Source organism: Terrimonas ginsenosidimutans (assembly GCF_022012415.1).
Taxonomy (GTDB): domain Bacteria; phylum Bacteroidota; class Bacteroidia; order Chitinophagales; family Chitinophagaceae; genus Terrimonas_A; species Terrimonas_A ginsenosidimutans.
This window is the reverse complement of the sequence record NZ_JAKLTR010000005.1, coordinates 230,686-288,356: the sequence shown is the minus strand read 5'-3', so window position 1 is coordinate 288,356 and position 57,671 is coordinate 230,686. Positions and strand designations below refer to the sequence as shown.

The 57,671-nt window shown below is 46.2% G+C and carries 52 protein-coding genes and 1 tRNA gene (2 of these 53 only partly in view); 17 read left to right on the top strand and 36 right to left on the bottom strand.

The genetic code is table 11. The features are described from left to right. On the top strand, window positions 1-488 hold the 3' portion of the coding sequence (locus LZZ85_RS10205) for an FMN-binding negative transcriptional regulator (RefSeq protein WP_237871280.1). 121 nt of this gene lie to the left of the window's left edge; only the last 488 of its 609 coding nucleotides appear in the window; its start codon lies off the left edge, out of view; it ends in the stop codon at window positions 486-488. An 8-nt stretch (window positions 489-496) separates the two neighbouring features. After that, on the top strand, window positions 497-1,030 hold the full coding sequence (locus LZZ85_RS10200; RefSeq protein ID WP_237871278.1) for a GNAT family N-acetyltransferase: 534 nt from the start codon (window positions 497-499) through the stop codon (window positions 1,028-1,030). Between the two features lie 10 nt (window positions 1,031-1,040). Here the strand turns inward: LZZ85_RS10200 and LZZ85_RS10195 are convergent, their stop codons facing one another. The 5 genes from LZZ85_RS10195 to LZZ85_RS10175 form a co-directional block, all read right to left on the bottom strand. Further along, entirely contained in the window at window positions 1,041-1,994 is a 954-nt protein-coding gene (locus LZZ85_RS10195; RefSeq protein ID WP_237871277.1) for a hypothetical protein, read from the bottom strand. A 55-nt stretch (window positions 1,995-2,049) separates the two neighbouring features. Continuing rightward, entirely contained in the window at window positions 2,050-2,658 is a 609-nt protein-coding gene (locus LZZ85_RS10190) for a helix-turn-helix domain-containing protein (protein WP_237871275.1), read from the bottom strand. Between the two features lie 138 nt (window positions 2,659-2,796). After that, entirely contained in the window at window positions 2,797-3,381 is a 585-nt protein-coding gene (locus LZZ85_RS10185; protein WP_237871273.1) for a YdeI/OmpD-associated family protein, read from the bottom strand. Beyond that, window positions 3,375-3,794: a DUF1761 domain-containing protein gene (locus LZZ85_RS10180; RefSeq protein WP_237871271.1), complete on the bottom strand. Its 420-nt coding sequence runs from the start codon at window positions 3,792-3,794 to the stop codon at window positions 3,375-3,377. The genes LZZ85_RS10185 and LZZ85_RS10180 overlap by 7 nt, the downstream gene beginning before the upstream one ends. 75 nt (window positions 3,795-3,869) lie before the next feature. After that, window positions 3,870-4,562 carry a helix-turn-helix transcriptional regulator gene (locus tag LZZ85_RS10175; protein WP_237871269.1) on the bottom strand — a complete coding sequence of 231 codons (693 nt, stop codon included), beginning with the start codon at window positions 4,560-4,562 and terminating at the stop codon, window positions 3,870-3,872. A gap of 188 nt (window positions 4,563-4,750) precedes the next feature. Between LZZ85_RS10175 and LZZ85_RS10170 the strand changes: the two genes are divergently transcribed. Further along, on the top strand, window positions 4,751-5,293 hold the full coding sequence (locus LZZ85_RS10170) for a DUF2975 domain-containing protein (protein WP_237871267.1): 543 nt from the start codon (window positions 4,751-4,753) through the stop codon (window positions 5,291-5,293). 3 nt (window positions 5,294-5,296) lie between these two features. After that, window positions 5,297-5,521 carry a helix-turn-helix domain-containing protein gene (locus LZZ85_RS10165; RefSeq protein WP_237871265.1) on the top strand — a complete coding sequence of 75 codons (225 nt, stop codon included), beginning with the start codon at window positions 5,297-5,299 and terminating at the stop codon, window positions 5,519-5,521. A 686-nt stretch (window positions 5,522-6,207) separates the two neighbouring features. Here the strand turns inward: LZZ85_RS10165 and LZZ85_RS10160 are convergent. The 3 genes from LZZ85_RS10160 to LZZ85_RS10150 form a co-directional block, all read right to left on the bottom strand. Next, a tRNA-Ser gene (locus LZZ85_RS10160) sits at window positions 6,208-6,294 on the bottom strand. A 54-nt stretch (window positions 6,295-6,348) separates the two neighbouring features. After that, window positions 6,349-7,116 (bottom strand): TatD family hydrolase, encoded by a 768-nt coding sequence (locus LZZ85_RS10155; RefSeq protein WP_237871263.1) that lies wholly within the window; start codon window positions 7,114-7,116, stop codon window positions 6,349-6,351. 211 nt (window positions 7,117-7,327) lie between these two features. After that, window positions 7,328-8,041 (bottom strand): polysaccharide deacetylase family protein, encoded by a 714-nt coding sequence (locus LZZ85_RS10150; RefSeq protein WP_237871261.1) that lies wholly within the window; start codon window positions 8,039-8,041, stop codon window positions 7,328-7,330. A gap of 102 nt (window positions 8,042-8,143) precedes the next feature. On the opposite strand from LZZ85_RS10150, the gene gltX reads away from it, so the two are divergent. Both gltX and LZZ85_RS10140 read left to right on the top strand, forming a co-directional pair. Then, on the top strand, window positions 8,144-9,667 hold the full coding sequence (gene gltX / locus LZZ85_RS10145; protein ID WP_237871259.1) for a glutamate--tRNA ligase: 1,524 nt from the start codon (window positions 8,144-8,146) through the stop codon (window positions 9,665-9,667). An 18-nt stretch (window positions 9,668-9,685) separates the two neighbouring features. Further along, window positions 9,686-10,093: a cobalamin B12-binding domain-containing protein gene (locus LZZ85_RS10140; RefSeq protein WP_237871257.1), complete on the top strand. Its 408-nt coding sequence runs from the start codon at window positions 9,686-9,688 to the stop codon at window positions 10,091-10,093. A gap of 130 nt (window positions 10,094-10,223) precedes the next feature. Here the strand turns inward: LZZ85_RS10140 and LZZ85_RS10135 are convergent, their stop codons facing one another. Next, window positions 10,224-11,438 carry a glycoside hydrolase family 88 protein gene (locus LZZ85_RS10135; protein ID WP_237871255.1) on the bottom strand — a complete coding sequence of 405 codons (1,215 nt, stop codon included), beginning with the start codon at window positions 11,436-11,438 and terminating at the stop codon, window positions 10,224-10,226. Between the two features lie 319 nt (window positions 11,439-11,757). Here LZZ85_RS10135 and LZZ85_RS10130 point away from each other — a divergent pair, with 319 nt between their 5' ends. After that, the gene (locus LZZ85_RS10130; RefSeq protein WP_237871253.1) at window positions 11,758-12,537 is read left to right on the top strand and encodes an enoyl-CoA hydratase/isomerase family protein; all 780 of its coding nucleotides are present in this window, start codon (window positions 11,758-11,760) and stop codon (window positions 12,535-12,537) included. Here the strand turns inward: LZZ85_RS10130 and LZZ85_RS10125 are convergent. Both LZZ85_RS10125 and LZZ85_RS10120 read right to left on the bottom strand, forming a co-directional pair. After that, a complete protein-coding gene (locus tag LZZ85_RS10125) occupies window positions 12,524-13,942 on the bottom strand; it encodes an alpha-L-fucosidase (RefSeq protein WP_237871251.1) in 1,419 nt (472 codons plus the stop codon). The genes LZZ85_RS10130 and LZZ85_RS10125 overlap by 14 nt on opposite strands. Window positions 13,943-14,000: 58 nt before the next feature. Continuing rightward, window positions 14,001-15,323: an alpha-L-fucosidase gene (locus LZZ85_RS10120; protein ID WP_237871249.1), complete on the bottom strand. Its 1,323-nt coding sequence runs from the start codon at window positions 15,321-15,323 to the stop codon at window positions 14,001-14,003. Between the two features lie 275 nt (window positions 15,324-15,598). On the opposite strand from LZZ85_RS10120, the gene fumC reads away from it, so the two are divergent. The 3 genes from fumC (at window position 15,599) to LZZ85_RS10105 (ending at window position 20,118) form a co-directional block, all read left to right on the top strand. Further along, window positions 15,599-16,999 carry a class II fumarate hydratase gene (fumC, locus tag LZZ85_RS10115; protein WP_237871247.1) on the top strand — a complete coding sequence of 467 codons (1,401 nt, stop codon included), beginning with the start codon at window positions 15,599-15,601 and terminating at the stop codon, window positions 16,997-16,999. Window positions 17,000-17,250: 251 nt separating this feature from the next. After that, complete coding sequence (locus LZZ85_RS10110) at window positions 17,251-17,472, top strand: hypothetical protein (protein WP_237871245.1); 222 nt, start codon at window positions 17,251-17,253, stop codon at window positions 17,470-17,472. Between the two features lie 303 nt (window positions 17,473-17,775). Then, the gene (locus LZZ85_RS10105) at window positions 17,776-20,118 is read left to right on the top strand and encodes a T9SS type A sorting domain-containing protein (protein ID WP_237871243.1); all 2,343 of its coding nucleotides are present in this window, start codon (window positions 17,776-17,778) and stop codon (window positions 20,116-20,118) included. An 88-nt stretch (window positions 20,119-20,206) separates the two neighbouring features. Here the strand turns inward: LZZ85_RS10105 and LZZ85_RS10100 are convergent, their stop codons facing one another. The 7 genes from LZZ85_RS10100 to LZZ85_RS10070 form a co-directional block, all read right to left on the bottom strand. Beyond that, complete coding sequence (locus tag LZZ85_RS10100) at window positions 20,207-20,872, bottom strand: lipoprotein signal peptidase (RefSeq protein WP_237871241.1); 666 nt, start codon at window positions 20,870-20,872, stop codon at window positions 20,207-20,209. A gap of 632 nt (window positions 20,873-21,504) precedes the next feature. Next, entirely contained in the window at window positions 21,505-23,976 is a 2,472-nt protein-coding gene (locus tag LZZ85_RS10095) for a bifunctional UDP-N-acetylmuramoyl-tripeptide:D-alanyl-D-alanine ligase/alanine racemase (RefSeq protein ID WP_237871239.1), read from the bottom strand. Window positions 23,977-23,997: 21 nt separating this feature from the next. Then, window positions 23,998-24,966, bottom strand: a complete 969-nt coding sequence (locus LZZ85_RS10090; RefSeq protein WP_237871237.1) for a TerC/Alx family metal homeostasis membrane protein — start codon at window positions 24,964-24,966, stop codon at window positions 23,998-24,000. A 172-nt stretch (window positions 24,967-25,138) separates the two neighbouring features. Next, complete coding sequence (gene gldG / locus LZZ85_RS10085) at window positions 25,139-26,893, bottom strand: gliding motility-associated ABC transporter substrate-binding protein GldG (RefSeq protein ID WP_237871235.1); 1,755 nt, start codon at window positions 26,891-26,893, stop codon at window positions 25,139-25,141. A 47-nt stretch (window positions 26,894-26,940) separates the two neighbouring features. Then, on the bottom strand, window positions 26,941-27,660 hold the full coding sequence (gene gldF / locus LZZ85_RS10080) for a gliding motility-associated ABC transporter permease subunit GldF (RefSeq protein WP_237871233.1): 720 nt from the start codon (window positions 27,658-27,660) through the stop codon (window positions 26,941-26,943). A gap of 136 nt (window positions 27,661-27,796) precedes the next feature. After that, window positions 27,797-28,150: a HesB/IscA family protein gene (locus LZZ85_RS10075; protein WP_237871231.1), complete on the bottom strand. Its 354-nt coding sequence runs from the start codon at window positions 28,148-28,150 to the stop codon at window positions 27,797-27,799. Window positions 28,151-28,245: 95 nt separating this feature from the next. Further along, a complete protein-coding gene (locus LZZ85_RS10070) occupies window positions 28,246-29,451 on the bottom strand; it encodes an IscS subfamily cysteine desulfurase (protein ID WP_237871229.1) in 1,206 nt (401 codons plus the stop codon). Window positions 29,452-29,536: 85 nt separating this feature from the next. On the opposite strand from LZZ85_RS10070, the gene mce reads away from it, so the two are divergent. Beyond that, window positions 29,537-29,974: a methylmalonyl-CoA epimerase gene (mce, locus tag LZZ85_RS10065; RefSeq protein ID WP_237871227.1), complete on the top strand. Its 438-nt coding sequence runs from the start codon at window positions 29,537-29,539 to the stop codon at window positions 29,972-29,974. A 357-nt stretch (window positions 29,975-30,331) separates the two neighbouring features. On the opposite strand, the gene rnc is transcribed toward mce, so the two are convergent. The 3 genes from rnc to LZZ85_RS10050 all read right to left on the bottom strand — a co-directional run bounded on the left by rnc (window position 30,332) and on the right by LZZ85_RS10050 (window position 33,225). Continuing rightward, the gene (rnc, locus tag LZZ85_RS10060; protein WP_237871225.1) at window positions 30,332-31,081 is read right to left on the bottom strand and encodes a ribonuclease III; all 750 of its coding nucleotides are present in this window, start codon (window positions 31,079-31,081) and stop codon (window positions 30,332-30,334) included. A gap of 237 nt (window positions 31,082-31,318) precedes the next feature. Further along, window positions 31,319-32,572: a beta-ketoacyl-ACP synthase II gene (gene fabF / locus LZZ85_RS10055; RefSeq protein ID WP_237871223.1), complete on the bottom strand. Its 1,254-nt coding sequence runs from the start codon at window positions 32,570-32,572 to the stop codon at window positions 31,319-31,321. A 416-nt stretch (window positions 32,573-32,988) separates the two neighbouring features. Further along, window positions 32,989-33,225, bottom strand: a complete 237-nt coding sequence (locus LZZ85_RS10050; protein ID WP_038094292.1) for an acyl carrier protein — start codon at window positions 33,223-33,225, stop codon at window positions 32,989-32,991. 285 nt (window positions 33,226-33,510) lie between these two features. On the opposite strand from LZZ85_RS10050, the gene LZZ85_RS10045 reads away from it, so the two are divergent. Continuing rightward, entirely contained in the window at window positions 33,511-33,939 is a 429-nt protein-coding gene (locus LZZ85_RS10045; RefSeq protein ID WP_237871221.1) for a GNAT family N-acetyltransferase, read from the top strand. 81 nt (window positions 33,940-34,020) lie between these two features. Here LZZ85_RS10045 and LZZ85_RS10040 read toward each other — a convergent pair whose 3' ends face one another. Both LZZ85_RS10040 and LZZ85_RS10035 read right to left on the bottom strand, forming a co-directional pair. Continuing rightward, complete coding sequence (locus LZZ85_RS10040) at window positions 34,021-34,494, bottom strand: YcxB family protein (RefSeq protein WP_237871219.1); 474 nt, start codon at window positions 34,492-34,494, stop codon at window positions 34,021-34,023. A 129-nt stretch (window positions 34,495-34,623) separates the two neighbouring features. After that, window positions 34,624-35,250 (bottom strand): hypothetical protein, encoded by a 627-nt coding sequence (locus tag LZZ85_RS10035; RefSeq protein ID WP_237871217.1) that lies wholly within the window; start codon window positions 35,248-35,250, stop codon window positions 34,624-34,626. A gap of 180 nt (window positions 35,251-35,430) precedes the next feature. Here LZZ85_RS10035 and LZZ85_RS10030 point away from each other — a divergent pair, with 180 nt between their 5' ends. Then, entirely contained in the window at window positions 35,431-36,168 is a 738-nt protein-coding gene (locus LZZ85_RS10030; protein ID WP_237871215.1) for a hypothetical protein, read from the top strand. Window positions 36,169-36,255: 87 nt separating this feature from the next. Here the strand turns inward: LZZ85_RS10030 and LZZ85_RS10025 are convergent, their stop codons facing one another. Next, a complete protein-coding gene (locus LZZ85_RS10025) occupies window positions 36,256-36,621 on the bottom strand; it encodes a TraR/DksA family transcriptional regulator (RefSeq protein WP_237871213.1) in 366 nt (121 codons plus the stop codon). Window positions 36,622-36,649: 28 nt separating this feature from the next. On the opposite strand from LZZ85_RS10025, the gene LZZ85_RS10020 reads away from it, so the two are divergent. Continuing rightward, a complete protein-coding gene (locus LZZ85_RS10020) occupies window positions 36,650-37,183 on the top strand; it encodes a hypothetical protein (RefSeq protein ID WP_237871211.1) in 534 nt (177 codons plus the stop codon). Here the strand turns inward: LZZ85_RS10020 and ileS are convergent. Further along, entirely contained in the window at window positions 37,169-40,570 is a 3,402-nt protein-coding gene (ileS, locus tag LZZ85_RS10015; protein ID WP_237871209.1) for an isoleucine--tRNA ligase, read from the bottom strand. The genes LZZ85_RS10020 and ileS overlap by 15 nt on opposite strands. A gap of 691 nt (window positions 40,571-41,261) precedes the next feature. Between ileS and LZZ85_RS10010 the strand changes: the two genes are divergently transcribed. From LZZ85_RS10010 to LZZ85_RS10000, 3 genes are read left to right on the top strand one after another with little or no spacing between them, the layout of a single operon-like run. Further along, window positions 41,262-43,499 carry an ATP-binding protein gene (locus LZZ85_RS10010; protein WP_237871207.1) on the top strand — a complete coding sequence of 746 codons (2,238 nt, stop codon included), beginning with the start codon at window positions 41,262-41,264 and terminating at the stop codon, window positions 43,497-43,499. Between the two features lie 9 nt (window positions 43,500-43,508). Further along, a complete protein-coding gene (locus LZZ85_RS10005; RefSeq protein ID WP_237871205.1) occupies window positions 43,509-43,910 on the top strand; it encodes a response regulator in 402 nt (133 codons plus the stop codon). A 23-nt stretch (window positions 43,911-43,933) separates the two neighbouring features. Next, complete coding sequence (locus LZZ85_RS10000; protein ID WP_237871203.1) at window positions 43,934-44,293, top strand: response regulator; 360 nt, start codon at window positions 43,934-43,936, stop codon at window positions 44,291-44,293. Window positions 44,294-44,435: 142 nt separating this feature from the next. Here LZZ85_RS10000 and LZZ85_RS09995 read toward each other — a convergent pair whose 3' ends face one another. The 11 genes from LZZ85_RS09995 to hemA all read right to left on the bottom strand — a co-directional run. Beyond that, entirely contained in the window at window positions 44,436-44,993 is a 558-nt protein-coding gene (locus tag LZZ85_RS09995; RefSeq protein ID WP_237871201.1) for a biliverdin-producing heme oxygenase, read from the bottom strand. Between the two features lie 204 nt (window positions 44,994-45,197). Beyond that, window positions 45,198-46,136: a DUF6607 family protein gene (locus LZZ85_RS09990; RefSeq protein WP_237871199.1), complete on the bottom strand. Its 939-nt coding sequence runs from the start codon at window positions 46,134-46,136 to the stop codon at window positions 45,198-45,200. A 177-nt stretch (window positions 46,137-46,313) separates the two neighbouring features. Further along, entirely contained in the window at window positions 46,314-47,696 is a 1,383-nt protein-coding gene (locus tag LZZ85_RS09985) for an HmuY family protein (RefSeq protein WP_237871197.1), read from the bottom strand. 28 nt (window positions 47,697-47,724) lie between these two features. Beyond that, entirely contained in the window at window positions 47,725-49,764 is a 2,040-nt protein-coding gene (locus LZZ85_RS09980; protein ID WP_237871195.1) for a TonB-dependent receptor plug domain-containing protein, read from the bottom strand. Between the two features lie 341 nt (window positions 49,765-50,105). Further along, the gene (gene hemL / locus LZZ85_RS09975; protein ID WP_237871193.1) at window positions 50,106-51,386 is read right to left on the bottom strand and encodes a glutamate-1-semialdehyde 2,1-aminomutase; all 1,281 of its coding nucleotides are present in this window, start codon (window positions 51,384-51,386) and stop codon (window positions 50,106-50,108) included. Window positions 51,387-51,516: 130 nt separating this feature from the next. Beyond that, on the bottom strand, window positions 51,517-52,494 hold the full coding sequence (hemB, locus tag LZZ85_RS09970) for a porphobilinogen synthase (protein WP_237871191.1): 978 nt from the start codon (window positions 52,492-52,494) through the stop codon (window positions 51,517-51,519). A 111-nt stretch (window positions 52,495-52,605) separates the two neighbouring features. Then, a complete protein-coding gene (hemF, locus tag LZZ85_RS09965; protein WP_237871189.1) occupies window positions 52,606-53,565 on the bottom strand; it encodes an oxygen-dependent coproporphyrinogen oxidase in 960 nt (319 codons plus the stop codon). 244 nt (window positions 53,566-53,809) lie between these two features. After that, entirely contained in the window at window positions 53,810-54,871 is a 1,062-nt protein-coding gene (hemE, locus tag LZZ85_RS09960) for a uroporphyrinogen decarboxylase (RefSeq protein ID WP_237871188.1), read from the bottom strand. Beyond that, window positions 54,858-55,568 (bottom strand): uroporphyrinogen-III synthase, encoded by a 711-nt coding sequence (locus LZZ85_RS09955; RefSeq protein WP_237871186.1) that lies wholly within the window; start codon window positions 55,566-55,568, stop codon window positions 54,858-54,860. The genes hemE and LZZ85_RS09955 overlap by 14 nt, the downstream gene beginning before the upstream one ends. Continuing rightward, window positions 55,552-56,502 carry a hydroxymethylbilane synthase gene (gene hemC, locus LZZ85_RS09950; protein WP_237871184.1) on the bottom strand — a complete coding sequence of 317 codons (951 nt, stop codon included), beginning with the start codon at window positions 56,500-56,502 and terminating at the stop codon, window positions 55,552-55,554. Before hemC ends, LZZ85_RS09955 begins: the two co-directional genes overlap by 17 nt. A 4-nt stretch (window positions 56,503-56,506) precedes the next feature. After that, window positions 56,507-57,671: the 3' portion of a glutamyl-tRNA reductase gene (gene hemA / locus LZZ85_RS09945; protein WP_237871181.1), read on the bottom strand. It continues 77 nt past the right edge of the window; the window shows 1,165 of its 1,242 coding nt (coding positions 78-1,242); its start codon lies beyond the right edge, outside the window; its stop codon occupies window positions 56,507-56,509.

The window sequence follows — 57,671 nt, the reverse complement described above, 5'->3', positions numbered from 1 at the left end:
CTTTTGCAATAGATGATACGGGCGGAATATTAACGTTACGGTCTCACTTCAGCGCAGCAAATGAGCAGGCTAAACATATTGAAGAGAGTATTTCGCTGATCATCTTTAACGGACCACATGCATATATTTCTCCGGCTCACTACGACAAACATGAATCTGTTCCCACCTGGAACTATGTTACCGTTCATGCGTTTGGGAAAGCAAAGATCTTACATGATGATGCATCGAAAAAGAATATGCTTGAACAAATGATCTCATCATACGAAAGCAGTTATCAAAAACAATGGAATAGCTTGCCTGCAAAATTTATTACCGGAATGATGAAGGGTATTGTAGCTTTCGAAATAGAAGTGAGCAGGCTTGAAGGGCAGAAAAAGCTGAGTCAGAATAAGACGGCAGAAGAAAGATCCCGGATCATTGCTTCACTCAGCGGAACCGGCCATGCAACGGAACAAGAACTCGCTACATACATGCATAACCTTAAATAAAATCAGACATGGAGATCAATATTCAACCAGTACTGGAAAATGAAAATGCAATCCTTATTCCGTTGAAGGAAGAAGAATTTGAACAACTGTACGCAGTAGCTTCCGACCCTAAAGTATGGGAACAGCACCCGAACAAAGACCGATGGAAAACTGAAGTATTCCGTGTGTTCTTTGACGGAGCGGTCCAAAGCAAGGGTGCATTCAAGATCGTAGATAAGAAAACAGGCCAGGTGGCAGGATCTACGAGGTTCTACGATTATGACGAAGCTGATGACAGCATCCTGATCGGATATACTTTTTATGCCACCGCTTACTGGGGTACCGGCTTTAATCTGTCCGTAAAAAAACTGATGCTGGATTATATCTTCCAGTTTGTTTCTAAAGTCTACTTTCACATAGGTGCGAACAATACCAGATCACAAATTGCCATTGGTCGTGTTGGAGCCAAAAAAGTCGGGGAACAGCAAGTGACCTATTTTGGCGAAGCACCCAAAGAGAACTTTGTGTATAAGATTGATAAGCGTGATTGGATCAGTAAATAATTAATCGCCGTCACTTCGTGGAAGATGAGATCAGTGCAAATTTCTTATTCTTAAGATCCAGATACAATTTCGAATGGAGGAATAGCTTATTTCCCGTCATTCCTCCGATCCCCATCTTCATCATTTGATTTATTTGTGAATCACTCACACCTTCTATATAGGTAGCTTTATTCAAAGGCAGCTTCACCCCGGCAATGGTGATACTGTCGGCGGTCGGGAGACTGACCGCCGTAAGGGTCTTACCCCATGAACTGACCGGGTATCTTGATGCAGCAGCATCCGTTGTTGCCAGTGCGTGGGCTGTCTTTTCATTTGTCAGCAATTCGAAGGCACTGGATCCTGTGTCAAAATACAGAATGGTTTGTTTTCCCTGGATAACGGCGGGCAATAGTACGCTTCGCCTCGTATACAGGAGGTCGCTCAAGTGCCAAACTGTATCATCACCCGGTGTGCAATTGATCAACAATTTTTGCCCGGGGTAGTCGATCACTACCTCGCGGTTATCTATCAGATCGGAGCCGAGAGTGCCAATAATATTAACTGAATTTTTACGCCAGTCAATTTCCCCCTTCATACTTATGGCAGCGATCTCCTGAGCTTTGATCTTTGTCTTACCTGCCGTAAATTCAAATGAATGGATCTTTGAATTCGAATCAAGGGTGGGAACAGCTTTTGGAAAGAGCTTTGCTATGGACGCCAGTTGTTGGGTATACACAAGCGAAGAAGGTGCGCCGAGGTCAAATTGCATGAAGAACTCTTTTGGACAGTTCTTTAGTTTAACCGGTATCAGTATTGCGGCATGGCGATCCCAGGCTCCGTTCAGGCTATCCGCCTTCCACCGGAAAGGAATCGTCTGCAGGTCGCCGGAAAATTCAAGATAGTTCGGCGCGATATTTTGAGCAGTTGCGTTCAGGAAGAAAATAACGGTAGCCAGAGACAAACAAAGCTTTTTGAAAAATAACATCTGCTGATTTTTATGCAGCAAATCTATAGACATCGCCGCTGCCCTGACACGACATTTACCCGACATTTAGGAGACCATTGCTGGTATTCAACGACTTGAAATTGTTTTTTATTCTTACTGCGTTCAAAGAAATGATCACCGCATTTACCAGATACATAATAAAGAACGGCCACAGGTAGCTTACCACAAGATGCCGGTTACCAAACATTTTCACCACGATGAGATTATAGGCCAGGGTCAGGATCAGCGATAAGTGAAAAATAACCACCCAGGAAACCTGTTCCCTTATCAGCTTTCTTGCGAACAGACCAGTCTCCCTGTTCAGAATTGGTTCGCTTTTTAGCACATGCCGTGGTATCAGGAAATGAACATAGGGTATGATCATGTAAGAAAAGCAGGAAAGGTTAAGCATTCTCAGGAAATGCTGATCATCCAATACTGGAGCTGTTTGAGCAAAGTGGGGGACGGGTTCTTCACGCATCAATTGCTCGAATGACTGGTCCAGAGCGGTAGCGATCGCCTTAACGGTAAAATTCCGCGGAACACTGTCGCCGCTTTCAATGCGTTGAATTGTACGGGCAGATACGCCTGCAAGTTCAGCCAGTTCTTCCTGTGTAAGCCCTTTTTCCTGACGCGCCTGAACGATACGTAGATGCAGTTTCATGGTGGAAAATTACGGCAATCGAAGAGGATAATGTGTACCGGTCATAATTCAGCTTTTGTGATCGCAAATTTGTTATCCCGCCGGGCCATGCTGCTGGCAACTAACCTGCGGTGTTTCCACGACCGATGCCCAATATTCCTAACGAAACGGCTTCGGTCTTTGCCCGGCCGCCGCATTAGACGCAATTTCTTCCAGGCGCTTCTCTCTTGTTTCCTCCCGTTTCGCAAGGACCAGCCATTGCAGCATCATTTTCTTTACCGACTTGCTCAGGCTGTTGAAAAATGCTTTGGAGCCCGCATGACGCCGGAATGCTTTGGAAAGATCGGCAGGGATCTTCAGCTCTTCCACATCATCAAGGATCGACCAGGATTCATTTTCCTTCGCTGTTTCGATACTTTTCCAGCCAGCCGGCATCATCTTTTTTTCATCGATCAGTTTCTGGACCTTTGCTTTATTGATCTTTGACCAGACACTGGTTGGTTTTCGCTTACAGAAAAACTGTTTGAACTGATCATCACCCAGCGAAACACGCGTGCTGTCGATCCAACCGAAACACAAGGCTTCATCAACGGCTTCGGAATGCGTTACGGTTGGATGGTTTGCCTTCTTTTTATAATAGATCACCCATACAGATTGCTTTGAGCGATGGTTCTTTTGTAACCATTGCCGCCATTCTTTTGCATTTGCCGGATAAAATACTTCCGTGTCTTTCGCTGTTACCATTTTATAAAAGTTAAGATGATGGATGCAATCACCATGCCCGCCAGATGATAGGTTCCGGTAATGATCCCATAGCGGATCGGGTTGGGCATATTCGGATTGATCGCGATATTCACGGTGTTGGCGAACAGATACCCGATGCCGGCAACGAATGCAAAAAACAGCGCTCCGTCAATTGTGTGTACCTGTAATGCGTTGATCAGGATCGCCGTTGCAATAATGATCAATAAGGAACAGATCATTGGCCCCACTATAAAGATCGGCGCTTTATTTTGTAAAACTTCATCCTTACGGCCGAGGGAGATTTTGTACTGGCGACTGAAAAATACTGTAAACCAAAGGGCGCCCAGCGCAGCGTATACGACAAATGCGATCAGGATGCTGATCCAGTGAAGATTTGATAAATGACCGGTCATAATTGAGTTGTTTAAAACGGTCCAACAAAACTAGAACGGAGGTCTGACAGCCCTATGTCAGGGGTGTTCGGCGGGTCAATAATTTTTATCAAAAAACTGCTGCAATGTCATTTTATGAGGAGTGAACTTTTCGGTCCGCACATCCAGCGTCGCGATCCTGTCCAACCGGAAATACCTGAATTCTTCCCGCAGACGGCACCATGCGACCAGCAGCCAGTTTTCCTGCGTACTAAGCAAAGCAAATGGCTCGATCAAACGGGTGGATACTTTACCGGTCTCATTGGTGTAGTCAATTTTGGTAAGGCAGAAATTGGTGAGTGCGAACTGGAGATCGGAGAGATTACTGCTACTGCGTTCACGGTGGAGGTTTTGTGCGAAGCGTGTTCTTTCAGCCAGCAGATTCGCTTTGTCTTTCACGCTATGCCTTAGAACAGCCTTGATTTTATCTATTGCTTCCGAATAGTCTTTGATGAATGAAGCATCTTTATTCTTCAATACCAGTTGTTCGGCAATGATCAATGCATTCGCCTGCTGTTCGGTAAATGTCACAGGCGGCAACCGGTAGTGTTCCATTAATAAATAGCCACGACCGTCTTCTGTCAGAATGGGTACACCGGCCTGCTCCAGGGCGCGGATGTCTCTGTATATCGTTCGTACACTAACAGAGAATTTTGCCGCAAGCTCCGGTGCGGTGATCATCCGTTTCGTTTGCAGCTGGGTAAGAATGGCGGTTAACCGGGAAAGACGTTTGGTATCATTTTGCTCCATCGCGCGTGAATCGTTGATCAGGTGCTAAGTACGCCATTTTGTGCGATCTGCAAACCCGTAAATCCAGGGCGAAGGCCGCCGGGATTGGCAATGGCAGAAAAAGATTCTGAAAAAAAGAGAGCAATATTTATCGTTTTTCGATAAATATTTATCATATTTGAATATCAAATAACTGAAAAAGCTATAAGATGGTTTCTACACAACTCATTTTAAGGATACTGCTTATCCTTGCCTGCATCATATTTATTGGCTTATGCATAGAAGCCGGTGGCTATCTCACCAATGCCGTGTTTGCGCTGGTTAAACCGGAGGCTGTGAAATATTTATGGAAGGAGGTTGATCTGTCAGCGCTTCTCCGCTATGATCGTTCTCACTTTTTTACGGTTGTGGTCGTCATTACCATCATCTCAGTATTAAAGGCTGTATTGTTTTACCTTATCATCAGGGTTCTTTTTAATAAAAACCTGAGTCTCGCGCAGCCATTTAATCAGCCGCTTGTCCGCTTTATCAATACTGCGTCTTTCATCACTTTGCTGATCGGGATATTCTGTACTTCCGGGATGAACTATTCACATTGGCTAAAAAACAATGGCGCGAGTTTACCGGATGTTAACCAGCTGCATTTTGACGGTGGGGACGTGTGGTTGTTTATGGCCGTAACACTTTTCATCATTGCGCAGGTCTTTAAAAAGGGAATTGAAATTCAAACTGAAAACGAACTGACTGTTTAACCAATGGCAATTATTGTAAACCTTGATGTGATGATGGCGAAAAGGAAGATGTCACTGAATGAACTTTCTGAAAAAGTTGGTTTGACCCTGGCGAATCTGTCCATTCTCAAAACCGGCAAAGCCAAAGCGATCCGTTTTAGTACGCTTGAGGCGATTTGTAAGGTATTGGATTGTCAGCCGGGAGACATCCTGGAATTTAGGGAGGACGACTTTGTCTCTTCGCCTTAACGACCTGCTACCCGGTAAGTCGCTTTTCATAAAAGCTCTTCCGGCACCGATCTCAGGTGATGATCAATTGCAGGATGAGTTCTTGCGCATAAATTACCGGTCGTTTATTCACCGCTATACTTCCGTTATTTTCCCGTTAGATCCTGTCTTTTTCCCATGGATTCCCTTTTGCATAAAGCGATATTTACAACAGAGAAATTTCTTAGTCACCGTCATTTTCAGGACTGGTGGAGGAGGGCAGTCCTGAAAAGGGCGGTGCGTTTTTTTATTGCATCTATGATCAAAAAAAGGAAGAATGAGATAGGAAATGTGGAATGATACAAATAAAAAGTGGGCGACGACAGTCAAACGCAGCAATGCGGGTGCTGTCGTATGCCCATTTCTGACCTGCGCGCGCAGCGATGAATGAATCTGCGTGCGCGGCGCTGAATGGATCGCAGCGCGCCGGCGGTAAACGGATCGTCCCGCGACACGGGTATATTACCCCGCCCCCCGGAAGTCATAAGAGCCCCAGGACCTGCTAACCTTTTACAGGATATCAATCTACGGAACCTCTGAAACCCAGTGAACCCATGAAATTTTTAAACTTTTAAACTTTTAAACTTTCCTCCCCTTCCTCCTCATCCGCAAAACGGGGCGTCCTATAAATGAAAAGCCCGCCTTCGCAAAAGCTAAGGCGGGCGGGGCGGAGACGGCGAGATTCGAACTCGCGATACGGTTTCCCGTATACACACTTTCCAGGCGTGCTCCTTCAACCACTCGGACACGTCTCCGAACAATCTGGCATTACTGCCGGATTAGGGGCTGCAAAAATACGGCTTCAAGGCTTAGAGACCGAATAAATTTTGCGCATTCAGCGAAGTCTGCTCAATAATTTTCTGCACACTCGTTTGCTTCAGATCTGCCAGCTTCTGCGCAACATGCGTGAGGTAGCTGCTTTCATTGCGTTTTCCCCGGAATGGGATGGGTGCCAAATACGGCGCATCTGTTTCCAACACCAGGTGATCCAGGTCGATTTGCTCGATCACTTTGTCGAGTCCCCCGTTTTTAAAGGTCAGCACACCGCCGATCCCGAGGTAAAACCCCAGATCGATCATCTGTTGTGCCTGTTCAACGGTCCCTGAAAAACAATGGAACACACCTTTGAGATCTCCTTTCTGATGCTCTCTGACCACCTGGATACTTTCGTCGTTTGCATTCCTGGAATGGATGGCGATCGGTACTCTATATTGTAATGCTAACTCGATCTGCCTGTGGAAAGCGTTGAATTGCTGTTCTTTAAATGTAAGATCCCAGTAGAAGTCGAGCCCTATTTCTCCCACCGCGATAAAGGTCCGGGAAGCAAAATGATCCTCTATGATCTTCAGTTCCTTTTCAAAATCGGCATTCACTGAACAGGGATGCAGCCCCATCATTGAAAGGCAGAAATCCGGGTTTTGCTCCTCAAGCTCCAGCATTGCCTCATGCGTTGATGAATCTATGGCAGGCAGCAGGATCTTGTCCAGCCCTGCTTTCCGCGCCCGGTCCAGTATTTCAGGCCGGTCATTATTAAACTGCTTCGAATAAAGATGTGCGTGCGTATCTATAAGTCCCATATTGTGCATTTGACAATTATCATTGAGAATTTGACCCCGTTCCGGCAACAAACAGTTGGAAATTTGTTTGCATAAATAAAAAATTACTTTACCTTTAAACCAGTTTTCATAGGGTACGGATTAAAAACGGGCCAGGGTTTCTACCCAGGCCCTAAATTTTTATATGAATATCAAGTTTTTATAATCAACTCCCTATAGATAAGTATTTTTACTATAGCGTGAATTCCGGAGATCCCACCGTTAATTTTTCAAATTTATATCCCTTCTTTTCGAAAAAATCCAACACTCTCGGCAAAGCAAATTGCAATCGCTTAAATGCTTTTTCGCTGTCATGAAAAACAATGACCGATCCTTTGCCTGCATTTAAAACGACGTTCTTTAAACAGTCTTCGCCTGATAAAGTTTCATCGAAATCTGCACTTAACACATCCCACATGATCACCCTGGCCTGTTCATTTTTCATTGCATCGCGTAAGTTTCGCGCCTGAAAAGAGGTGATGCGTCCATATGGCGGACGGAACATTGAAGAGTCTATATATTTACCTGCTTCAAAAATGTCAGCGAGATAATTCTTGTTGTCCGTTTTCCAACCATTCAGATGATGCTGCGTGTGATTCCCTACTGCATGTCCTTCTTCCAGGATCCGCTTATACGTTTCAGGATAAGCCAATACATTTTTCCCTATACAAAAAAAAGTCGCCTTAGCCTTCCGCTTCTTCAATTCATCCAGGACGAAACCCGTGATCTCCGGATGCGGGCCATCATCAAATGTCAGGAACAAAATATTCTCCTTGACCTTTACGCTCCATATATATGAAGCGAAGATCTTTTTTAACCACCAGGGAGTTTTGATGAAATATTTCACGGAGCGAAGATAAGCGATCGTTGACCGTTGACCGTTGTCCGTTGCCCGGAGACAATACATCTCCGTAAGGTAATATTGGTGCTGGCAGGAAACTTTTATAGAAAACGGACAACGGTCAACAGACAACGGTCAACGATCCCTGATCCCGTATCTTTGCCGCCTATGGCACAAAAAGTACGCGTCAGATTTGCTCCCAGTCCGACGGGAGGACTTCACCTGGGTGGAGTAAGAACAGTTTTATACAATTATCTTTTTGCAAAAAAGAATGGTGGCGATTTCGTTCTGAGGATTGAGGATACAGATCAAAGCCGTTATGTTGCGGGAGCGGAAGAATACATTTTCGACTGCCTGAAATGGGCCGGATTGACGCCGGATGAAAGTCCTTTGCACGGTGGCGCTTATGGTCCTTACAGACAAAGTGAGCGTAAACCGATGTACCGTCAGTATGCCGAACAACTGGTTACCCAGGGCCATGCGTATTACGCATTTGATACGCCGGAAGAATTGGAGAAAATGCGTCAGGATTTCAAAACCGAGCAGAATCCTTCTCCGCAATATGATCATACACTTCGCCTGAAAATGCGGAACTCGCTTTCGCTGACGGCAGAGGAAACAAAACAATTGCTTGCCGAAGGTGCCCGTCATGTGATCCGCATCAAAATGCCGGAAAATGAAAGCCTCTCCTTTACCGATATGATCCGTGGTGAAGTGAGCTTTGACACTTCTCTTGTTGATGATAAAGTTTTATTGAAAGCAGATAACATGCCCACCTACCATCTTGCTGTAGTGGTGGATGACTATCTGATGAAAATAACACATGCCTTCCGTGGTGAAGAGTGGTTGCCCAGTGCGCCAGTGCATGTGCTTTGCTGGAAATACCTGTTTGGGTTGGATCAGATGCCCCAATGGGCACACCTGCCACTTATTCTCGGCCCGAATGGTAAATTAAGCAAACGTGACGGTGCTAAATATGGCTTCCCGGTATTCGCCATGAACTGGACCGATCCGAAAACAAACGAGCTGACGGAAGGATTCCGTGAAAAAGGGTTTTTACCTGAGGCATTCATCAATCTCCTTGCCCTGCTGGGATGGAATGACGGCACAGAAAAAGAACTGTTTTCCAGAGAAGAACTTATACAAGCATTCAGCCTTGAACGCGTTCACAGCGCAGGTGCAAGATTTGACTATGAAAAAGCGAAATGGTTCAACCACGAATGGATCAAACAAACAGACAGCCAGTCACTACTGCCGGTAGTAAAGACCATCCTGGAAGAAAAAGGTCTTTCCACAGGCAGCGACCATTTGCTCGAAAAAGTCATTGGATTGGTAAAAGACCGCTGCACATTACTACCTGATTTTTATGATCAGTCTTCATTCTTTTTCCAACGTCCCGCAACGATCGATACAGATTCTGTAAAGCCGAAATGGAATGAGGCCAAGCAATTGTTCTTTGCCGAAGTGATCCGCCATTTCACATTGAGTGCAACCTGGGATGCCCATGAAATGGAAACCAATTTCAAAGAGATGGCTGCCGCAAACAGGATCAAACCTGGTGAAGTTCTGCTGCCATTCCGCATTATGCTGGTCGGAGGGAAATTCGGTCCGCATGTATTTGATATTGCAGCATTGCTTGGTAAGGAAGAAACGATCCACCGAATTAAAAACGCATTATCTTTATTTGCCTGATCACGTTAAACACTTGCCATGAACAGACCTGTAAGAATATTGGTAGCCAAAGTAGGATTGGATGGGCACGACCGCGGTGCAAAAGTCATAGCCACAGCGCTGCGTGACGCCGGGATGGAAGTGATCTATACCGGCTTGCGTCAAACACCTGAAATGGTGGTCAGCGCTGCATTACAGGAAGACGTAGATGCAATCGGCATAAGCATTCTCTCCGGCGCACACATGACCGTATTTCCCAAGGTAATCGAGATCATGAAAGCGAAAGGAATGAACGATGTATTGTTGACTGGTGGCGGTATCATCCCCGAAGACGATATGCAAACACTAAATAACCTTGGAGTAGGAAGGCTTTTTCCTCCCGGCACTTCCACCGCCGATATTGCAGGATACATCCAGGAATGGGTAAAAGAGCATCGAAGCTTTTAAGTTAAATAGTTCAAAAGTTTAAAGGTTTAAGAGTTACAGTTCATCATGAACTTTAAACCCTTAAACCTTTAAACTATTAAACTCTTAAACCTTTAAACTATTAAACTATTAAACTCTTAAACCACTATGCTTACTGCAAAAACCAATCCCTGTACCTGATCAGCGCTTCTATGAAATAATAGTCGCCATACGTTAACGGAACATCCACTTCAGATTTTGCAGGCAAATGTCCCACTCCATGCTTCAGCAGAAATCCTCCATTCTCCTTATACTTTGCGAGGTAATGTTTGGAGGAAAGAGTCTTCAGTGTCTTCTCTGCCGCGGCAATGTATTTTGCCCTTTCATCTCCTTCTGTGTAGCGCGATAATTCCAGCAATGCAGAGGCCATGATCGATCCCGCTGATGCATCGCGTAAAGTGTTTTTATCTATGGGAGCATTAAAATCCCAGTAAGGAACACCATCCTTCGGAAGATTTGGATGGTTCAGTATAAATGAAGCGATCTTTCTTGCCTGTTCGAGATAAGTTTTATCGTCAGTACAACGATACATCATTGTATAACCATATAAGCCCCAGGCCTGACCACGCGCCCATGCAGATTCGTTCGCATACCCCTGCGCGGTTTTCTTTTCAAGGATCTTTCCCGTAACCGGATCATACTCCACCACGTGATATGAACTGTAGTCGGGCCGGAAATGATTCTTCATGGTAGTATTCGCATGATCGATCGCAATGGCTTTAAACTTTGGTTCGCGGTATTCATCAGCCACCCAGCAAAGCATTTCAAGGTTCATCATGTTATCTATGATCACCGGCGCTTTGGGAGAAGTTAGCGAATTCCATGACTGTATCGAACTCATGGCTGGTTTGTAACGCTTGATCAGCGATTCGGAAGCTACCGCACAAACCTCACGATACGCTTCATTCTTTGTGATCTTATAGGCATTGCCAAAGCTGCAGAAGATCATAAAGCCGAGGTCATGATCCGCCGTTGAATATTTCTCTTTTTCAATAATGGCGAGGCGTCTTTCCGCTTCTGCCTTAACGGCGGTATCTCCGGTATAAGAATAGATCAGCCAGAGTGCACCGGGATAGAATCCACTCGTCCACCAGCGCGTATTGCTGGAGATAAATTTATTTTTTGTTGCATCAAATGAACGCGGCATGGAATCAGGAGCCGTTAGCGTTGCCATATAGAGATACTGCTTCGCAGCAAGTGTCATATTTTTATCGATCAGCTTTTTCATGCCTTTGGTGTTCTGCGCAGATACAGGAATGGCAGTTCCAAAAACACAGGCAAGCAGGATCATTTGAAGGGTACATCTTCGTAGCAATGAAAAATTCATGAAGGGAGGTTTTTAAGTGTCAACAAATATAATCTAATGTCAGTAAGGTAGGAAGCAAATGACTGGCCTCTCGCAATGGTGGATCTCCTTATCATAGCCGACTACCCGGGTGCAGATTGGCGTAAGGGGAACCCGGCGGACGCGACGGAAACAGCTATTGGAAATTTATTGTATTTCGCCGCGCTCTCGGCGTATCGACGCGTTCCCCCTACGCCAGCCAATTTTGAACTAAGTTAAGCCTGCACCGAAGAGAAGTTGTTGCTTCCGCTACGCTAAAACTACTTCAGCCACAGATTTCTTATTTTTGAAAAAAATGCCCATGTATTCCAGCCTTATAGTAGAGACCAGTGACAGGATCAGTACCATCACGATCAACCGCCCCGACAAACTCAATGCATTAAACAAGACAGTGATTGAAGAACTCGGAAAAGCAATTGACGAAGTGATCAACGATCCTGAGATCGCTTCAGCGATCATAACCGGAAGCGGCCCAAAAGCATTTGTCGCCGGAGCTGATATCAGTGAATTCAATTCGCTTGATGCGGCAGGAGGAAAAGCACTTGCTCAGAAAGGACAGGACCTTGTATTCTCCAGGATCGAAAACAGCCCAAAACCTATTGTCGCCGCAGTGAATGGATTTGCACTCGGTGGAGGTTGTGAACTGGCGATGTCCTGTCATTTTCGCGTAGCAAGCGAATCCGCCAAATTTGGTCAGCCGGAAGTAAATCTCGGCCTGATCCCCGGCTATGGCGGCACACAAAGACTCGTGCAGCTTATTGGAAAAGGCCGTGCAATGGAGTTATTGATGACGGGAAATATGATAGATGCGGCAACTGCTCTTCAATTCGGCCTGGTCAATCATGTGGTAAAAGCAGAAGAACTGATCGATAAAGCGCGTTCCATCCTTTCGCTTATCAATACAAAAGCACCTCTGGCTATTGCAGGCTGCATCAAAGCCGCCAATGCTGTATACAATGAAGCAGAGAACGGGTATTCAATCGAGATCGAGACATTCGGCAACCTCATTGCATCTGCCGATGCCAAAGAAGGCGCCAGTGCATTCCTCGAAAAACGAAAAGCAAGTTTCAAAGGACAGTAAGCATTTCCGGAATATGATAAGCCGCCACTTCACTAATGGTTGGCGCACCTTTTGCATCAGTAATGATAAGGCGGATACTACTTACGTCCTGCGCAGGGAATACGAGTATCCGCTTTCTTCCTATCGTTGTTACCGCAATCTTTTTTGTCTCCTGTAATCCGTTCAACAAGATCACGTGTGCTGATTTCACAAACTGTCCCTTCGTAATATCTTCCTGCAACACGACACAATTGATCTTTTTTGTTGAATCAAATTTTATCCAGACACTCGCATTTTTATGATCAGTTATTTTTTCTGAACTCTTCGTATCTCCATCCGTGAACTTTGTCAGTTTGAAGATGCTTCCGTTTGTATGTAATTCAGCAGGACTTCCAAAGGCAATGTTATTGGCAAATGATTCATCCCGCAACGCCTTAAAGCCGATCAATGATGCGGAGTCCTTTTCATTGATCAACCCTCTTCTGTCCGGGGGCACATTCAGCAGTAACGTAGAACCACGGCCCACTGATTTCAGGTAAAGATCAAATAACTGTTGCGGCGTTTTTACTTTATCATCTTCCTGCGCATGATAGAACCAGCCTGGACGGATACTTACATCACATTCCGCAGGGATCCAGTTCTTACCATTGATATTTCCGTATGATAAGGTATCTGTCGACGGAGCCCCTATACCACGTGCGAAACCTGCTGTATCCAGATAGTTCCAGTTTGTCTCCCCCGCAATTCCTTTTTCATTTCCGACCCATCGTATATCCGGACCAATATCACTGAACACAACCGTATTTGGAGCAATAGCCCTGATCGTTCGTTCAAAACGTTTGAAATCGTATACCTGTTTCTTACCATTAGGCCCTTCTCCATTTGCTCCATCCCACCAGAATTCAAAGAATGGTCCGTACTTCGTTACTAATTCTTTCATGGTATTGATGTAAATATCGTTGTAGGCGGCTGTGCCATACTGCGGATGATTTCTGTCCCAGGGAGACAGGTACACTCCGAACTTAAGTCCGTATTGCTTGCAGGCCTGCGACAATTCTTTTAGCACATCACCCTTACCGTTTCTCCATGCACTTTCGCGTACTGTATGTTTGGAGAAATTGCTTGGCCACAGGCTGAAACCATCATGATGTTTTGCGGTGATGATGATGCCTTTTGCTCCCGATGCTTTGGCAATGCGCGCCCACTGCCGGCAATCGAGCGCAGATGGGTTGAATATATCAGCCTGCTCATCTCCCTGGCCCCATTCCTTATCCGTGAACGTATTCGGCCCAAAGTGAATGAACCAGTAATATTCCATGTCATGCCAGGCAAGTTGCTGCTTTGTAGGAACGGCCTGTTTCGGCGCCTGCCCATAAACCGAAATGCAAAGCACCAGGCCAAACATGGTTATTATCACTCTATTCATGGTGTGTTGTTTGGAATATGTAATCAAAGAAAAGGCCATACAATTTATTCTACCGTCATTACTTCAGGATAATCTCAATAACGGTATCGGGCCCGGATAACTGAACGCCTTCGAGACTGATAGAAACACTGTCTTTCTGCTGTTTGAACTTAACCGATACATTATTACCCATTTGCTTAACAGAACTGATCTTCCATATTCCGGGTAATATCAATTGATTCTCTGATGGCATTCTGAACAGGTGTATATACACTCTCTTTTCTTTCTGGGTAGTAACGCCCCATGTTTGTGGAGTAATCGGGCCTTTTCTTGTGCCATATACACTTTCACCAAACTGCTTCACCCATTTGCCGGCGGTGGCAAGCGTATCCCTGAATTCGGGTTGTACCTCTCCGCTCGGCATTGGTCCAATATTCAGCAACAGGTTAGCATCTCTTCCTGCGGCGCCAACCAGTAGTTGAACCGTTTGTTCTGCAGTCTTGTATTTGCGGTCTGTGATATTATAGCCCCATGAACCGTTGATCGTCTCGCAGGTTTCCAATGGGAGTTCCGATGCCTTCTGAAAACTCAAACCGGATTTGTTTTCACCGGGAAGATCGCGCTCAAACATCTGGAAGTCCTCACCGTTGATCGGCGAAAGATGATGATTATTTCCGATCATGCATTTTGGTTGAAGGCGATGTATCAGCCCATAGATCTCATCATACTTCCAGTCAATTCTTGAAGAACGGTCAGCATCACCTTCAGGGTTTGTCTGATCCCAATGACCATCAAACCAGATAGACATGATCTCCCCGTAATTGGTAAGTAATTCGGTAAGCTGGTTCTTCATGAACTTCAGGTAAGAAGCGTAATCACTTTTTTGTGTGCGTCCGGTACCCTTTCCGGTTCTGCCTGTTTCATACGGATAATCATTCCGCGACCAGTCGAGCGTTGAGTAGTACAGACCAAGCTTTATTCCCTGTCTTCTGCACTCATCAGCAAGCATTTTCAGCACATCTTTTCCATAAGGCGTATTGGTGATCTTCCATTCTGATTGTTTGGTATCCCAGTTGGAGAATCCGTCATGGTGACGGGATACAAATACGATGTATTTCATACCTGCGTTCTTCGCCGCAGATACCCATTTTGACGCATCAAAATCAACCGGACTGAATGCGCGGAGCATCCGCTTATAGTCTTCAACTTTAATATTCCTGTTGTTCATTACCCATTCTCCATCACCAAGCATACTGGAGATCCCCCAATGAATGAACATCCCGTAGCGATTGTCACGGAATTGCTGACGCGCAGCAAGGTTCTCCGGAGTTGGGGTATATTCCTGGGAATTAACGCAAAGAGTTCCATAAATGGCAAAGGCGAGGAGAAAAAGCTTTTTCATTTTATCAGTTATATTTTATAGCAGGTAATATCCTTGTCTGGCGTAATTTCCCCTGATTTGCGAAGATCAATGCACCGATGCGTAGATTAGTTTCCAACCACAGACAGCTATCTGCGGATCAGCGAGCCTATCTCCGTAAATCAGCGGGAAACTATGCCGCAATAAATCTACGTCAATCGGCTATATAAAACCAGCTTACCGGATTACCTTTTCCCACGATATCTCCTAACTTTGCCACCCAAATCATTTTTTCATCTTTTCTCTAAATACAGATTATGGGATACAGAATCGAAAAAGACACCATGGGCGAAGTGCAAGTGCCTTCGGACGCGTATTATGGTGCGCAAACTCAGCGTAGCATCGAGAACTTCCAGATTGCACAGGATATCAACAAAATGCCAAAGGAGATCATCCGTGCATTTGCCTATCTCAAAAAAGCAGCAGCGATCACCAACCAGGAAGCAGGTGTGCTGCCCAAAGAAAAGTCTGATCTGATCGGACAGGTATGCGATGAGATCCTCGAAGGAAAACTGGACGCTTACTTTCCATTGGTGGTTTGGCAAACAGGTTCCGGTACACAAAGCAACATGAACGTAAATGAAGTAGTGGCCTATCGCGGACATGTGATCAAAGGCGGTTCACTTACTGATAAAGAGAAATTTCTGCACCCTAACGACGATGTAAATAAATCACAGTCATCCAACGATACTTTTCCAACAGCGATGCACATCGCGGCATATAAGATCCTGCTGGAAACAACGATCCCCGGCATCGAAAAGCTGCGTAATACGCTTGCAGAGAAAAGCAGGAAATACATGAACGTGGTGAAGATCGGCCGCACTCACTTTATGGATGCCACTCCGCTTACCGTGGGACAGGAATTCAGCGGATATGTATCACAACTGGATCATGGTCTGAAAGCGATCAAAAATACTTTGCCGCACCTGAGTGAACTCGCCCTTGGAGGTACCGCCGTTGGTACGGGCATCAACACACCGAAAGACTATTCGGTCAACGTTGCAAAGCATATTGCCAGCCTGACCAATCTTCCTTTCATCACCGCTGAAAACAAATTCGAAGCACTTGCAGCGCACGATGCCATCGTGGAAGCTCATGGTGCATTGAAAACTGTGGCAGTTAGTTTGATGAAGATCGCCAATGATATTCGCATGCTTTCTTCAGGGCCAAGAAGTGGTATAGGAGAATTGTTCATTCCAGACAATGAACCAGGTTCATCTATCATGCCCGGCAAAGTTAATCCTACACAATGCGAAGCGCTGACGATGATCGCCGCGCAGGTACTGGGTAACGATGTTACTATTAATATCGGTGGAGCTACCGGTCATTTTGAACTGAATGTGTTCAAGCCGGTGATGATCTATAATTTCCTGCACAGTGCGCGCCTGATCGGTGATGGTTGTGTTTCCTTTAATAATAAATGCGCAGCAGGCATTGAGCCGATCGAAGCGAACATCAAAAAACACGTTGACAATTCATTGATGCTGGTTACCGCGTTGAATACAAAGATCGGTTACTACAAAGCGGCAGAGATCGCACAGACAGCTCATAAGGAAGGAACAACATTGAAGGAAATGGCAGTGAAACTGGGATATGTTACTCCTGAAGAGTTTGATGCATGGGTGATCCCGGGAGATATGGTTGGCGAGATCAAATAAACTTGTGATAGAATCAAAGGCGAAGGCCGTCTGTTTTTCAGGCGGCCTTCTCTGTTGTTAGTGCTCAGGTGGAATTGATCTGCTGTTATCAAGAATGCACAACAACGGCCGGCTTAACAGTTAGCACACAATCGTATTTTTTCGATCCTGAAAACTATTATCACGATTTTCCATTCATTTTTCGGCAGGCTCTATTGCATAATCCAGTAAAAACTTCCATTTTAGCATTCGTAAAAGTTAAATCCGAATCTATGAAAGAAACAAAACACTCTTATATTTCAGCTTATCCCCTTAAGGTAATGGAGCAGGCGGTGGCGGGAGAACCCGGAACAAGAAATGACCAGGCTGCATATCTGAAGGAATTGCTGGATAGCAGAGCTAAATCGATCAGCCGTATAAGAGTCTCTCCAATGGCTGACCCTTACAAAGCGCCCGTCAATGATTCGCTGATCAGAACGAGCATCCCTTCCTGATCACATTTATTTTGCCCTTTACAGGTAACTCACGGTAGGATCTATCGTGGTTTTACGATACTATTAAAAAGCCCCTTTGAGGGCTTTTTTTATTGGAAATGTGTAATAGCCTGCAAATGTTCCATCTATAAGGCAAAAAATAAAATAGCAAGGAGAATATGCAATAAAATTACTACTGTCCCGATGAGAAACCTGTAGTGAATACACGCGCTTGATAATGAACAAAGTACTATTGCTTTCCATTGCTAATCCATGTATTTTGGTGGCTGTTAATCCATCTATTGAATCACCCTAATCCTGCTTATGAAAACAGCTTTACATCACACATCTGTTCGGGCGTCTGGCAAACGGCGGACATTGCTGCACTGTTTTCTTGCGTTATGCGTATTACCGTGTGTTGATGCGTTTGCTCAACCAACCGTAACCACCGGTAAGAGCTTCGTTAATATCAGCCGGCCCAATGGCGGAACATTCCTTCCTGGAGACATCATCGAAGTAAGGGCAACCATTGCCGTGATCGGAGGAGGTACTACCGCTGCAACCCGGCTGAATAACCTGCGCTATAATGACACGATCAACCTCACGAAGTTTGAGTACATTGATAATTCACTGCAGATGATCTCCAATGAAGGTCGTTTGCAGACTGCTTATTCCGACAATGCAGATCTGGACTCAGGGCATATCCATAAATCGTCAGGCCGTATCCGTTTCAACATCGGTAACAGCGCAGGCGCTGCGGACGTAACAACACAAGGAGAATCAGGAACTGGCTCGGGTCGTTTATGGGGTAGTGGAGGAATGAGGCCCTCCTTCTTCGGAAGTACCTGTATCCGTGTCTATGCATTTCGGGTAAGAATAAAAAATGACGGCAGTGTAGCTGTTGGTGAAACGATCGATATGCCTGCCGGTAACTTCAGGTATAACCGTGGTTCAAGCGGCTCTTTGTCAAGCTCTGATTTCACACCCTATAAGATCAGGATCTCTCCTGACTATGGCCTTTGCGCCAATGCTGCCGGATCAAACGCGATCGTCGGCGAATCAGGTGGAACATTCGGATCCGGTACGGCGCAGAACAGGGCCGGAGGTACTTCATTCGTACCGTTGCCTTATACGATGCTCGACTTCGGAGCAAATACACCAAACGATAACTACTATGGCCTTGCCAACACCACCAGTACTGACGGGACTGTGAATCCCAATGTCAATTACTCGTCAGGATCAGGAAGCGGTTCGCGCGTGTTCGGTGTCTGGGATATCATCGGTGACCATACAGGTGCAGCCGACCAAACACTTGGCAACTGGCCGGGAACCGGTGGTTACACTGTTGTGGTAAATGCCAGCTACGAAACAAACAGAGCGTTTACACAGAATATCAGTGGTCTTTGCGAAGACACCTACTACGAATTCTCTGCGTGGTTCAGAAATATCTGCCGCCGATGCGGTTGCGACTCCAGCGGTAAAGGATCCACAGTTCCTGGCTACAGACCTGGCCCCAGCAATGACTCCTCCGGTGTACGCCCCAACCTCAACTTCCAGATCGATGGCGAAGATGTTTATACCAGTGGTAACATCGCTTACACCGGCACATGGGTTAAAAAAGGTTTCGTGTTCAAAACAAAAACCGGCCAAACCAGTATGACCGTAACCATCCGCAATAATGCACCTGGTGGTGGTGGTAACGATTGGGCAATTGATGATATCGGGGTTAGAACCTGCTTACCCAACATGAAGTACTCACCCACAATGACCCCCACTGTTTGCCAGGGAAGTCCCTTCAAAGTAACAGATACGATCCGATCATATTTTGACAACTACCGCTTTCATCGCTGGCAAACAAGTATGGATAACGGCGTGACGTGGACAAACGTTTCCGCTGTGATAGACAGTACGCCACACTACAATGCCGCTTTGAACATGTACGAATACTGGAGTTCTTATATCAACCCGCTGATCACCGTAGCGGATAATGGACGCCGATACAGGTTAGTGATTGCAACCAGCACAGCCAACCTTACCAATAACTCCTGCCGGACCACGGATGAAATGAACGGAGTTACCCTAACAGTGAATGATTGCGGTGGAACGCTGGCCACGAAATTCCTGAACTTCAGTGGATCCGTTCACAATAACAAGAGCGTGCTGAAATGGACGGTCACCGGCGAAGAGCAAGATGCGATCTACGGCATCCAGCGAAGTGCTGACGGAATCAACTACGCCAGTATTGCGACAGTCAATGGAACCGCAACATCGGGTTCAGATCAGACATCATACGCCTTTACTGACCCCGAAGATCTGACCAGGAAAATGCACTATCGCATCTTTGTTCAGACAAAAGACAACCGGGGAACGTTCTCACGCACATTACAGCTTGAAGCAAAACAATCTCCTTTTGCCTTTATTTCAGTCGTCAATCCATTCCAGCGTGAACTGTTCTTTGACATCTCTACTGATCGCAATGGAACAGCTAAAGCAGAACTGATCGACAACATGGGGAAAACAGTTAAACGGAAAACACTTGAACTTCGTGAAGGTGTTAATCAGCTTTCCCTGGCTGAAACAGACGCTCTGCCAACCGGAATCTACATCCTGAGAGTTGAATGCGGAGGAATCGTGATCACCAGGCGCGTGTTAAAGCAGGCACATTAAAAGACCCTGATCAACTGTGAGGAATAAAAAAAGCGCCCCGGATATAGAACCCGGGGCGCTTTTTTTATGTATTCAATACTTTCAATGATCAGGATACCTGCACTTTATCACTTACTTCCGCATTCGTCTCAACTGTCTGATGCTGATCTGCATCATTCTTTTTAAACAATCTCTTCTGGAAAATAAACAGCGTGATAACGCCAACAGAGATTGAAGCGTCCGCGATATTGAAGATCGGGCTGAAGAATTCAAAGTCCTCGCCTCCAACAAAAGGAACCCATGAAGGATAGGTAGACCGGATCAGGGGAAAATGAAGCATATCCACCACACGGCCATGCAAAAAACCGGCATATCCTTTTTCAGGGAACATTTTTGCGACATACGAATAAGAACTGTCTTCGAAGATCATTCCATAGAACATGCTATCGATCAGGTTACCCAATGCGCCGGCATAGATCAGCGAAGCACAAATGATAAACCCTTTACTGTAGCCCTGCTTAACGATCCGACCGAGATACCAGGTGCCAAATATTACCGCGCCGAGGCGAAAGAGCGTAAGTGCCATTTTGCCCCATTCGCCGCCAAATTCCCAGCCCCAGGCCATTCCTTTATTTTCAATAAAGTACAATCGAAACCATGTCAGCCCCGTCACGTGTGTATCGCCAAACGGGTAACTGGTTTTGATCCAAATCTTGAGTACCTGGTCTGCCAGGATAATAAGAACGATTAGAAGGATAGCATTTCTAAGCTTCACTATATCAGGTTTAAGTAGCAAATATAAGGGAACCCGGGAGATCGTTCTTCGTTCACGGCAGTTTAGGGTTTACACGTAAGTTCAAAGCCGGTTGTTTTAATTTGATAGGGGACAAAGAAATGCCTCCAGGGGTAATAGTCACCGCGTCATCTCTCTCTTTTTTAGGTGACCTTTCGACCTGTTGCCCGGCCGCGAAAGCAGATCGGGGAGTCGGGCCAATAAGGAAGATCATCAATCAGAAAAAATGAGGTAACGATTAGTCCCAAGTGGGATTCCTGGAATCCTCTGATAATAAAAGTGTCCAAACATGTCGAACATGTTGTTCGATATATCTGATGCCGCTTTCTTAATGAATGTGCGAAGTCTCCCCCTTCGGGCTGCCGTGTACCCACATTTTTCCTTTTATATGACCGAATAATTTCTTGATAGCTTGATGGCGTAAAGGAACGCTGCGGACGCGGCGATACGCGACGCGCGCGGCGAATACAAAGTCTGCTATGGCTGTTTTCGCTGCGTACGTCGCGTATCGCCGCGTCCGCAGCGTTCCTTTACGCCATTCAAATACTTATGGGTACACGGTAGCCACCAAGGGGAGATTTAGAGGGGGCCCTACGCCAGGCCGCCAGCAGAAATCAAGATTCCTCGAAGTAAACCCTTTTCACCCGTTGTGATATCCCGGTCAGGATCTCGTAAGGAATGGTTCCCGCCCAGGTGGCGAGTTGCTGTACTGGTATCTCCTTACCAAAGATGATCACCTCATCTCCCTCCTGCACACCCGGAATACCGGTCACATCGATCATCGTCATATCCATGCAGATCGTCCCAACAACAGGCGCATCATGCCCACGGACATGCATTTTACCAGTCCCATAGCCCAGTTTGCGCGAATAACCATCCGCATAGCCGATACGTACCGTCGCAATTAATGAATCTCTTTCAATCACTCCTCTTCTGTTATAACTGACCGTTTCTCCGGCTTTCAGCTGTTTCAACTGCGCAATCGTTGTTTTTAAAGTGGTCACCGGTTGTAACCATGACTGATGAACCGCTGCGCTGTCAACACCGTACATGCCAATTCCCAATCGCACCATGTCCAATTGCAATTCAGGCAAACGAAAGATCGCGCCTGTATTGGAAATATGCCTCAGAAAAGGATAACCGATCCGCGACAGGTTAGCCGCTGCCTGTTGATACCGGGCATACTGCCCCATCGTATATGCATCTTCGCCCGGGTCTTCACTTGCTGCAAGATGCGAAAACACCGATTGCACTTTCAGCAATGGTGAAGCGGCAAGTATATCCGCCAGTCGCTCCGTATCGTCAACCGCAAAACCAAGGCGGTTCATGCCGGTCTCGATCTCTATATGTACAGGATATTGTTGCAATCCTTCATTTTCAAGAAAACCCTGGAATGCATGCAGCATGGCAAATGAATAAATATCCGGCTCCAGGTTATGCTCAACGATCGACTCAAATGCAGTTACTTCCGGGTTCATCACCATGATCGGAAGCGTGATGCCAGACTTGCGCAACTCCACCCCTTCATCAGCATAGGCCACACCGAGGTAATCGATCTTATGATACTGCAGGATCCCGGCGATCTCCGCCCCCCCACTACCATAAGCAAAGGCCTTTACCATGGCCATGATCCTTGTGGACGGTTTTAATTGCTGCTGGTAGGCTTTCACATTACTGACCAATGCATCAAGATTGATCTCCAGCACTGTCTGATGTACTTTCTGCTCAAGCAACTGAACGATCTGCTCAAACCCGAAGACACGGGCCCCCTTTATCAGGATCGTCTCTTCTTTAAATTGCAGGGAAAGAAACTGACGGATATAATCTGCCGTGGAAGCATATAATTCTATTACAGGCAACTCCGTTTCGTTTACGGCAATTCGCTGTAATGCGGCAGAGATATGCTCCCCGATACCGATCAACCTTGTTACGCGATGTTTCTTAAGCGTATCAATGATGAATGGATAAAGGTTCCCGTCATCAGCTGCACTTTGCAAAAAATCTGACAGGATAACCGTCTTTTTTGAATTGTTTGTCTGCTGATCGAGAAAGTTCAGCGCGATCTCAAGTGAATCCAGGTCGGCACTATAGCTATCATTGATAATAGTGCAATGATTGATCCCTTTCTTCAGTTCAAGCCGCATATTCACTGGCTGAAGAGAGCGCATCCCCCTGACCAGGGTCTGACTATCTTCTCCGAGTTCCATCGATACTAAAAAACAATGTACGGCATTCTCTATCGATGCATCATCCGTAAAAGGAATGCTGAAGACCATTTCTTCACCTGGAAACTTCAGCGATATTTCAGTAGTGTTTTTCTCTTTTTTGATACCGGTAAGCAATACATCATTTGCCTCCTTCTTCCCCCAAAGGATCTTGCGTTTACCGGACGCATTTATAACATCAGCAACTCCCTCATCATCTCCATTGGCAATGATAAGCGAGCTGTGCGCAAACAGCAGCATCTTTTCCTTTAGCTTCTGCGAACGACCTGCGAACCCTTCACTGTGCGCTTCACCGATATTGGTCAGAAGACCAATATCCGGCCTGATCATCGCCTCCAGCTTTTGCATCTCACCTGGCTGGGAAATACCCGCTTCAAATAAACCGAGATTGTGATGTTCATTGATCTGCCATACACTGAGGGGCACCCCGATCTGTGAGTTATAGCTTTTCGGACTGCGAACGATGTTAAAACGCGAGTGAAGCAATTGATACAGCCACTCTTTAACGACGGTTTTCCCATTGCTTCCTGTAATCCCTATTACCGGAATATTGAACGCTTCGCGATGATAGGTGGCCAAACGTTGCAGAGCGATCTGTGTGTCATCCACAAGCAAAAAAGCAGCCTGCGGATAAGCGGCGGCATCTACCGGCGTGCTTATCACAAAACTGCGAATGCCTTTCTTATATAATTCCGGAATGAACTGGTGTCCGTCACGCCGTGGACCTTTCAAAGCGAAGAACAGTGCCGTAGCCGTAGCATAAACTTTCCGGCTGTCCAGCAGCAATTGTTCTATCACCCTTTTATCTGCGGTAGAAGGGGATCCGATAACACCTGCGATATGATCTAATGTATGTTTCAAACGGAGATTTGTTGCCGCCCTTTAATACACTTCGTCTTCCTTTACTTCTTTGGGCAGGCCTTTTTTCTTAATAAAAATGGAATAGAAGATCGCGCCGGATATACAGACCAGGATCACACCAAGCGAGATAAATACCTGGGTCGGTTTATCAAGATACTGGTTGATCCATTTCTCAGCAAGCATTTTTGCGCCAATGAACACGAGTACGATCGCAATGCCATGTTGCAGGTAGTCAAACTTGTTCACCGCACCACGCAACAGGAAGAAAAGCGAGCGCAATCCGAGAACGGCAAATATATTAGACGTATAGATAACCAGTTTGTCGCGGGAGATCCCCATCACTGCCGGTATGGAATCCAGCGCAAATACAAGGTCGATCGCCGCCAGCATAATGATCACCACAAAGAGGGTCGTGTACCTGCGCCGGCCATTTTCCTTTACCGAAAACTTGCCGTCCCCATCATGGGGCACCAGCGGCAGTACACGCTTCAACAGCCTGTACATTTTTGTTTCATGCGGATCAAATGCTTCGTCCTGGTTTGCGGTAAACATCTTGAACCCTGTATACACAAGGAATACCCCGAAAATATATAAGATCCAGTGAAAACGATCTACCAGCGCAACACCTACTGTTATAAAAACGATACGGAAGACAATTGCCATCAGTATCCCGATCAGAAGAACGCGGCCGTAATGCTTTTCTTTAACACTGAACGAAGCAAAAATGAGGATGAAGACAAAGATATTATCAATACTCAGACTCCATTCCATCAGGTAAGCACTCAGGTATTCAAGTGCCAGGGTCTGGCCATTTTCTATCCACATGAAGACGAAGAATGCGAGCGCAAGACCAACCCAGAAAAACGTTTGGTATAAAGCCTGCCTGATCGTCACTTTCTGATTTTTCTTACTCAACAAGCCCAGGTCGAAGACCAGTGCAAGTACTAAAACACACCCAAACACGAGGTAGGTGATCTGATCAGTTGTCATTCATGAAGAAATTAGGTAGCAAAGATACTGCTGGACAATGAGATTCTTGAAAGAGGTTGGGCTCTTGGAGGATAATGAGGTAATATAAAGCAACCAACCCGGTATCATTCCGGCACCGGGTTTCAGCAGGTAGCACCCTTGATCACATCACCCCCATCACGTCACCCGGAACTTACGCTATATACTTTCTTTTCCTGATATACTGGAATATAAATCCTGCTATGATCACGAGGATCACAGGCAGACCTATATTTAAGAATTGCCACATAACTCTGTTCTCTTTCACCTTTTGAGAATCAAGCAAGCGAAGAACAATATCCTTATTGCGGGTTTCGCTGATCGCCGGATTATTCACCAGGTACTCCACACAGGTTTGCAGGAACTCCCGGTTTGCCACTGGAACGAAATAGCGGCCTGCATCCGTTTGCCGCTCGCTTTCACGATAAGTATATCGGTTCCAACCCATTGGAAGAGGTTGCGGTGGATTGCCGTTCTCGCCGGGAAGCATATCGTTCAATACGATATCACCGTCACCCACTACGATGATCTTTCCAGGTTCGGTCCCTTCACCACGAAAGTCCACACCCACTGCCGCAAGGCTGTCTCGCTGCGCCTGCGAAGCACGGTTCCGGTATAAGGAAGTGAATTTCCCTTCCAGCATCATCGCCACGGGGATCCCGTTTTTATTGAATTTCGCATCCTCCGGGGTATTCCTGTTCTCATTGAAACTGATCAGCGCTGGCGTGCTGATCGTGCGTGAATGCGCCGAAGAAGCCAGCAATACCGTCTTTTTAATACCCGGCACCTGTATCGTATCGATGGAATTGGCAAACCTGCTGCCGATATAACCAGGGATCTTACTCATTATCTGACCTGTACCCGGCGAGAACAAGGGATAGTAGTTCCATCGAAGAAACTCCATCTGCGGATTATCCGCCGTGCCGCCGACAACCAGCGGGATCATGTCGCACTGAAGGTCCATGATGAGATCTGGATTCACGCGCAGACCATAACGGAAGAAAAGATCGGTGAGGTTAAGGTTACGGTCATATGCGATCGTTTCAGGTTTGAATGAGAGACTATCCTGCTCCGCGATCAATGCGTCCATAAAACAAAGCAACTTTCCTCCCCGCATCATATACTGATCGATCTTCAATTTTTCCTGCTCCGTAAATTGCGTGATCGGTTTAACGATCATCAGCAGGCCCATGCTATCAGGGATCGCAGGGAAGTTCTGAAGATCAAACATCCGGAAATCATATCCTTTACTGAGCGTCTGGCTAAGATCCCAGGCTTTATAATTGGTAGGCTCTCCGTTCCCGACTGCATAACCAATGATCGGCTGGCGGTTCTGGCTTAAGTTGTCGAGTGTCTTTGCAAACTGGTATTCCATTAATGCCTCCGCACTGTTGATCTCCTCCTGGGAGATCCGGCCGCTTGCACCGGGATATAAATTCACCAGTGCCTGCCGCCCATTGTAACGCATGACGGCAACAGGAAATATTATGTTACTGCTTTGACCAGCATCTTTCTGTACGGTAAGATTGATCGGCACAGCACCCATATTCACCAGCGAGTCTCCGAACATCACATCAGATCCAGGGATCTTCTCCTGCGGAGAAACAAACCTGTACTGGATATTTGATCCGTTCCGGTCTTTCATCAGCTGCAGGAACTCCTGGGTACTGTTTGCAAGCTTGCGAAACCCCGACGGGAACTCTCCCTTCAGAAAAACATCGATCTCCACAGGGCCGTTCAGATTGCCCAATAAAGAACTGGTTGCGCCACTGAGCGTATATCGTTTCTCTTTCGTAAGATCGATCCTTGTATGCAAAACAGACGCCGCAAGATTGATCATCACAAGCGCAATGATCAACCACAGCCATCCCAGTTTTGATGTAATAATGTTATCTGTTAGTTTGCTCATGCTGCAGATCCGGTTTTATCGGTAGCTAATGATATTGGTTAGTTTGATCAGCGTTTTATAAGATTTCTTCCTGTAAGAAGTAAAAATAAAAAGGTGACAGTGATAAAATAGATCACGTCCCTGGAGTCTATCACCCCGCGACTGATACTGCGATAATGAAAATCAATACCGATCATTTCGATGTAATAGTCGGCACCACCTTCAAGCCCGGGCATCCGGCTGATGGCGCTGAATCCATAGTACAACAGTGCACAGGCGATCAGGCTTATGATAAACGCAACAACCGCATTACTGGTAAAACTGCTGGTGCAAATGCCGATCGCAGTAAACGCGGCGGCAAGGAAGAACAGTCCGATATACGACCCGATAGCTGCCCCTGTATCAATCCCTTCATTCGCTGATAATTGTTGAATGGAAAAGAAGTAAACAATGGTAGGAAGCAGCGCGATCAGCACAACGATCAAACTGCCCATGTATTTTCCCCATACGATCTGCTGCCTGCTCAAGGGCCTCGTCTGCAGGATCTCAAAAGTTCCCGTCTTGAATTCCTCTGCAAAACTCCGCATCGTGATCGCGGGTATCAGCAACAACAGTATCCACGGCGCCAGCTCAAAAAACCGGTCAAGCGATGCATACCCGAAATCCAGAATATTGTCATCAAATACAAAAAGCATCAATCCATTCACCAGCAAAAAAACGATGATGGCGATATACCCGGTCAGGCTGGAGAAAAATTGTCGGAGTTCTTTTTTGCAAACAGACCACATATCGCAAATATAGAGACGCGAATTTTAATACACGAATTTCGCTAATTAGCATCCTAAATAAAAAGGGTCCCCCGTGTGCAGGAGACCCTTTTCAAATATTAATTGATTAGCGAAATTCGCGTTGTCGTATTCGCGTTTATACGGAGAACGATTCACCACACCCGCAGGTCCTGTTCGCATTCGGATTATTAAAGTAAAAACCTTTTCCATTCAGGCCTTCAGAGAATTCGAGGGTGGTGTTAACGAGATAAAGAAGACTCTTGAGATCGGTTACGACTTTCACACCATTGCTTTCAAAAACCTGATCATTCGGACGGCTTTCATTGTCGAAATCGAGCTTGTAACTGAGCCCGGAGCAACCTCCGCCGACAACGCTTACTCGCAAGAACCATGTCAGATCATTGTCCCGGCCAGCCTCAGCCAGTAGCTGCTCCACTTTCAATTTCGCTTTATCACTTACAATGATCCCGTTTTCCAATGCTATATTCATAGTATACTCGTTATTGATACACGTATTTATTTAACACTCCGGAGTCCGATATGTTGTGCAGAACCCCGTTTTTTTCTGTCTGGTGACAGGAAATTCTACCAGATCTCGCTCAGATCCACGCCTTTCCTGTACATTTTCCAAATTTCGCTGGTCTCGCGCAGTTTTTCTACTGTTTCTTTCACTTTTTCTATGGCAAAATCAACCTCTTCTTCCGTGGTAAAACGTCCCAGAGCGAAACGAAAAGAGCTGTGCGCCTGCTCGTCGGGAATTCCCAGTGCTTTTAATACATAGGAGGGTTCAAGCGAAGCAGATGTACAGGCTGAACCGGAAGAAACGGCCAGGTCCCTGTTAAAACCCAGCATCAGCATCTTGCCTTCCACGTAATTAAAGGAGATATTGGTCACATGAGGCAGAACATGGACCCGGTCGCCATTCAGCGTCGTCGCTTCCAGCTGCAATAAAGCCTCACGAAGCTTATCACGGAGTTTACCCAAACGATCCGCTTCGGCATCCATTTCCCTTGCGCAAAGTTCTGCCGCTTTACCCAGGCCAACGATCCCCGGCACATTCAGTGTCCCGCTGCGATAGCCCCGCTCATGACCGCCGCCATCCATCTGAGCAGTGAGTCTCACCCTTGGGTTTTTCCTGCGGACATATAACGCGCCCACGCCTTTCGGACCATACATTTTGTGGGCGGAAAGGGATAGAAGATCGATGCCATCACGCTGCACATTAACAGGGATCTTGCCGATCGCCTGCGCGGCATCTGTAAAAAATAACACGTTATGCCTGCGGGCAATATCGCTCACTTCTTTCACCTGCATCACGGTACCCGTTTCATTATTTGCATACATCACGGCGATCAGGATCGTTCCCGGCCTGATTGCAGCTTCCAGTTCTTCCAGGTTCACCCGGCCATTTTTATCAACACTGATGTAAGTGACTTCCCCTCCCAGCTTTTCGATATGCGTGCAGGTGTCCAGCACCGCTTTATGTTCGATCCTGGTGGTGATCATATGGTTTCCCTTTCCGGCATACATCTCAAATACACCTTTGATCGCGAGGTTATTCGCTTCCGTTGCCCCGGAAGTAAAAACGATCTCCTGTGGCTCTGCACCGATCAGCGAGGCGACTTGCTGGCGCGCTACATCCACAGCATCTTCGGCTTTCCAGCCAAAGGAATGGTGGCGGCTGGCGGCATTACCGAATACCGACGTGAAATACGGCATCATCGCCTCCAGCACCCGTGGATCACACGGTGTGGTGGCATTATTATCCAGATATATCGGAAGCTCAGGCATTATGAACGATTATTTATCAATACAAAATTAGCAAGAATCTTTCCTGTATTTAAATTGCTACATTAGTTCCTCAAAATCAATAAAAATGCGAAAGATCGAACACATAGGCATTGCCGTTTCCAGTCTCGCCAGTTCCGTACCCCTGTTCGAAAAACTACTGGGCACCGCCTGCTATAAAACCGAAAGTGTCGAAACGGAACGTGTAAACACCGCCTTCTTCCAAACCGGTGAGAATAAGATCGAACTGCTGGAAAGCATCGATCCCGACGGTGTGATCGCCCGCTTCATTGAGAAAAAAGGAGAAGGAATACATCATATTGCCTTCGATGTGGAAGATATTGAAGCAGAAATGGCGCGCCTGAAAGCAGAGGGATTTGTGCTGCTTAACGAAACACCAAAGAAGGGAGCCGACAATAAACTGGTATGCTTTCTCCATCCGAAGCATACGAACGGGGTACTTGTTGAACTCTGCGCGAATGCGAATGACCACGAAACGCGAATGAGCACGAATGGCCGCGAATAAACGCGAATAACGTCTTACAGATTTGTATAATTGTTTCTTCTGCTTGGCAGATCATTGCCCCGGATCTTCGTCCGGAGTAAACTACCAGTTTCTATTAGGCAACTTACAGACAGACAGACTCCATGTCCTCACGGGCGGTCGAATTTCATACGACAATAATCCCAAACGACGCAGACCCGGGACAATGCGTTTTTCTTCATTCGCTTTATAGCGAATTAAGCCCTTAACCAATGAAGGTCCGGACACTGTCTTTCTATAATTAAAATGTAAACTAATGTCAATTCTGTAAGACGCTATTCGCGTTTATTCGCGGCCATTCGTGCTCATTCGCGTTTCGTGGTCATTCGCGTTTCGTGGTCATTCGTGTTTTGCGTTCGTATCTATTTTCGAATCAGAATTAACGATCCCGAGCTTTTCTACAGCAGCCTGGGCGGCAATTTGGGAGGCGTCTTTTTTATTGAAAGCTTTGCCTTCGGCGATGGATTTTCCGTCAATGACGGCAGCGATAGTGAAGAGGCGACGGCCATTTTCCAGCTTTTCATTCATTGTTTCAAACTCCAGTACACGGCCGTTCTTATTGGCCCATCCGTAAAGTTTGTTTTTGTGATTGATCTCCAGCGTTTCAAGATCATCCATGAACATATGTGGCTGAATGATATATTCCAGCACCCATTTGGACGTTTTTTTATATCCGGAATCAAGATAGATGGCGCCGACAAGTGCTTCGAGTGTATTTCCAAAGATCTGGCTCACTTTGAGTGAGCTGTCCATTTTGTTATAGAGGGTTACTTTTTTTAATCCCATCCGGGTCGCGATCTCGTTGAGCTGCTGCCTGTTGACCATTTTGCTTCTCATCTCGGTCAGAAAGCCTTCCTCTTTGTAAGGATAACGTTTGAAAAGATAATCAGCAATCAGGGCGCTGAGGATCGCATCTCCGAGATATTCAAGCCGCTCATTGTTCTCATCAGCCCCTTCGCGGACTGAGCGATGGGTAAGAGCAGTTTTGTACAGGGAAATAGCTTTGGGCTCAAAGCCTAAGATATTCTTAAGCTCCTTCTTAAAGGTAGAACCGGCGTGTTTTTTAAAAAGATTAGTCAGGAAATCCACAGGAATCAATCTACGAAAAAAAATTAAACGATTTCGGGTCAACAGATAAAAGAAAGTAAGTTTCTCAATTCGCCGACCTGTTCAAATGTAGGTTTAAAAGTTTAATAGTTTAAAAGTTTAATAGCTCAAACGCTCCGGATCAGAACTTTTAAACATTAAAACTATTAAACTTGTAAACTTTCGCCCCTGGCACACATGAATCTGCCGGGAAAGGCGGATGTGTTGACCCTTAGCCGATTAATCCTGGAATTTCTTTACTATAACACAGGCATTGTGACCGCCGAAGCCGAATGTATTGCTTAATGCAGCGTTCACGGTGCGTTTTTGTGCCTTGTTAAACGTAAAGTTCAGTTTAGGATCGAGTTCCGGGTCATCCGTAAAGTGGTTGATCGTGGGAGGGATCGTATCGGTTCTCACCGCCTGGATACAGGCAATGGCTTCGATAACACCGGCAGCGCCAAGGCAGTGACCTGTCATGCTCTTGGTTGCGCTGATATTAAGTTTATAGGCATGATCACCGAATACATCAAGGATCGCTTTTACCTCGGCGATATCGCCTAAAGGAGTAGAGGTACCATGTGTATTAATGTAATCTATGTCTTCCGGTTTCATGTTAGCATCAGCCAGTGAGGCCAGCATAACATTTTTAGCCCCCAGACCTTCCGGGTGTGGTGCGGTAATATGATGTGCGTCTGCAGTTGCTCCGCCGCCTACTACTTCGCAGTAGATCTTGGCTCCGCGGGCTTTTGCATGTTCTAATGTTTCAAGTATCAGTACGCCGGCTGCCTCTCCCATGATAAAACCGTCACGGTCCTTATCATAAGGGCGGCTGGCTGTTTTAGGGTCATCATTGCGTTCGCTCATTGCCTTCATGGCATTGAAGCCACCAACGCCCGCTTCGCTGATCACAGCTTCGCTACCGCCGGTTACAATGATATCAGCCTTGCCGATGCGAAGAAGGGTCAACGCATCGATAATGGCATTGGTGCTGCTCGCGCAGGCGCTCACCACCGCATAGTTCGGGCCACGCAGGTTATGACGCATGCTGATCTGTCCTGCAGCGATATCCAGGATCATTTTTGGAATAAAGAAAGGATTGAAGCGGGGAGTGCCATCGCCTTTTGCGAATTCCTGCACTTCATTCTGGAAAGTGATCAGACCACCGATCCCGCTACCGAGAACAACGCCGATACGGTCAGGGTTGATATTCTCTTTATTAAGGCCGGCATCCGCCATCGCCTGGTCACTGGCAACAAGGGCAAACTGGGTGAAGCGGTCAATTTTGCGCGCTTCTTTTTTATCCATGTACTGCGTCGCATCGAAGTTCTTCACTTCGCAGGCGAACTTCGTGCGGAACTTACTGGCATCAAACAATGTGATCATATCTGCGCCGGACACTCCATTGACCAATCCATTCCAGTATTCATCGATTGAATTACCCAATGGTGTCAAAGCTCCCATTCCAGTTACTACTACCCTTTTGAATTCCATATAACCTTTTATATTAAGTCAAAATTAAAAAGTAAAAAGTAAAAATATCCTATGTGAAAGAATGTAGCAGCTGAAAGACTGCTTTTTTTACTTTTTAATTTTGGCTTTTTACTTTACAGCGGGTTTATTGTAGAGAAAAAACCGCCTTCTCTGCATGTCACAGTCAGAAGGCGGAGTATTTTATTTCTCCGTCCACCTTTGCTAAAGCTACGGCGGACAAGTCCATTCCATTTGATGTCTGCTGCAAATAATAATTTTTCCCAGTACAGGCGGAGATCCGCCGTAAAGAGCAAGAGCCTTATGTTTTGTAGCGAGACAGGCGATCTCCTATCAGGTTGAAAAGATTGTTCAATTATAAGCGGAGACCGCTTTTATGTTGAGCAGTTCATTCAGCAACAGAAAGACCGTTATATGCATTACTTAGCATGCTCTTCCAGGTAAGCTACAGCCTGACCAACAGTGGTGATGGTTTCAGCTTGCTCATCAGGAATGGAGATGTTGAATTCTTTTTCGAATTCCATGATCAATTCAACGGTGTCCAGTGAATCGGCACCCAGATCATTTGTGAAGGAAGCTTCGTTGGTTACCTCTGCTTCGTCAACACCCAATTTGTCAACGATGATCTTTTTAACTCTTGATGCAATGTCTGACATGTCGTATAAGTTTAGTTTATAGGGTGCAAAAATATACTTTTTGAGTAAACCAACATCGTAAAGGGCATTTTTTCCGGTTTGAAGCTAATAAATTGTGGGTAAAGGCATTAAGAGCGAGCGATGGCGGATGACCGATGGCCGATGGCCGATTTGCCTCCTTAACATGATACCTTTTCCTTCCCGCGAAGATTTCATCGGCCATCGGCCATCGGTCATCCGCCATCGCTTTTTGGCTGTCTTCCAACTTCTTTGTAATTTGACCACCCCCAAACGATCTTGTTATATATGGCTTTGAAAATCATTGATCACGGTTCTGCCGAGTACCAGCTGATGGTAAAGTTGCGCGATGATATCCTGCGCAAACCACTCGGGCTGAGCTTTACTGCCGAAGAACTGGAATCTGAGAAAGATAATATGCTGATCGCCGCATTTGAAGAGGAACGGATCCTGGGTTGCTGCATGCTGCTCGAAGAACAGGGAGGCACGATCCGCCTTCGCCAGATGGCTGTTTTAAACGATCTCCAGGGGAAAGGCGTTGGACGCGCCTTGATGAACTTTGCGGAAAATATCGCCCGTGACCGTGGATTCCGATCCATCAGGATGCATGCCCGCCTGAATGCCGTCGGCTTTTATGAAAAAGTCGGTTACAAAGTCAAAGGCGATCAATTCATGGAGGTGACCATCCCCCATTATGTTATGGAGAAAATGCTCTGAATTTCTTTAAGCAATACTTATAACAAAGCCGGCTGAATAGGTGATTCAGCCGGCTTTGTTATAAGTACATCCGTATTGGATCTATTTGACTTTCTCTCTTAACATACTACGCATCTCGTGCACTTCATCTATATCCCGGAACCCACTTTTCGGAACAAGCAAAAATGACCTCGCATCAAAATACAGGTGAAAGAAATTAGGACTTTCCACAAATTTGGTCAGCGATTTCCATGGCCATGATTTTTGCCCATGCTGGTGGATCAGGCTGAAATCAGCCTCTCCGAATTTCATACTGAACTCATGCCTGAAGGTTTCCGCCCGGCGATATACCATAAATGGCAGCACAAACCAGAAACTGATCATCAGTACCAACCATAAGGTGGTACCGATCAGGAAAGCAAATGGAGTGATCTTTTTAAACGCATACAGCGTGATAGAAAGGATAGCGAACGCATTTACCAGGATGATCATCGTTCTTATTTCAGGGCGGCTGATAAAGTGATAACGAAGAGCCTGAATGACCTGCGATTTTTCATATTTAAAATGGATCGTCATAATCGGAATAAGTTGTTTGCTACTGGTGCAAACGTACAATCTATTGTTTAGAGGTTAGCAAGTTTTTTATCCCGGAAAAGAGAAGGCCAGCCGTTAATGGCTGGCCTGTATAATCAATTTCGAAAGCGTCTATTTTACGTTGCCGCCGACTGCAGGAATATCGAAAGTTGATGCTACCTGCTCGTACGTCATATTCTGCAATTGGTCTTTTGTAAACCCTCCGTATTTCATAGACCTGCCGGAAAGACTTCCAGCGATCACGATATAACGATAGGCAATACCCGCGATCTGAGCAATCGGACGGTCAGCTCCATCAACCGGGTCATACGTAAAAGTGATCTTCCCAACGCTGGCAATAGCTCCATAATGCTGTCCATTGAAATTTTCGAGATAAGGAAGCAGAACCGCACTCGTCATCCTTGTATTTTGTCCGATAGTAAAGTTCTTACCATAACACAATACGACACCCCTGTCAAGGATAGCCTGTGTTACTGCAGTAGCAGCTCTATTGTACACAAGAGAAACGTTATAATTATTAGGTGCAATATATCCTTCCACCCAGTCAGCAGCTACTGTCGTATACCAATCTGAATAAATTGTTTGACCAGCCCCCGGAGTTCCCGGCGTACCTGGCGTACCTGCTGGCCCCTGCGCTCCTGCTGCACCCGCCGGACCTTCAGGCCCTTCCTTGGTACAACTGCTGGCAATAAATAAAACGGCTAATGACGAAAGTGCGAGGAATCTGAGCTTTCTCATAATTTGTGTTTTGGCAGTTAAATGGTTTACTAATATACACGGAAGCGGCTGATTTTTCGCTGCTCTCTAAAGTTAAAGGAAAAAATATCAAACCATCTCAGTTTTGAAAAAAAATAGCCCTCCCCTGAATGAGGCTGTGCCTAAAAAAATACATTTGTTATTATATAAAACCAAAACCCGATGCCCCGACTACTATCCATACTGACCCTTCTGACTCTTTCTGCATACACACCATTGCTGGCGCAATTCTCCAAAGGGATGCGGATGCCCGGTATGACCATTGGTAATGTCTTTTTCAATTCCGGCACTACCGAATATGCATCCACTTCACCAAATACCTCCGGCTATACATCCAATATTAATAAAGGAGGCTTCACTTTTTCCCCCGGCATAGGTTGGTTTGTGACTGACGAGCTTGTGGTAGGTGCACAACTGATCGCCGGCTATACTTACGATAAGAATATCGATGACCAGAATAATGTCACCTTCCGCAAGAATATTTACCGATCATTCAACGGGGGTATAGGAGCATTTGCAAGAAAATATTTTTCAACAACCAAAAGCCTTATTCCCTTTGCACAAGCCAGTTTGGCCGGTGGAACAGGATCCTCCAAAAGCGAAGGCTTTGTATATGCAACCAGTTATAAAGAGACGTATGCGGGAAAATCGTCGGGAGACTTCTTTGCGAATGCAGGTGTGCAGCTTGGTGTAACAAAGATGTTGAATGAACACGCGGGTATTGACATCTCTGCAGGCTACTTATTCTCTCATACAAAGAATACATTCAGTAACAACACGGCAAGAGATATAGACTTTAATGGCAGTATTGACGAAACAGGAGTGGAAGAGATCACTACAAAAAAGAATAATCATGGATTTATGCTCAGCGTGGGATTACAGTTGTTTTTGAAACGGTAACCCGCAGGAATAGACAGGCTTTGCCAAAAGCAAAAGTCCCGAACCATTTGGTTCAGGACTTTATAATTTTCCGTAAAGAGATTATTCTTACTTGTTCATCATCTGTTTGGCTTCGATGCTAAGCGTAGCATGAGGTACAGCGCGCAGACGTGCCTTGTCGATCAGCTTTCCTGTTACACGGCAAACTCCGTATGTCTTGTTCTCGATCCGCATGATCGCTTTTTCCAGGTGATCGATGAAAGTGATCTGGCGGCTGGCCATCTGGCTCAGTTGCTCTCTTTCCATGCTTACACTACCATCTTCCATGGTCATGTAGCGTGCTTCGTCCATATCACCGCCTTCGTCACGACGGGTGATCAGACCCTGCAGGTAAGCCAGCTCTTTCTTCGCAGCATCCAGCTTCTTATTGATGATCTCCCTGAACTCTGTCAGGTCTGAATCGGAATATCTCATTGTAGGTCCAGTGATCTCTTGCATAGGGGTGTCTAATACTGATTTAGTGAATTCGGGTTCATATTTAACGGCACTTTTCACCGTAGTTTTTGGTATCACTACTTTCGTGGGCCTTGGCGGTTCCTTTTTGATTACAGGTTTCGCGGTGGGCCGTATAGATACCAGGGACTGCGGATCATTCGCGCCAGGTTTCTTAACTGGTGGTGGTGGCGGCGGTGGTGGCGCGGCTTCGACTGGTTTGGCTGCAACAGGTTTTGTTTCAGCTTTTGGAGCCGGAGCTGCTTTAGCGGAAGCTGTTTTGGCCGGAATTGCTTTCGCAGGCACAGCCGCTTTTTTTAACGGTTCGGCTTTTTTTACTACGGGTTTCGCTGCTCCTTTTGCCGCTGGCTTCGCTGCGGGTTTTGCCGCAGGCTTGGCTTTGACAGGGGCTTTCGCCGCAGGTTTTTTTGCTACCGGCTTAGCGGCAGGCTTTGGTGCTTTTCCAGCGCTTTTTGCCGCTGGCTTAGCCGCTTTTTTAGGAACCGGTTTTTTGTTGTTAGCCATACAATTAGCCTTTTTTTGAAACAATCGCTTTTAATAAAACATCGTTTACTTCAATTTCAATACCATCACTTAATTCAGCCACTATTTCCAGCTTATCTGCCAGAATTTCGGCGCAAATATATTCTTTGAACTGCGAAATGGATTCCTTCATCCCGTTTGCAGCAGTCACGATAACTTCAATACGATCTGTCAGCTCGAATCCGCTTTCTTTCCTGATCTTTTGGATCCGGTTCACGAACTCCCTGGCATTGCCTTCAGCTTCCAATTGGGGGGTAACGGTAACATCGAGGGCTACAGTAAGGCTGCCTTTGTTGGCCACGGTCCAGCCCGGAATATCCTCACTGCTGATTTCCACTTCGGTAATCTGTAATATTACGGACTCGCCATCAATTGACAAATTATATTGCCCCTCTTTTTCAAGCCTAGCAATGTCTTCCTGAGAAAATTGTGATAAAGCTGTGGATACCGCTTTCATCTTTGGCCCGAGTTTCTTTCCCAAAGCCACGAAATTCGGCTTGATCTTTTTACTGATGAATGTATTATCAGGATTCAGATACTCCACTTCTTTCACATTCACTTCCGCTTTTACCAGGTCTTCCACTTTCTCCAGCTGCTCCTTCATCTTCGGATTCAACGCCGGGATCAGCACTTTCTGCAAAGGCTGACGCACTTTGATGTTTACCTTTTTACGGAGCGAAAGGATCAGCGAAGAAGCATCCTGCGCCAGCTGCATTCTTTCTTCCAGCGACTCATCGATCGCCTTTTCATTCGCAACCGGGAAGTCTGTATGGTGAACCGATTCTACTCCCGGGAACCTGTTCGTGATCGCATTCAGATTCCGGAACACCGCATCACTGAAGAACGGAGAGATCGGGGCAACCAGCCGCACCACCGTTTCCAGGCACTCATACAGCGTCTGGTAAGCACTGATCTTATCGCCGGAGTACTCGCCCTTCCAGAACCGGCGGCGGCAAAGACGCACATACCAGTTACTCAGGTGCTCATCCACAAAATCTTCCACTGCACGGCCAGCCTGTGTTGGCTCGTAATCATCCATCGACCCGGTCACCGTCTTCACCAAAGTGTTCAACGAAGAAAGGATCCAGCGATCGATCTCCGGTCTTTCCTCCAACGGGATGTATTTTTCCTGGAAAGAAAAACCGTCCACGTTAGCATAAAGCGCGAAGAACTGATATGTATTATAAAGTGTGCCAAAAAACTTACGCTGCACTTCTTTGATACCGTCCAGGTCAAATTTCAGGTTGTCCCAGGGGGACGCATTCGTGATCAGGTACCAGCGCGTGGCATCCGCACCAAACTTCTCAATTGTTTCAAAAGGATTCACCACGTTGCCGAGGCGCTTGCTCATTTTGTTGCCGTTCTTATCCAAAACCAGGCCATTGCTGACAACAGTCTTGTAAGCGACCGAATCAAATACGAGGCAGGCGATCGCGTGAAGTGTATAAAACCATCCTCTTGTCTGATCCACACCTTCCGCAATGAAATCAGCCGGGAAACTTTGTTTGAAGGTCTCCTTATTTTCAAATGGAAAATGCCATTGCGCATAAGGCATTGCACCACTGTCAAACCAAACGTCGATCAGATCAGGAACACGTTTCATCGGTTTCCCCGAAGGGCTTACCAGGATGATCTCGTCCACATACGGTTTATGCAGGTCAAGAATTCCTTCATGCAGGTAGTTCTTGTTCACATCTCCGCCAAGCACTTCGCTGGCCTTGCGGATGCCTGCATTCAGTTCTTCGATAGAACCGATGCAAACCTCTTCGCGGCCATCTTCCGTCTGCCAAACCGGAAGCGGTGTACCCCAGAAACGGCTGCGGCTCAGGTTCCAGTCAACCATGTTCTCCAGCCAGTTGCCAAAACGGCCTTCACCGGTCGAAGCCGGCTTCCAGTTAATGGTCTTATTCAATTGCACCATCCGGTCTTTGATCGCAGTGGTTTTAATGAACCAAGCTGACAACGGATAGTACAATACGGGTTTATCAGTTCTCCAGCAATGCGGATAACTGTGCTCGTATTTTTCTACTTTGAATGCGCGGTTCTCTTTTTTCAGTTTCACGCTGATGTCCACGTTCACATCCGCATAGGCTTTATCGTCCTTGTAGTTCTTTACAAACCGGTTGCTGAACTCTCCCAGCCCATTAACAAATTTTCCTTCAAGATCAACCAGTACAAGCTTTTCACGCTTATCATATTTGTTGACATGCGTGAAATACCCGATACCGTATTTGGTGCCAACCTTAAAGTCATCCGCACCAAAATCAGGAGCGGTGTGAACGATACCGGTACCATCTTCGGTTGTAACGAAGCTGTCGACCAGTATCCTGAACGGCTTTGCATTCTCTGTACTGTATTGGATTGAGTCTTCGAATGAGTTCGCTTCAAAGGGAAGCAGTTGCTCATAAGAAGCCCCTTCGATATCTTTTCCTTTGAAGGTTGTCAGGACGGTCCATGGCAGCAATTTTGTTTCAGCGGTATATCCGCCAAAATCTCCATTCTCGCCTTCTGGTTTGAAATATTTGCCAAGCAATGCGCTCGCGAGCACCACATTCACCGGAAGATGAGTATACGGGTTAAATGTTTTAACCAGCACATAATCGATATTGCCACCAACGGTTAATCCAAGATTGGAAGGAAGGGTCCATGGTGTAGTTGTCCAGGCCATGAAGAATACTTCATCGCTGGTATTATCCTGGCCCAATGCATTATAGAGAAAACCTGTCTTCTCGTCTTTTACTGTTTTGAACATGGCCACCACGGAAGTGTCTTTCACATCCTTGTAAGTTCCGGGTTGATTCAGTTCGTGTGAGCTCAAACCGGTACCGGCTGCCGGTGAATACGGTTGAATGCTTACGCTTTCATACAACAAGCCTTTTTTATACAGCTCGCTCAGTAACCACCAAAGTGTTTCGATGTATTCGTTCTTGAATGTGATATAGGGATCATTCAGATCAACCCAGTACCCCATTTTTCGGGTGATATCATCCCATTTGTCTTTATAGCGCAGAACGGCCTCGCGGCATTTCTGGTTGTATTCTTCGATGGAGATCTTCTTGCCGATATCTTCCTTGGTGATACCCAGTTCCTTTTCAACCCCTAATTCGATTGGAAGGCCATGCGTATCCCAGCCGCCTTTGCGTTTTACCTGGAAGCCTTTCATGGTTTTATAGCGGCAAACCAGGTCTTTCAGCGTGCGGGAAATAACGTGGTGGATGCCGGGCATACCGTTCGCGCTGGGCGGTCCTTCATAAAAAACAAAAGGGGTAGCGCCTTCGCGAAGCGAAACACTTTTTTCAAATGCTTGTTGCTCAGTCCATTTAGCTAAAATCTCCTGCTCTGTAGCGGGCAAGTTCAGCCCGGTAAATTCTCTGTATGTAGCCGCCATAATCCTTTTCCTGCCTGGTTTTTAAGGTGTGCGAAGTTACGGAAAAACCGCCTACGCTGAAGCTCCGCCGGTCGGGGACGGAAAATGAGCGGGTCCGCTAACCGGCGCTTTTCCGACGGAGCTCAAAGAGTGCTGATAACGGCTGAAGCTGAGGGCCATTTTGACATGTAAAGCGAAACCTGAACAGACCTTATCTTAAAAATACCCGTTGGAGGTCAGAAATTCGGCCTCACAGATCGGGATTTTGATGTCGGACTAAGCTCGAACAAGAACCGAACTAACCTCGAACAAGAAGCCTCTTGATAAAGCCTGTTTGGTGAGGCCGTATAGGCTCATCCCAGGACGGCAGGGATTTGCTTTTACCAGGTGATTGAACGATGTTCAGATCTGAGTGGCGTGCTTACAGAAGGCTGGACCTTCATCATTCCGGAGGCGTAGTTTTCCCGCAGATTAGGCAGATGTCGTCCTGACTGTAGCTGAGTTTCATTCTATAACCGACAGCTTTTATATTCTCATGCGCAGATCCGCAGATCAAACAGCGGCCAGCGGTAATAATCTGTATCTCTGCGCTTTAATCTGCGGGCATCTGCGGGAGCCTTACGCCAATCTAAGCTAATGGGTGCCAGCCAGGATAGGACTGCAATAAGAAATAAAACCTTGTCAATCATACACATTTCAGTATTTTTCCAGCATGGAAAACACCTTTACCGCAGATCTCACCAATTGCGACCGGGAGCCTATTCATATCCCCGGCTTTGTACAATCTCATGGCTTTCTGCTGGCTCTCACCCCGGGAACATTCCTGATAAACAAAGCATCGCTGAATACAAAAGAATTTCTTGATAAAGATGCACAGTCGCTGATCAGTCAGCCGCTTTCTACACTTGAAAAAAATATCGTACCCGCAAAAGCTGGATCTACTTTAATGGACCTGATCAGGCTGGCAACCATCACAAGCAACCTCGAACAGATCAACCCGCAACCCGTTCTGGTAAATGGAAAGGAAATGCTGTTTGTGATCCATCAATATCTGGATCAGATCATCTGTGAGTTTGAACCGATGCAAAGCAGCGATGATACGATCACACTGCAGAAACTTATGAGCACTTCGCTGAGTGTGATCCAGTCGTCGGTAACATTCGACGAACTGTTACAGCATGTATCCAAACTCGTCAAAGAGATCACCGGCTACAGCCGGATCATGATCTATAAATTTCATAAAGACCAGCATGGAGAAGTAATAGCCGAAGCAAATGATGAACACCTGGAAAGCTGGCTGCATCTGCATTACCCGGCTAGCGATATTCCTTCACAGGCGCGTGAATTATATAAACTGAATCTTGTTCGCATCATCGCGGATGTGAACAGTACTCCATCAGGCCTTATCTCTTCTCCTGAAAATAAGAAACCGCTTGATCTGACACATAGTGTATTGCGATCTGTATCGCCCATCCATATCGAGTACCTTAAGAATATGGAAGTTGGCGCCAGCTTCAGCATTTCACTGATCAGTAAAGGAGAATTATGGGGATTGATCGCGTGCCATAACAGCACGGCAAGGTTTATTGATTATAATTCGAGGGTAGCCTGCAAGTTCATCGGCCAACTTTTCTCCGCAGCACTTGAATTCAAATACGCGGAAGACGCAGAAGAAAAAAGCACGAACTACCGGGATAAGCAACAACAATTGCTTGAACAATTAATGAAAGGAGATGATCCGGTGAAAAGCCTGATCAATAGTGAAGTTAACCTGCTTGATATAAACACCGCAACCGGCGTTGTTTTCTTTTATGAAGGTAAACAATACAGGCTGGGAGAAGTGCCGCCTGAAACTGAAGTAGATGACCTCATCGCCTGGGTTCGCAAACATGAACACAGCAATTTCTTCCAGACCTCTACCCTTCCGCTTCAGTATCCCGCAGCAAAAAAACTGTCGTCAGTTGCAAGCGGCATCATGGTCACGGAGATCTCACATGAATTCAGCGAATATATCATCTGGTTCAAACCGGAAATGATCAAAACGGTAGATTGGGCAGGTCAGCAAGAGAAAGATACCAGCGTTTCTGAAGACGGCAGCCTCCGGATCAGTCCGAGAAAAAGCTTTGCCAAATGGACCCAGGAAGTGAAGTTCAATTCAGACGAATGGAGTAACAATGAAATTGCTGCAGCCATAAAACTGAGAGAAGATCTGATCCAGGTGATCAATAAAAAAGCGGGAGAGATCAGGAAGCTGAATGAATTGCTGAAAGAAGCTTATGACGAACTGGATACATTCAGTTTCACCATATCACATGATCTGCGCACACCGCTGTCCTCGATCAAGAACTATACAGAGATCATCATGGAAGACCATGGCAGCCAACTTGACGAAGAGGCGAAATTTCTTTTTGGGAAAGTGATCATTGCAGCCGATAAAATGGCGGGGCTGATCCGCGATGTATTGCAATACAGCCGCGTCGGGCGTGCGGAACTGGCCACTGATCCGGTGGATATGAAGAAAATGCTGGCCGAGATCCGGGAAGAGCTGATAACACCAGGGAAAGAAAAAGATGTTATACTTGAGATAAAAAATACTCCTGACGTTTGTGGCGATAAAACGATGATCCTGCAACTTTTCACCAATCTGGTAAACAATGCGGTAAAATATTCCACACTTCCGACCCAGATAGCGCGCGTTTCCGTAAATGGAGAGGTCGAAGATGGGTTTGTGACGTATACTATTGAAGATAACGGGATTGGAATAGATATGCGGTATGCAAACCGTATTTTTGAGCTTTTCAAACGCATGGATAATGTTAAAAAGATCGAAGGAACTGGAGTTGGATTGGCAATTGCCAAGCGTATAGTAGAAAAACATGATGGGAAGATCTGGCTGGAAAGCCGATTGAATCATGGCACAAAATTTTATGTTTCATTACCAATAAAGTAAATTGTTCCGATGCCCAGAAACATCCTATACGTAGAAGATAATCAGGATGCTATCGCGTTCTTCAGCCGCGTTGTCAATAAACTCGGAGACTACAACTTCGTTACCCGCGAGGATGGAACCTCCGCTATCAGCCTGCTTGAAGAAAAGAAAGATTTCACGCCTGAAATGATCCTGTTAGATATCAATCTTCCAGGCATGAATGGTTTTGAGATCCTACAATACGTAAGATCAAAGACCGCTTATAAACATGTGCCCGTGATCATGTTCACTTCATCTGATGATAATGGAGATGTTCAGAAATCATACGAATATGGAGCGAATGCCTACCTGATTAAACCAGATAGCCTGCAATCGTTAAAAGAAGTATTGCAGGATACTTTTAATTTCTGGCTTAAACATAACGTAGCATAAATACAAACAGGAGTAACCTATACATGCCCGATATAAAAAAAATATTTATCCTTGACGATGAGGAGGAGATACTGGAATTGCTTGCAAGGATCCTGGGCAATCAATACAGCGTCTTCACCAAGAGCAATACAGAAGGTATTGAACAAGACCTGATGGAGTTTAAGCCCGATGTGATCATGATCGATCACTTTATGGGCGATACTACCAGCAAGGAGATCCTCACTCAAGCCCTTGGCAGCTTTGCCAATGTGCCGGTGATCCTGCACTCTGCACATGAAGACATTGAGAAACTATCCTTCGAAACCAAGGTTGCCGGATTTATTCGCAAACCATCCGGTATCAGAGAGATACGGGAGAAAGTGGCGGAGATACTGGAAAGGTGATAGAGCAAGGGTTTAAAAGTTTAATAGTTTAAGGTTTAATAGTTTAAAGGTTTTAAAGTTAAAGAGCGAACTCTAACTTTAAAACCTTTAAACTGTTTAGACCTTAAACCTTAAACTTTTAAACCTTAAACAATTAAACTTTTTAAACTTTCCCCATCCACTCCCTGAACAGCGTAAAAGTATCGTCTGCAGCTTTGACAACCTGGTCGTTAAATGACGGATCGTCGCCGTAGCTATCGAGTTTTTCTTTAAATGATTGCCACATTTGTTTTCCACCTTCACCGTATGCATAGAAGAAGCGTGTGTTGTGTTCGCTCATACCTGCGTGTTTGATCAGCATGTTTGCAACGATAGAACCGCCTTGTGTTGATCCTTCCATTACATAATAAGTCCCCAGGGCTGCCGACAGTGAATCAACCTTTGGTAAAGAGGACGCGATTTCATTTGGCAAAGGCGCTTCCAGGTTTTTCAGATCGTCCAGGATCAGGGACGCTTTTCTTCGATCACTGTACGATGGAATATTTGAATCGTTGAGAAATTGATCCTGCAATTGTTCGAGTGGATAATGAAATCCGTAGAATTTGTGAAGCAGGTTGATGTATCCTTCTTTGTCGCGGATAGCTTTAATGGAACGGACTACCACGGCTTCAAGTGACTGGTGAGATTCTTTGGTATGTTCTTTTAAGAGGGAGGACAGCATTGCGTAATGAGATTTGATATGCAAAATGCAGGAATAATGCCAACAGTGATGATTTTACTTTATCTGGCGCAGGAGTATCGCAGAGAGCGCAAAGAGCCGCAGAGGCCGCAGAGAAACTTAATGCTCTTTGCGGCCTCTGCGGCTCTTTGCGCTCTCTGCGATACTCCTACGATAACCAAATTTAAAAGGATGTTGGTAACAGAATTACTTCTGCTGTGCCACAGCCTTTCCATCCAGGTTGATGAAACGGAACACTTCAGATTTGATCTTCGCATCAATGTCCTTATCCGTTACTTTTTTAGCTGCATAGTCTTTAGCTAATGCAAACAGATAATCATGCAGTGGTTTTCCATCGATCAATGTTTTTATCGCAATCGTATTCTGCGTGCTGATATACTCATCCCATGTTTTACGCACTTTTGTCCAGAATGCTTTATTCTTTTCCCAGTAAACAACGGCACCCGCGCATTGCTTATTATCCAAACGTTTATAGCTGTTGATCCCTTTTTCTTCAGCAAGCAGCTGATCAACACCGTTGGTACGGATGATCTTCTGATTGTCCTGTTCATGGATATAGCCGCTATCGTTAATGCTCAGGCGGTTTGTTCTTTTGAGGATGTTATAGTCGCTGCGTGAAGAATACTCCCGGCGTGGCAGCGGAGCATCAGTGGTGTTCTGCCAGATCTGTTTGTTGTCGAGGCTTACCCACTGGCTGAAACCCTGATAACGGGGTTCGTCACTTACTTCCCAAACGGTTTGTGTCCATTTCCCTTTTACCTGGTCAGGGCTGAGCGTGGTTTTTGTCCAAACTTTATCGCCGTTGTATTTCCATACGATCGGGTTTTCGTATGTCCATTCTTCTCTCCAGTGCTTCACGATCATGGAATCAGTGATCACCAGGAGGTGTTGCATCACGATCTTTTTATCGCTCACTTCGATCGGGAGGGTTAGTTCGACACCACCGCTGATCGCTTCACGGTCATGGAATTTGTAGTCTTTATTAGGAGCAAATGTTTCAGCGTATTTGAATTCAACTTCGAAACATCCGCAGAGTTTGTCGATTTTAGCACGGTCTGCAGGGGCTTGTGCCTGCGCAGCAACGGCGGTCAGGGCTACCAATACTGATCCTATTATCTTTTTCATTTTCATTTTTTATGATGACAAAAGAATGACAAAACCAGAGCAAAATCCTTCCGGATCGGGAAAAACAGGTTTCGCAAAACGGAAATCAGGCTGAGGTGGTGGTGGAGAAAAAGAGAAAGGAGGAAGACGAACCGAAGTTCATTTTCCTCCTTTACTTCTTTATACTCTTTTAGATGCTTAGCCTTTCTTAACAAGGGAGTACTCAAATGTCGGGAAGCCTCTTACCGCCTCTTTCGTAAGAGCAGTAAATCTCACTTTATAATAGTTATTGTCGCCGTCTCTTACGATGTAATACTGGGTCGCAGATATTACCGGAGCAGTATTTATACCGCCGCCAGCTCTCCAGGTAGATCCGATAGTCGTCTGAACAGATGACCAGGTAAGGCCTGCCAGATTTGCTTCACCAAAATTGCTGTATGTTGTTGCAGCAACCTGTACAGTAGCAACCTGAACATTGCGGTTTTGAAGGATTACGTCCTGGAACAGATAAGGAGCACCACCTGTGATAAAGGAGAAGTAAGTCCATGCAAGATCCCATTTTTTTGCTGCTGGTTCTACATCTACCGCACCGGTTTCAAATGAAACATATTTGAAGAAATAAGTGGCGTCTTTCGGAATGTCAATTGATGTGAAAGTGGTAGCGGCAATATCAGCATGCTGCAAAGTATAGCCACCGTTTGCGTTGCGGATAATGCGCACTTTTTTCCAGCCTCTTGCGGGAGCAGGGCTTCCGACACCAGTACCACGGTTAACGATATAAACTTTGTTGTCAGCTGCTGTTGCGGAAACCGCGGCAATAGCAGTTTTAGTCAGATCTCCATCGGGATAATCGATATAAGGAAGAGCTGATGGTACAGGGATCTGCGTAAATAATACGGTGTTACCAAACCCAACTGTATCAGCGGCTGTAACAGAAGCCAGGTCATTTTTGGCGATCTGTTTTGCCATCATAGCAGAAGATGAGTTGAGGATCACTCTCCAGTCATCAGCACCAGTATAGAAACCAAGATCCCATTTGGTACGTAGTACCCCTGTCTGGCTGTTAGCACTCAGGTCAAAGAAAACTTTATTCCCGTAAGTTGCGCCACCGCCTTCTCCAACGATATTACCACCATTGGAAATGATCTCAGAGAAGGTAAGTTTGAATGAGGTTTGTGTTCCGAGGATCACAGGTGAACCCGAAGAAATGATCTTAAAAGTCAGGTTGTCGTCTGCATAGAACAATGCACCGTTTGCTTTGGTAACGGTGATGATCGCCTCGCGGCTTCCGCTCAATACAGGCAATTCGATCTTTCCGTTCACTGCTGCTGGTACAGTCGTATAGTCTGTTGTATAGTCAAGCGTTCCGCCAACTTCTACTGTCAGGGGCGTATTCGCGCTCACTGCACTGCTCAGCGTTATTTTGATGGCTTTGCTTGTTTCTGTAGCAGTAATACCCTGCTCCGCGCTTTCAAATTGTACCAGGTTATCCGGTAATGGCGCATCTTTTTTGCGGCATGCCGGGATCACAAGTAACCCTGTAGCAACGATCAATAATCCTTTAATAAATGTTAGTCTCATCTCTGTGATTTATGTGGTAATTGGAATGTTAGTTTTTTGACCAGTTGAACACCAGTCCCATGAAGTAAGAGCGGCCATTACCGATCGGCCTTGCGCCGGTGGTTGTATGCGCTCCTCCGCTTACTGCACTGTTGCCAATCGCTGTTACATCAAAAAGATTACGGATGCCTGCATTCACCGTGAGTACGCCGACCAGCTTCTTATTCAATGTAAGATCTGCCCAATGATATCCTTCGGTCTCCGCAAGACGAACAATCGTCTGGCCGTTATCTGTCACCTGCTGGTAGTATGGTAATTTCCCGGTGAACTTATAATACAGGTTCGCACTCAGACCGGCTTTCGGGAATGAATAAGAAATAACAGAAGTTACTTCAGGCGACCACTTGAATGCGGGAAGATCCTTGTATGCTTCGCTGTAAGCATTATAGCGACCAGTATAACCAAACCCAACGGATGCATCCAGATTACCGGCGATCAGCTGGCCGGTCAACATACCACCTCTTGTTTTGTACTTATCGATATTTACATAAGTAGTAACGGTCGGATTCGCCGCATCTACAGCAAAGCTGATCATGTTATCAACATCGTTGTAGAATCCGCTAAGCGTTAGGTTGACTCTTGCTTGCTTCTTGCGCAGTGCATTCCAGGTTAGAGAACCAGTGAAGCTGTTTGAATGTTCAGCCTCGAGATTTGGATTACCGGTGATACTGTGGCTTGCATCGAAGAAGTCATAGTAGAGTTCACGCAAAGAAGGCGCTCTGAAACCTCTTGCATAGGCCAGGCGGAAATCAAGATATTTTGTCAGCAGGAATTTGGTATTGATAGAGGGGATCACCGGCGGTGCATCATAAACAGAATTATGCAACACGCGGACACCTGGCCGGATGTTCAGCCAGTGTGCAGGCATGATCTCTGACGTCAGGAAAAATGCATAATCCGAGATCCGTTGTGTACCCACTTTGATCCGTTCACCTTCACCGCTTTCTGAGTTGATATCAACACCCGGCTGGAAAGAAACGATCTTCGACGGGGAATAAACGGCTGTTGCGCGGAAAGTGAACCCATTGAAAGTTGAAAGGCTATGCGTACCCGGGGCTGTTGCTACGCGCACATCACCATTTGGATAAGCCAGTGTTGAATAAACCTGGCGGGTGAAATGCGTATAGGAAGCCAATGCATTTACAGATAATTGTTTATTAAAACGGTAAGAACCCTGCACCTGCTGCATCAGGCGATTGGTCATATAATCCTGGTCAAGCGCCGGTTGATTATTACCTATCGGGAAGTTTGCCGGATTGGTGATGATCTCATCCAGTCCATCCAAACGATAATACACATCAAGTTTCTCGCTGCGATATCCAACCAGTGCATTACCTACGATCTGATCTTTTTTATGCCAGGTAAGTTCACGGCCGGTCGCCGTGTCTTTCCACCCCTGGAACAGGTTGCGGCCAATACCACCGCTCGCATACCAGTTCTTATAACGGCCACTTGCACCTACATACTGGTTATGAATTCCTTCATCAAACCAGCTGTATTCTTTTCCAACCGTTTCTTCCTGCACGCGGGCTGTAATGGAAAATGAGTCACGACCAGCCTTTTTGGTGATGATGTTGATCACACCCGCCAGTGCATCTGCACCATATATAACAGACATCGGACCTTCGATGATCTCGATGCGTTCGATAGAGTTTACTTCCACCTGGTTGATGTTGATCTCGTTGGAAGTGCCCTGGCGTCCGATCATAGGCACACCATCGATCAGGATCTTTACATTCTGACCGGAAAGACCCATCATGGTAATATCCGAGCCGCCAGTTGCCAGATCCTGCGAGAAGCGGATATTCAGCTGGCTATTCAATACATCCTGAAGTTTAGAGGCAGATTGCTTGCGGATCTGCTCCCCAGTGATCACGCGAACCTGGTAAACAGAGTTTTTTACTGATTGCGGACGGTATTGACCGGTGGATATCACCACTTCTTCCAGGTCTTTCACCTTCAGGGTATCTTCCTGGGCAAAGACCGGAGCCGTCAGTAAGGCGAACAGAGCAGTATAAATTGTTCTCATAAATTAAAATTGGGACGCAAAGTTCCTCCCGCTACACGGAAAGATTGTCACATGATGATCATACTAAGCAAGCAGATAGCGTTTTCGCAACCGGATAAATTCCGGCTGCAAATTTCCGCACGGGAAGGGAGGAAGCCTATCTAAAAGAGGAAATGGAGTTTACGAGAGAAGGAAAATAAAGGCAACCGATGACAGTTGAGTGACGGTTTTGTGACAGATAGACGTAGGAGTATCGCAAAGGACGCTAAGGTGACGCAAGGGGCGCTAAGTTTTCTCCGCGCTCTTTGCGTATCCTTAGCGTCCTTTGCGATACTCCTAACGCCAGTCAGTTCAAAGAATCATCACTTCTGAAAGAACTCTTCCGTTAATTGGATCGTCTTATCAAGATCAGCATAGCTTAGTGCATTATTAAGGAACCAACTCTCAAACGGAGAAGGCGGCAGATAAACACCCTTGCTCAGCAGGAAATGAAAATACGCTTTGAACAGGCTGATATCCGCAGCAGCCGCAGTACTGAAATCAGTGATCGCATGAGAAGCGAAGTGCACACTGATCATACTGCCCAGTTGATTGATCGTATGCGCCTGACCAACTTTCGTTAATACTTCACCCAACCCTTTCGCCAGATAAGCCGTTTTTTCTTCCAGCTCTTTATAGATAGAGGGGTTTTCTTTCAACTCTTTCAACAGTGTATATCCAGCGATCATCGCCACAGGATTGCCGCTTAATGTGCCGGCCTGGTACACTTTCCCTAAAGGCGCCACACTTTCCATGATCTCTTTCTTCCCGCCAAAAGCTCCAACAGGCATGCCTGCCCCGATCACTTTTCCATACGTAACCAGGTCTGCATTGATGTTCAGCGTTTGTTGTGCACCACCGGCTGACAAACGGAATCCGGTCATTACTTCATCAAAGATCAGCACGATCCCTTCTTCATCGCAGATCTTCCTGATTCCTTCCAGGAAACCTGGTTTGGGAAGAATACATCCCATGTTGCCGGCAACCGGTTCGATGATGATCGCAGCAATCGTTCCTTTGTGTTCTTTTACTAATTGCTGTACGGCATCGAGGTCATTGTATGCAGCAACAAGCGTGTCCTGTGCAACTGCTTCACTGATACCAGGCACTTGCTGGATATCGAGTGTAGCCACGCCGCTTCCTGCTTTTACGAGGAATGCATCAGCATGACCGTGGTAGCAACCATCAAACTTGATGAATTTATTGCGGCCGGTATAGCCACGCGCCACACGGATCGCACTCATGCAGGCTTCTGTTCCACTGCTGACCATCCGGATGAGATCAACATTTGGCGCCATGCTTTTGATGAGCTCAGCCATTTCGATCTCGAGTTCGGTAGGGGCGCCGAAGGAAGTACCATCCAGTACTTTTTGCTGAATGGCTTTGATGACGGGTTCATACGCATGACCGAGGATCAATGGTCCCCAGCTGGCGATGTAGTCGATGTATTGATTGCCATCGGCATCATATAGATATGCACCTTTTCCTTTTACCATGAAGATGGGCTCACCGCCAACACTTTTGAAAGCGCGAACGGGAGAGTTTACACCACCGGGAATGGATTGCTGCGCGCGGGAAAAGAGGGCTGAACTTCTTGTGTACATATGTTTCTTTTAATGACTGTCGTATTGAGTATCGCAAAGATCGCTAAGGACCGCTAAGGCCGCAAAGAAAATCTTAGCGAACTTAGCGGTCCTTAGCGATCTCTGCGATACTCCTACGCAGGTCCATGACTTAATCATTCAACAATTTCACTGCATCTTTTGCAAAGTAAGTCGCGATCAGATCTGCTCCTGCTCTTTTAATAGACGTTAAGATCTCGATGATCGCTTTGTTCTCATCGATCCAGCCCTTCTCTGCAGCAGCTTTCACCATGGCATACTCACCGCTGATGTTATACGCACTCACCGGGATATCCACCGCATTCTTTACTTCACGGATAATATCCAGGTAAGAAAGCGCGGGCTTCACCATTACGATATCTGCGCCTTCTTCAATATCCATCAATGTTTCTTTGATCGCTTCCTGGCGATTGGTATAGTTCATCTGGTATGTCTTCTTATCACCAAAACCCGGTGCCGAATCCAATGCATCACGGAAGGGGCCATAAAAGCAACTTGCGTATTTAGCACTATAGCTCATGATACCCACTTTAGTGAAATTGTTTTCTTCCAACCCCTGGCGGATCGCACCGATGCGGCCGTCCATCATATCACTTGGCGCAACAAAATCAGCGCCTGCTTCCGCATGACTGATACTCATCTTTACGAGTGCTTCCACCGTTTCGTCATTCACGATCTCACCGTCTTTCACGATCCCATCATGACCATAAGAAGAATAGGGATCAAGCGCCACGTCGGTCATGATCACCATTCCCGGCACTGCATCTTTGATCGCTTTGATGCTTCGTTGCATGAGCCCGTCTTTATTCCAGGCTTCCTTTCCTGTATTGTCTTTGAATTCGTCTTTGCTTTTTACAAAAAGAAGGATCGACTTAATACCTAAACTCCATAATTGCTTCACTTCTTCAATCGTGTTATCAAGGCTCATTCTGTAATACCCTTTCATTGACGGGATCTCGGTTTTCAATTTCTCGCCTTCGTCTATAAACAACGGAGCAATAAAATCATTCGGCGTCAATATCGTTTCCGCCACCAGGCTGCGAATAGCCGGCGTTGCGCGGAGGATCCTGTTTCGTCTTTGGAGGTACATGGGTGTGAAATTTTGAAAATGGTTTACAAATGAAGTTTAAAGGTTTAATTGTTTAAAAGTTCTCTATGACGAACTCAACCAACGATACTCAACTATTAAACATTTAAACTATTAAACTTTTAAACTTGCCTTCTGCCCTGCCCAGTCGCGCGGATGCAGGCAAGCCTGCCACAACTCATACTCCGGCGTCCCTTCTTCTGGTTTATAATCATATTCCCAGCGGGCGCGTGGAGGTAAGCTCATTAAGATACTCTCGGTGCGGCCGTTGGTTTTGAGGCCAAAGATAGTTCCTCTGTCGTGGATCAGGTTGAACTCGACATAGCGGCCACGCCTTAGTTCCTGCCAGTTGATCTCTCTTTCGCCATAAGGATGATCTTGGCGTTTGGCAACGATCGGCAGGTATGCTTCGAGGAGACAGTTACCGTTGGCTTGTTGAAAACGGAAGAGTTCCTCGAGATGCGCTTCGCTCGCTGGACGAAGGTGTTCATAGAACACGCCGCCTATCCCGCGCATTTCATTATTACGATGGGTATTGGTGAAATATTCATCGCATTGTTGCTTGTATTTTGGATAGAGGTCCAACCCAAACGGATCGCTGGCTTCTTTTAATGTTTGATGGAAATGGATCGCATCTTCTTCGAACAAGTAATAGGGAGTGAGATCGGCACCGCCGCCAAACCAGCTGTCTTTTAAATTTCCCTGTTCATCATACAGTTCGAAGTAACGCCAGTTAGCATGAGTTGTCGGTACATAAGGGTTGCGGGGGTGGATCACGAGCGAGAGGCCGCAGGCGAACCAGGAAGCGGCATCCAGTTGTAATTGCCTGCGCATCTGGTCTGTCACTTCACCATATACAACCGAGGTATTGACGCCGCCTTTTTCGAAAACATTGCCGTCTTTCATGACGCGGGTTTTACCACCACCGCCTTTGCCGTCGAGACGCTCCCACTTATCTTCCTGGAATTTGGATCTGCCATCGAGATCTTCGAGGCCTTTGCAAATAGTATCCTGGAGGTGGTGGATGAACTCAACCCATCTGTCTTTGAATGCTGTACCTGCTGCGTTGCTCATGTCGATTGATTTTCGCAAAATTAATACGCGGACTGGCGTAGGTTCCCGCGGATTACGCTGATTTTTATCAGCTCGGAATATGAGAAATCTTTGGCCCCCTCTAAATCTCCCCCGAAGGGAGACTTTCGAACAGTTATTAAATAAGAAGTTCTTGAATATTTCGAACCGCGGCCTCCCTAAAAAAGATTTTTCCCTTTATAAGCGACTTTAAGTCTCCCCCTTCGGGGGAGATTTAGAGGGGGCCTCACGCCTTCCACTCCTTCACCGCATTCACAAACGCCTTCGCATGATCCACCGGAACAGTCGGCAAAATGCCATGACCCAGGTTTGCGATATACCGCTGTGGTCCGAAAGCATTGATCATCTTATTCACTTCTTTTTTGATCTCAGCAGGTGTAAGGAATAATTTAGCCGGATCAAAATTTCCCTGCAGGGTTACGTTGTTGCCAGCAAACTGTCTGGCCTTATCAGCAGTGATACACCAGTCGATCCCCAAACCATGCGCACCGGTTGAAGCCATTTCTTCCAGCGCAAACCATGCACCTTTCGCGAAGATGATGGTTGGTGCTTCATTTTTCACTGCAGCAACGATCTGGCGGATATATTTCAGGGAGAATTCTTCAAAGTCTACCGGGCTCAACAAGCCACCCCAGCTATCAAAGATCTGCACAGCATCGGCACCGGCTTTGATCTGCTGTTTCAGGTAGGCGATCGTTGTATCGGTGATCATCTGCAGCAAGCGATGCGCTAATGCAGGATGACGATAGCAGAATGCTTTTGCCTCATCAAATGTTTTGCTGCCCTTTCCCTGCACCATATAACAAAGCAAGGTCCATGGAGCGCCGGCAAATCCTATCAATGGTACACGGCCATTCAATTCCTGCTTGATCATTTTGATCGCATCAAACACATAGTGCAGGCGGTCATTCACATCAGGCACAACGATACGGTCGAAATCTTTTTCTGTCTGGATCGGATCCGGCAATACCGGCCCTTTGTTTTCGATCAGCTCTACAACAAGACCCATTGCCTGCGGCACCACGAGAATGTCTGAGAACAGGATCGCTGCATCGGGACCAACAATATCGATCGGCTGCAAGGTGATCTCACAAGCGAGCTCGGGCGTCTGGCATCTTTCGAAGAAGCCATACTTGTTACGCAGTACGATATATTCCGGAAGATAACGGCCAGCCTGGCGCATCATCCACACGGGAGGGCGGCTCACTTCTTCACCACGCAATGCGCGGAGAAAAAGATCATTCTTGATCGACGGGTCTGCCTTTGCTTTTAATTCAGCTGTGTTCATTGTAATATTTTATAACTAATTCTGTCAATTCTTTTTTACCGGGTTGATCGGAGATGACGATCTTGTTCTGCACCTTCTCTTTTAATGCTGCTGCTGTGGTGTTACCGATGGCAAAGCAAATTGTTTCAGCATTTAAAGTATTTAACGAAAAGAAACTATCAACAGCACTTGTGCTGAAGAACAGCACGGCTGAAACGCTTTTATCATTGACCTTTTCCGGTGTATAATCGGTTTTATACACTTCAATTTCTTCCAGTTTGATCCCTGCGTCCCTGAACCGTTGGGGAAGAATATCCAATCTCCGATTACCGCAAAAGAAGATCACAGGCGCATCCCGGTCAATCTTTGGAAGTAACTCATCTGCTAATGATGCTGCATCCGGGCCTTCAGCGATGATATCTTCTTCATCAAAATAATGGGCAACTGTTTTTTTTGTATTGCCGTTAATGCAGGCAAATTTCCATGCGGGAGGGTGTAGCAAAGATCCCGCGACGGCTTCAACACCATGTGCACTGGTAAAGATGGCTGTCGCCTTATACTTCTCCAACGATCTGATCCGTTGTGAATTGGCGACGCTTACAGACTCATACGTTTTGATAAAAGGAATTACGTCCACATTGATGCCCTGTTGCTGCAATTGTTGCAGGCATTCCACCGGCAGGGAGGCTGTGCTAATTATGTCAATGTTGTTTTTCACCTTCTCTGATTGCCTTCATCAATGCGTCACCACCGTTGTCGAGGATCTCGAAGGCGGCATCCACACCGAGGCTGTATGCTTTCTCTAATGATGTATCTTTTTCCACTTCCAGTTTTTGCGTGCCATCAATGGAAAGAATGCTTCCTTTGATGTGCAGGCGATCATCTTTCACGGTTGCAAGTGCGCTGATCGGGGTTGAACATCCGCCCATCAGCGTTTTCAGGAAATCACGTTCTACTTTTACAGACACGGCCGTATCCTCATCATTCATTCCTTCACAGGCTTTCCAGGCAGCAGCGTCATCCATTCTGCAAACAACGAGTATGGCGCCTTGTGCCGGAGCGGGCAGCATCCAGTCGAGTTCGATGGAATTTTCCGGCCGCAGGTTGATCCTTTCCAAACCGGCCGCTGCGAAGATGGCTCCATGCCAGTTGCTTTCGGCAAGCTTCTTCAACCGCGTATTTACATTGCCACGGAGATTATCCATGCTTGTTTCCGGGTAGCGGTTCAGCCATTGCGCCTTGCGGCGGATGCTGCTTGTGGCGATCAGGAAGGGATATTCCGTTTCCGCATCAAGCTGAGCGACTAATGATGTATGATTGTGGGAAGGATTGGTCACCAGCAGATCCTTATAAGAAGCACGCTTTAACACGGCGGCCTGGCGGATCCCTTGTGGCAGCACCACCGGCACATCTTTCATGGAATGTACGGCGATGTCAATTTTATTATTCAGCAAAGCGATATCAAGACTTCTTGTAAAGATCCCCTGCACGCCCATTTCGTATAAGGGTGTGGTCAGGTTGATATCGCCTTCACTTTTGATGTAAACTAATTCAGTCTGATGGCCAGCTGCTTTGAGCAGCTCGCTTACTTGTGTGGCTTGCCAGACGGCTAACTGACTTTCTCTTGTTCCTATGCGAAGTATATCGGACATCTACTCATGACATTTGCAGGTAATCATTAATGGCGTTGATGAACTGGCATCCCTTTTCCTGGTTCGTGCGCAAATTTACGGCTAAACGCGTTACCGCTTTCTGGGCTTTTCTGTCGGGCGACAAAGCCGCCGCTGTAGCCATTTCGCAATATTCCCGGGGTTGCCATTCACTCAATTCCTGCAATTTGTCTTTCCAGCTTTTTAGGTGTAGTGAATATTTATATTCTTCCAGCCAGGTATAGAATTCCTGCTTGTAAGATTCGATGATTTCTTCGGCCTTTGGTACGTCTGCACGTCTTCTCGCGATGGTTTTATCAAGGATCGTTGTAGATATCTCATCCACATCGATCACGCGCACATTACCCAGGATCTTCACAGCTGGGTGAACGTTTGCAGGTACAGACAGATCGAGCACGAGTTTCTCTCCAGCTCCTTCGAGCATGGAAGGCAGCACGGTTGCTGTTTGCGCGTTCGTACAAACTACGATCACATCTGAAGCGTGCATGGCTTCATTCATCTGTGCATAGGGAATAAAGCTGGTGCCCGTTTTTGCAGCTAATGTTTCAGCCGTTGCATCTGTTCTGTTCATCACAGACACCGATGTTGCCGGCAGGTATTCCCGAAGGTTTTTGCACACATTCCCGCCAAACTTTCCTGCGCCGATGACAAGTATTTTCTTGCTTTCAATACCAGGCAGATCCTTCAGCAATTCGATGGCGGCGTAAGAAACGGAAACGGTTCCGCTGCTTAATCCTGTATCGGTCTTGATCTTTTTGGAAGCCTGGAAAGCATAGCTGAGTGTGCGGTTCATAATCGGGCCAAGCACCTGGTTGGCGGTTGAGGCATCCACGGCCTGTTTGATCTGACCTAATATTTCGTAGTCACCTAAGATCTGCGAGTCGAGGCCGGAAGCAACCCTGTAAAGATGTTGCATGGCTTCTTCCCCATTTTTCAGGTAAGCGTATTGAAGGAATTCGTGTGTATTGCCGCGTGTATGTTCTGCCAGGAGATTTGCCAGCTGCATCACATTCTCTACAAAACCGTAGATCTCGGTGCGGTTGCAGGTTGAAACCACGAAAACACTTCTGATAAGTTGGGCTTTTGCGCTATTGGCGATCGCGGTGAAATCTTCTTTGGAAACGGAGAATGCTCCGCGTACGGCGATATCT

What these genes read in the sequence shown, in the direction of transcription:
- LZZ85_RS10200 (WP_237871278.1), top strand. Translation starts at nt 497, where the DNA reads ATGGAGATCAATATTCAACCAGTACTGGAAAATGAAAATGCAATCCTT.
- LZZ85_RS10195 (WP_237871277.1), bottom strand. Translation starts at nt 1,994, where the DNA reads ATGTTATTTTTCAAAAAGCTTTGTTTGTCTCTGGCTACCGTTATTTTC.
- LZZ85_RS10190 (WP_237871275.1), bottom strand. Translation starts at nt 2,658, where the DNA reads ATGAAACTGCATCTACGTATCGTTCAGGCGCGTCAGGAAAAAGGGCTT.
- LZZ85_RS10185 (WP_237871273.1), bottom strand. Translation starts at nt 3,381, where the DNA reads ATGGTAACAGCGAAAGACACGGAAGTATTTTATCCGGCAAATGCAAAA.
- LZZ85_RS10180 (WP_237871271.1), bottom strand. Translation starts at nt 3,794, where the DNA reads ATGACCGGTCATTTATCAAATCTTCACTGGATCAGCATCCTGATCGCA.
- LZZ85_RS10175 (WP_237871269.1), bottom strand. Translation starts at nt 4,562, where the DNA reads ATGGAGCAAAATGATACCAAACGTCTTTCCCGGTTAACCGCCATTCTT.
- LZZ85_RS10170 (WP_237871267.1), top strand. Translation starts at nt 4,751, where the DNA reads ATGGTTTCTACACAACTCATTTTAAGGATACTGCTTATCCTTGCCTGC.
- LZZ85_RS10165 (WP_237871265.1), top strand. Translation starts at nt 5,297, where the DNA reads ATGGCAATTATTGTAAACCTTGATGTGATGATGGCGAAAAGGAAGATG.
- LZZ85_RS10155 (WP_237871263.1), bottom strand. Translation starts at nt 7,116, where the DNA reads ATGGGACTTATAGATACGCACGCACATCTTTATTCGAAGCAGTTTAAT.
- LZZ85_RS10150 (WP_237871261.1), bottom strand. Translation starts at nt 8,041, where the DNA reads ATGTATTGTCTCCGGGCAACGGACAACGGTCAACGGTCAACGATCGCT.
- gltX (WP_237871259.1), top strand. Translation starts at nt 8,144, where the DNA reads ATGGCACAAAAAGTACGCGTCAGATTTGCTCCCAGTCCGACGGGAGGA.
- LZZ85_RS10140 (WP_237871257.1), top strand. Translation starts at nt 9,686, where the DNA reads ATGAACAGACCTGTAAGAATATTGGTAGCCAAAGTAGGATTGGATGGG.
- LZZ85_RS10135 (WP_237871255.1), bottom strand. Translation starts at nt 11,438, where the DNA reads ATGAATTTTTCATTGCTACGAAGATGTACCCTTCAAATGATCCTGCTT.
- LZZ85_RS10130 (WP_237871253.1), top strand. Translation starts at nt 11,758, where the DNA reads ATGTATTCCAGCCTTATAGTAGAGACCAGTGACAGGATCAGTACCATC.
- LZZ85_RS10125 (WP_237871251.1), bottom strand. Translation starts at nt 13,942, where the DNA reads ATGAATAGAGTGATAATAACCATGTTTGGCCTGGTGCTTTGCATTTCG.
- LZZ85_RS10120 (WP_237871249.1), bottom strand. Translation starts at nt 15,323, where the DNA reads ATGAAAAAGCTTTTTCTCCTCGCCTTTGCCATTTATGGAACTCTTTGC.
- fumC (WP_237871247.1), top strand. Translation starts at nt 15,599, where the DNA reads ATGGGATACAGAATCGAAAAAGACACCATGGGCGAAGTGCAAGTGCCT.
- LZZ85_RS10110 (WP_237871245.1), top strand. Translation starts at nt 17,251, where the DNA reads ATGAAAGAAACAAAACACTCTTATATTTCAGCTTATCCCCTTAAGGTA.
- LZZ85_RS10105 (WP_237871243.1), top strand. Translation starts at nt 17,776, where the DNA reads ATGAAAACAGCTTTACATCACACATCTGTTCGGGCGTCTGGCAAACGG.
- LZZ85_RS10090 (WP_237871237.1), bottom strand. Translation starts at nt 24,966, where the DNA reads ATGACAACTGATCAGATCACCTACCTCGTGTTTGGGTGTGTTTTAGTA.
- gldG (WP_237871235.1), bottom strand. Translation starts at nt 26,893, where the DNA reads ATGAGCAAACTAACAGATAACATTATTACATCAAAACTGGGATGGCTG.
- gldF (WP_237871233.1), bottom strand. Translation starts at nt 27,660, where the DNA reads ATGTGGTCTGTTTGCAAAAAAGAACTCCGACAATTTTTCTCCAGCCTG.
- LZZ85_RS10075 (WP_237871231.1), bottom strand. Translation starts at nt 28,150, where the DNA reads ATGAATATAGCATTGGAAAACGGGATCATTGTAAGTGATAAAGCGAAA.
- LZZ85_RS10070 (WP_237871229.1), bottom strand. Translation starts at nt 29,451, where the DNA reads ATGCCTGAGCTTCCGATATATCTGGATAATAATGCCACCACACCGTGT.
- mce (WP_237871227.1), top strand. Translation starts at nt 29,537, where the DNA reads ATGCGAAAGATCGAACACATAGGCATTGCCGTTTCCAGTCTCGCCAGT.
- fabF (WP_237871223.1), bottom strand. Translation starts at nt 32,572, where the DNA reads ATGGAATTCAAAAGGGTAGTAGTAACTGGAATGGGAGCTTTGACACCA.
- LZZ85_RS10050 (WP_038094292.1), bottom strand. Translation starts at nt 33,225, where the DNA reads ATGTCAGACATTGCATCAAGAGTTAAAAAGATCATCGTTGACAAATTG.
- LZZ85_RS10045 (WP_237871221.1), top strand. Translation starts at nt 33,511, where the DNA reads ATGGCTTTGAAAATCATTGATCACGGTTCTGCCGAGTACCAGCTGATG.
- LZZ85_RS10040 (WP_237871219.1), bottom strand. Translation starts at nt 34,494, where the DNA reads ATGACGATCCATTTTAAATATGAAAAATCGCAGGTCATTCAGGCTCTT.
- LZZ85_RS10035 (WP_237871217.1), bottom strand. Translation starts at nt 35,250, where the DNA reads ATGAGAAAGCTCAGATTCCTCGCACTTTCGTCATTAGCCGTTTTATTT.
- LZZ85_RS10030 (WP_237871215.1), top strand. Translation starts at nt 35,431, where the DNA reads ATGCCCCGACTACTATCCATACTGACCCTTCTGACTCTTTCTGCATAC.
- LZZ85_RS10025 (WP_237871213.1), bottom strand. Translation starts at nt 36,621, where the DNA reads ATGAGATATTCCGATTCAGACCTGACAGAGTTCAGGGAGATCATCAAT.
- ileS (WP_237871209.1), bottom strand. Translation starts at nt 40,570, where the DNA reads ATGGCGGCTACATACAGAGAATTTACCGGGCTGAACTTGCCCGCTACA.
- LZZ85_RS10010 (WP_237871207.1), top strand. Translation starts at nt 41,262, where the DNA reads ATGGAAAACACCTTTACCGCAGATCTCACCAATTGCGACCGGGAGCCT.
- LZZ85_RS10005 (WP_237871205.1), top strand. Translation starts at nt 43,509, where the DNA reads ATGCCCAGAAACATCCTATACGTAGAAGATAATCAGGATGCTATCGCG.
- LZZ85_RS10000 (WP_237871203.1), top strand. Translation starts at nt 43,934, where the DNA reads ATGCCCGATATAAAAAAAATATTTATCCTTGACGATGAGGAGGAGATA.
- LZZ85_RS09995 (WP_237871201.1), bottom strand. Translation starts at nt 44,993, where the DNA reads ATGCTGTCCTCCCTCTTAAAAGAACATACCAAAGAATCTCACCAGTCA.
- LZZ85_RS09990 (WP_237871199.1), bottom strand. Translation starts at nt 46,136, where the DNA reads ATGAAAAAGATAATAGGATCAGTATTGGTAGCCCTGACCGCCGTTGCT.
- LZZ85_RS09985 (WP_237871197.1), bottom strand. Translation starts at nt 47,696, where the DNA reads ATGAGACTAACATTTATTAAAGGATTATTGATCGTTGCTACAGGGTTA.
- LZZ85_RS09980 (WP_237871195.1), bottom strand. Translation starts at nt 49,764, where the DNA reads ATGAGAACAATTTATACTGCTCTGTTCGCCTTACTGACGGCTCCGGTC.
- hemL (WP_237871193.1), bottom strand. Translation starts at nt 51,386, where the DNA reads ATGTACACAAGAAGTTCAGCCCTCTTTTCCCGCGCGCAGCAATCCATT.
- hemB (WP_237871191.1), bottom strand. Translation starts at nt 52,494, where the DNA reads ATGTACCTCCAAAGACGAAACAGGATCCTCCGCGCAACGCCGGCTATT.
- hemF (WP_237871189.1), bottom strand. Translation starts at nt 53,565, where the DNA reads ATGAGCAACGCAGCAGGTACAGCATTCAAAGACAGATGGGTTGAGTTC.
- hemE (WP_237871188.1), bottom strand. Translation starts at nt 54,871, where the DNA reads ATGAACACAGCTGAATTAAAAGCAAAGGCAGACCCGTCGATCAAGAAT.
- hemC (WP_237871184.1), bottom strand. Translation starts at nt 56,502, where the DNA reads ATGTCCGATATACTTCGCATAGGAACAAGAGAAAGTCAGTTAGCCGTC.